Genomic DNA, 57,538 nt, shown 5'->3' with positions numbered 1-57,538 from the left:
CGTCGGCGTACAACGAGAGGAAGGTGAGGATTTCGCGCTGGCGCTTGGTGAGCGACATGTGTCGGGCTCCCGCTGATGCAGAGGACGGATGGACTTCGCTAGATTGCCGAGGCAGGGAGTTCACCCCGAAGAACTGCCGAAGACTATTGCCGAAGGAATCCCGAAATGCAAGTGGCTCGCCTCTGGACCGCACCCGTCGGCCCCCTCGGTCGGCTGAGTTCGGCAAGCGCGGCCCGCGCGGCCGCGGCACGCGCGGCGATGCCCTTCGAGGCGCGTGAGGCGGCCGCCCTCCTCGTGCCGCCACCGGTCGACATCCTCGCCGCCATCACGCGCCGCAGCGACGTGGCCGTCCTCGCGGAGCTCAAGCGCAGCTCGCCGTCGAAGGGCGAGATCAACACGGCGCTCGATGCCGCCCTGCAGGTGCGGCAGTACGCCTCGGGAGGGGCCACTGCGTTCTCCATCCTCACCGAGCCGAGCGAGTTCGGGGGCGCCCTCGATGACCTGCGGATCGCGGCCGCACTCGACCTCGGGCCCTGCATCCGCAAGGACTTCATCACCGACGCCGTCCAGCTGGTGGAGGCGCGCCAGGCCGGTGCCTCCGCGGCGCTGCTGATCGCGCGCGCCCTGCCCGCCGCCGACCTCCACGCCCTCGTCTTCACCGCCCGCAAGCTCGGCGTCGAGCCGCTGGTCGAAGTCCGGGACGAGCACGAGCTCGAGCTCGCGCTGGAGTCCGGCGCGCTGCTGATCGGCGTCAACAACCGCAACCTCGAGACCCTCGAACTCGACGACAGCGTGAGCGCGCGCCTCCTCCCGCGCATCCCGGTCACGCACATCGCGATCTACGAGAGCGGCGTGCGCTCCCGCGCCGACGTCGAACGGGCCGCGGACTGCGGCGCCGATGCGGTGCTCGTGGGCTCGACGATCTCCGCCTCGGGCACGCCGGCCGACGACGTCGCCGGCCTGACCGGCGTCGCGCGGCGGCGGCGCAGGGCCTGACGATGCACCCCGCGGTGAAGATCTGCGGCCTCGTGCGCCCCGACGACGCGGCGGCCGCCGTCGCCGCCGGAGCGCGCTACGCCGGTGCGATCCTCGCCGGCGGCCCGCGCCTGGTCTCACCGGAGGGGGCCCGCGCGGTGTTCAGCATGGCCGGCACTGCCACCCGCGTGGTGGTGGTGGGGCATGAACCGGTGGACGACATCGTCCGTGGCGCCATGGCCGCCGGCGCCGACATCGTGCAGCTCCATGGTGATCCGTCGCCACGCATGGTGCAGGACCTGCGCGAACGCTGGCCCGGCGGCATCTGGGCGGTGATGCGCGTGGCCGCCGGTGCACTCGACCGCGAGCGCGCCACGGCGCTCTTCAGCGTCGCCGACGGCATCGTGCTGGATGCCTTCGTGCCCGGGGCCCTCGGCGGCACCGGCGTGACGATCGACTGGCGCGCGCTGCAGGCGCCGCTGCAGGCGATCCGTGAGTCGGCGGAGACCAGCGCCCTGCTGGTGCTGGCCGGCGGCCTGACGCCGGACAACGTGCGCACCGGGATCGCCCTGCTGTCGCCGGACGTTGTGGATGTCTCGTCGGGTGTGGAATCCGCGCCCGGAATCAAGGATCACGCGCGCGTGCAGCGATTCATCGCCGCCGTCCGCGGCGACGGCGTGGATGAGCAATTGTCCCTCGCAGGAGTCCAGTAGATGGCGACGATGCAGGCACCGGCCTCCGTGCCGGGCGACCGGTTCGGCCCCTTCGGCGGCCGGTACGTGCCCGAGACGCTCATCCCCGCGCTCGACGAGCTCACGCTCGCCTATGAGGCGGTCAAGACCGACGCCGCGTTCCAGCGTGAGCTCAACGGCCTCCTCGAGTCCTTCGTCGGCCGGGCCACGCCCCTCGGCTTCGCACCGCGCCTCTCGGCGCGCGTGGGGGCGCCGGTGTGGCTGAAGCGCGAAGACCTCTGCCACACCGGCGCGCACAAGATCAACAACGCGCTGGCGCAGGTGCTGCTCGCGATCCGCATGGGGAAGCGACGCATCATCGCCGAGACGGGCGCCGGCCAGCACGGCGTCGCGACCGCCACGGTCTGCGCGAAGTTCGGCCTCGAGTGCGTCGTGTACATGGGCGAGGAGGACACGCAGCGCCAGAGCCTCAACGTCTTCCGCATGCAGCTGCTCGGTGCCCGCGTGGTGCCCGTGACCGGCGGCACGCGCACACTCAAGGATGCCACCAGCGAGGCGATCCGCGACTGGGTCACCAATGTCGAGGGCAGCCACTACATCATCGGCAGCGTCGTCGGGCCGGCACCGTACCCGCGCATGGTGCGCGACTTCCACGCCTGCATCGGCAACGAGGCCCGCGAGCAGATGCTCCGCATCGCGGGCCGGCTGCCGCGCACCGTCGTCGCCTGCGTCGGTGGCGGCTCGAACGCGATGGGCATCTTCCACGCCTTCGTCCCCGACGCCGGCGTGCAGCTCGTGGGCGTCGAGGCCGCCGGTGAGGGCGTGCACACCGGCCGTCACTCGGCCACGCTCACCTCCGGCACCCCCGGCGTCCTGCATGGATCGCTCTCGCTGCTCCTGCAGGACGCGCACGGGCAGGTGCACCCGGCGCACAGCATCAGTGCGGGGCTGGACTACCCGGGCGTGGGGCCGGAGCATGCCCACATGAAGGTCACCGGTCGGGCCGAGTACGTGGCGGTCACGGATGCCGATGCGCTGCGTGGTGTCGCACTGCTCAGCCGGCTCGAGGGGATCATCCCGGCGCTGGAGACGGCGCACGCAGTGGCATGGATCGCCGACAACGCGGGGCGCTGGGCGCCCGACGAGCCGGTGCTGCTGTGCGTCTCGGGTCGCGGCGACAAGGACGTGGGCACGATGATGCAGCATCCCATCATGGCGGTCGAGTGACGGCGGCGGCTGCGGTGCACCTCACCGAGCGGATGCTCGCACTGCGCAGCGCGGGGCGTCGCGCGCTGGTGCCGTACATCACCGCCGGCCATCCCGACCCGGAGCGGTCGATGGCGCTCCTGCAGGGCCTCGAGGCCGCCGGCGCCGACTGCATCGAGCTGGGGGTGCCGTTCTCCGACCCGCTCGCCGATGGCCCGGTGATCCAGCGCAGCTCACAGCTCGCCCTGGCGCACGGCATGACCTTCGACGGCGTGCTGGACATGGTGCGCCGCGCACGTGTCGGCATCCCGGTCGTGCTCTTCAGCTACCTGAACCCGATCCTCAACGCCGGCGCCGACGTGCTCCAGCGCGCCGCCGATGCCGGCGTGTCGGGCATCCTGGTCACCGACATGCCGGTTGGCGCCGATCCGGAGCGCGAGGCGTGGCTCGGCAGCTCGCCGCTGGCCTACGTCCGCCTCGTCGCGCCCACCACACCCGCGTCCCGCATGGCCGAGATCGCGCGGCACGGCAGCGGCTTCGTGTACCTCATCAGCCGCCTCGGTGTCACGGGCGCCCAGGATGCACTGGCGACCGACCTGCCCGAGGTGATCGGCCGGCTGCGTGGCGCCACCACGCTGCCCATCTGCGTCGGCTTCGGGATCAGCACGCGGGAGCAGGCGCGTCGCGTGGCGTCGCTGGCCGACGGTGTGGTGGTCGGGAGCGCCATCGTGCGGGCTGCCGAGGCCTCGGTCGATGACGCGCTGGCGCTGGTGCGGGACCTGCGCGCGGGGCTCGACGAGGCGGCGGGATCGTAGGCGGCGGGGCCGGCACCCGCCCGTGGTCCATCACGGGCGCGCCGGCGGTATCTTTGGGGGCCGCCGCCGGCCGTCCCCCTGCGCCACGCTGAATGCCCGCTCCCGTCGAGATCACGCTCCGCAACATGCGGTTCCACTGCCGCGTCGGCATCCTGCCGCACGAGGCGGAGTTCAGCCAGCCGCTCGAGGTGGACCTGACCGTGTGGGCGACGCCGGCGCCCCTGGGCGCGATCACCGTGGACTACCGCGCGCTCTACGACCTGACGGCGCGCTGCGTCGCGGCCGGGCCGTTGCGCTATCTCGAGACCCTCGGCCAGGAGATCGCGGCCGGCGCGGTGGCCCTGCCCGGCGTGCGGGGCGCGCGCGTGGCACTGCGCAAGCCGCAGGTGGCACTCGGCGGCCCGCTCGACCACGCCGAGGTGGTCGTCGAGGACGGCGCGCGCGCATGACCATCGCCGCGGACTACGGCGCCGTCCACCTGCGCGTGGCCATCGCCCTCGGCTCCAATGTCGGGGACCGGCACGAGACGCTCGCGAGCGCCATCGCGGCCATCGCCGCCCTCGAGTCGGTCACGGTGCTCGCCGTCACGCCGACCGATGAGACGATCGCCATCGGGCCACCGCAGGCGCCGTTCCTCAACCAGATGCTGCTGCTGGACACCGACTGCAGCCTGCCGGCACTGCTCGCCCTGCTGCAGGTGATCGAGGAGCAGCACGGACGCACGCGCCTCCAGCCGAAGGGGCCGCGCACGCTCGACCTGGACATCGTCTGGGTCCGTGACACGATCATCACGACGCGGGAACTCCTCGTGCCGCACCCGGGACTGCTCGACCGGGATTTCTGGCACCGGGAGCTCGCCGTGCTGCTCGGCGTCGAGGCCGCACGCGAGGCCATCGCATCCGCGCAGGTCCATGCCGGCATGGACACCGCGCCGCACGACGATGCACACGGCGTGCGTCGCCCCTCCGGCACCTGGGACGCCAGTCTTCGATGAGGTTCCGATGAGCGCGCACATGACACCCCCGCCGGCTTCCACCGGCAAGCCGGTGACGATCCGTGACCTCCAGGCGAAGAAGGTCGCGGGCGAGAAGATCGTGGCCACCACCGCCTACGACGTGCTGTTCGGCCGCATGGTGGACGCCGCCGGCGTGGACATGGTGCTGGTCGGCGACTCGCTGGGGATGGTGGTCGCAGGCCACGAGTCCACGCGCCGCGTCACGCTCGACCAGATGATCTGGCATTGCGCCGCGGTGCGCCGCGGCGTGCGTCGCGCCATGCTGATCTTCGACATGCCCTGGATGACCTACCAGGTGTCGGCCACCGAGGCGGTGCGCAACGCCGGCCGCGCGATGTCCGAGACCGACTGCACCGCCGTCAAGCTGGAGGGGGCGGGCGCCGCGGCACTGGCGGCGATCCGGGCCTGCGTCGATGCCGGGATCCCCGTGATGGGCCACATCGGCTACACCCCGCAGAGTGACCCGGCTCTCAGCGGTGCCCGTGTGCAGGGGCGTGAGGACGACGTCGCGGAACGCCTCCGCGCCGATGCACTCGCCCTGCAGGAGGCAGGCTGCTTCGCGATCGTGCTGGAGCTGATGCCGACCGACCTCTCGCGCGGCATCTCGGCGTCGCTGCGCATTCCCACCGTCGGCATCGGTGCCGGTGCCGGCTGCGACGGGCAGATCCTCGTCCTCCCCGACCTGATCGGCCTCAACGAAGGGTTTCGCCCGAAGTTCCTGAAGCGGTACGCGGACGTGGCGGGCATCGTGAAGAGTGCCGTGAGCGCCTACGCCGATGATGTCCGCGCGGGCCGCTACCCCGACGACAGCACGAGCTTCGGCTGACCATGCTCGTGGTCCGGGACGTCGGATCGCTGCGCGCAGCGGTGGCGGCCGCACGCGCGGCCGGCGAACGCATCGCGTTCGTGCCCACGATGGGCGCGCTGCATGCCGGCCACCTGTCGCTGGTCGACCGCGCGACGGCGCAGGCCGGCTGCGTGGTGGTGAGCATCTTCGTGAACCCGCTGCAGTTCGCACCCACCGAGGACCTCGCCGCGTATCCGCGCACCGAGGCGGAGGACCTTGCGGCGGCGATGGCCCGCGGGGCGCAGGTGGCCTTCGTGCCGCCGGTGGCGGTGATGTACCCGGGCCCGCGCGCCGTGAGCGTGGTCCCGGAGGCAATCGCCGATCGCTGGGAGGGTGCCGTGCGGCCCGGGCACTTCGCCGGCGTGCTCACGGTCGTCGCCAAGCTCTTCAACCTCGTGCAGCCGGATGTCGCGGTGTTCGGCCAGAAGGACCTGCAACAGGCGACGCTGATCGCCGCCATGGTGCGGGACCTGGACATCCCGGTCACCCTCGACATCGCACCCATCGTGCGCGAGCCTGACGGACTCGCGATGTCGAGCCGCAATCGCTACCTCGACGCGGCACAGCGCCGCGCCGCCCGTGTGCTGCCTGACACGCTGCGCGCGATGTGCGACGCCTTCACCGGCGGGGAACGGGACGGCGCCGCACTCTGCGCCATCGGCCTGGCCTGTCTCGCCGCCGAGCCGCGCGCGACGGTCGACTACCTCGCGATCGTCGACCCCACCGACCTCGCGCCCTCCACCACCGCCGCACCCGGGCGGTGCATCATCCTCGCGGTGCGCGTCGGCTCCACCCGACTGCTCGACAACCACCGACTTGGCGAACCTTTCCCGCCGTCCGAATGCGCACCGTCCCCGCTCACGTCATGAAGCTGCCTCCCTGGGCCGTCGCCTCGCCCAAGCGCCGCGAGCACATCGCTCGCGTGACCGACCTGCTCGATGGCTGGGCAAGGGCCATGGACATCCCGGCCGGCGAGCGCACCGCCTGGCACGATGCCGGCATCTGGCACGACGCCCTGCGCGATGCCGACGAGGAACTGCTGCGCGAACTCTCCGGCGACCTCCATGCGCCGGTCGAGATCCTGCACGGGCCGGCGGCGGCGGCGCGCCTCGAGGCGCTCGGTGAGCCACGCCGTGACGTCCTCGACGCCATCCGCTGGCACACCCTCGGCAATCCGGGGTGGGGTCGCACCGGCCAGGCGCTCTTCATGGCCGATTTCCTCGAGCCCGGCCGCAAGTTCATGCTGGCAGAACGGGCCTGGCTGGCGCAGATGGTCCCCGGCGACTTCGCAGGAGTCTTCCGCCAGGTCGTGAAGGTGCGGCTCGAATGGTCGCTGCGAGAAGGGAAGGGACTGCACCCCGAGACCGTCGCGATGTGGAACGCGGTCCGATGACGCGTGGCCGGCAGTTGTTGCTGGGCGGCTTCGCGCTTGCCGTGATCGCGGTCGGTGTGTTCGGTGCGCGCCGCTTCACGCAGCGCGACTCCATCGTTGCGACCGGCGACACCACCAGCGCGCCGCAGGGGCAGCGGGTGCTGGTCGAGGTGCTCAATGCCAGCGGCGTCGCCGGGCTCGCACGACGTGCCACGTTCCTGATCCGCGACCGCGGCTTCGACGTCGTCACCTACGGCACCGATCCGGGCGGGCGGCGAAGCGGGACCGTCGTCGTGGACTACAGCAACAAGCCGGAGGCTGCCGAACGGATGGCGCGCGTGCTCGGCGGCGCGCAGGTGGAGCGTGGGCGCGACTCGCTCGACCGGGGACTGGACCTCACGGTGAAACTCGGCACGTCGTATCGCCCACCAGCCGACGCGTTCCATCCCTGACCGGGCGTCCCCCGGCCCCCACCCGGCTCAGGATGGTGACGCGATGCGCCTGCGGCCGAGCTTCTCCACGCGCAGCTGCCCGCAGGCGGCGCTGATGTCCAGGCCGCGGCTGCGGCGGATGGCCACCTCCACACCGGCATCGCGGATCATCGTCGCGAACTGATGGATGCCGTCGCGCGGCGTCGGCTCGAACCCGAGTCCGCCACCAGGGTGCAACGGGATCAGGTTCACGAACGCCTTGCAGTCCCGCGCCAGGGCGGCGAGCTGCTGTGCGTGGGTCCGCCGGTCGTTCACGCCGCCGAGCATCACGTACTCGAACGTGACGCGGCGGTCGAAGGTCGCGGCGGCAGCGATCACGTCGGCCAGCGGGAACTTCGTGTTCACCGGCATCAGCTCCTGGCGCAGCGCGTCGTTCGGGGCATGGATCGAGATGGCGAGCCGGAACTGCTCCGGGCGCTCACCGAGCGCGACGATGCCGGGAAGCACGCCGACGGTGCTCACCGTGATGTGGCGGGCGCCGATCCCGAACCCCTCGGGGGCATTGAGGATCGTCAGCGCCGGGTCCACGGCGCGCCAGTTCATGAGCGGCTCGCCCATACCCATGAACACGATGTTCGACGCCCGCACGGGCGGGTCGAGCAGCGCCAGTTCCCGCACCTGACCGGCGATCTCGTGCACCGCGAGGTTCCGCTGGAACCCCATCACACCCGTGGCACAGAAGGCACAGGCCAGCGCGCAGCCGGCCTGTGACGAGAGGCAGAACGTCATCCGGTCGCCGTCGGGAATGGCGACCGTCTCGATCGACTGGCCGTCGGCGAGCGTGAAGAGGAACTTCTCGGTGCCGTCGGTCGATGCCTGGCGCACGGCGAGCGTCAGCCGCGGGAGCGTGAAGCGCGCGGCGAGCGCCTCCCGCAGCGACGGCGGCAGTTCGCGCATGGCGGCGAAATCGGGCGCCGGGTTCACCCACAGCCGTCGCAGCACCTGAGCGGCACGGTAGGCCGGCTGACCGAGCGCCTCCATCGCGTCGCGCAGCGTCGCCGCGGCTGCGGCCGGGGTCAGGTCGAGGAGGTTGATTGGGTCGGTCACTCCGCAAGCTAACGGGCACCGTGCGGCCGGGGGTGCCCGGACGCGCGCGCCGGGACCCGGCGAAGTGCGCCAAGGCCATGTCCCGCAATGCGTTGCGCGCTGCGTCGCTACCCGGGAGGTGCCGGGGCTGCTAGCTTTCACCTTTTCCCCGACACCATCGAGCAGTGCTGTCCGATCTCCTGATACCGGAGCGCGTCAAGGTTCCGCTGGCGAGTCATACGAAGGGCGACGTGCTGCGTGAGCTGGTCCAGCTCGCGCTGCCGTCGGCCGGACCTGACGCGCTCGAACGCATCGTCGCCGCCGTGCTGGAGCGCGAGCGGCTCCTCAGCACAGGCATCGGGAGCGCGATCGCCATTCCGCACGGCCGGACGGGAGAGGTGGATCGGGTGGTGCTCGCCGCCGGCGTCGCACCGGAGCCGATCGCGTTCGATGCACTCGACGGACAGCCGGTCTCGCTCTTCTTCCTGCTCCTCGGCCCCGAGAATGCCGCCGGCGCGCATGTCCGCGCGCTCGGCCGCATTTCGCGCATGCTCCGCAACGAGGCGGTGCGGGATGATCTGGCCCGCGCCGGCAGCGCGGAGGCGTTCATGCAGCGGCTCGTCGGCGCGGAGGTTCCCTGAACGGCAGGCCGGGTGGTGCGCCCGGGCGTGGCGGCGTCCCGCGCTGGATGCGCTGGCTGCTCCCGCTGGCCGTCGTGATCGGGATCGCGACGGCGACGTCGTGGCCACGTCCACCCGCTATGCCGCACAACAGCGACAAGGTCGTGCACTTCACGGCCTACGCCATCCTCGGCGCCGCCGTCGCGTGGGCGGCGATGACCGGGTCGGTGCGCCGCGCATTGCTCTGGGTGGTCGTCGTCTCCGCGCTCGGTGCGCTCGATGAGTGGCACCAGCAGTTCATTCCCAGTCGTCGCATGGATGCGCGCGACTGGATGGCCGACACCGCGGGCGCGGTGACCGGACTCTCTCTCGTGTCGGCGCTCATGCGGCGCCGGGAGCTCGTTGCGTGACCGTTCCCTCGCTCTTCGCCACTGCCCGTCGCACCCATCTCTGCGGCGAACTGCGTGCCGGTCACGCCGGTGAGACCGTCCGGCTTGGCGGCTGGGTGCATCGCAACCGTTCCCTCGGCTCGATCGTGTTCCTGGACCTGCGCGACCGCGCGGGGCTGCTCCAGGCCACCTGTGACCCGCGCTTCTCCCCCCCGGAGGTGATCGCCCTCGCGGGCCGCCTCGGCGCGGAGACGGTGGTGGAGGTCGAGGGGGTGGTGGCGGCACGCCCGGTGGAGATGGTGAACCGCGACCTCGAGACGGGCACCATCGAGCTGCAGGTCACGGCGCTGCGGGTGGTCGGCCCGGCGGCGACGCCGGCGATCCCCGTGGCACGCGGCAAGGACGAGAAGCTCGCGGCCGAGGAACTGCGGCTCAAGCACCGCATCCTCGACCTGCGCCGCCCGGAACTGCAGGCGAACCTGATCCTGCGGCACCGGCTGCTGCAGGTGGCGCGGCACGCCCTCGCCTCGCACGGCTTCCTCGAGATCGAGACGCCGATCCTCACCAAGACCACGCCCGAGGGCGCCCGCGACTACCTCGTGCCGAGCCGCGTGCACCCGGGCGAGTTCTACGCGCTGCCGCAGTCGCCGCAGATCTACAAGCAGCTGCTGATGGTGGCGGGCTTCGATCGGTACTTCCAGATCGCGCGCTGCTTCCGCGACGAGGACCTGCGCGCCGACCGCCAGCCGGAGTTCACGCAGATCGACATCGAGTGCGCGTTCGTGACACAGGAGGACGTGCAGGCCACCATCGAGCGCGTGCTCGTGGCACTCTGGGCGGAGGCGGGCCACGCGGTGGCGACGCCGTTCCCGCGCCTGTCGTGGCACGAGGCGATGGAGCGTTTCGGCATCGACAAGCCCGACATGCGCTTTGGCCTGGAGCTGGAGGACTGGACGGCGCAGGTGCAGGGTGATGCGGCGGCATTCGTGCAGGATGGCCTCGCCACCGGCGGCACCCTGCGCGGGATCCGGGTGCCCGGTGGTGCTGCGCTGTCGCGGAAGGAGGTCGATGCGCTGGCCGCGATCGCGAAGGCGAACGGGCTTGGCGGCCTGCTCTGGGCGAAGCGCACCGATGCCGGCTGGGAAGGGCAGGGCACGAAGGCGTTCGGCACGGCGACCCTCGAGGCGATCGGCGGCACCGTGGGCGACCTGCTGGTCGCCGGCGTCGGGGCGAACGCCGCGGTGCTCCCCGCGCTGGGCCAGGTGCGCCTCGAGCTCACCCGCCGCCCCGGACAGGCGCCCACCACGGCGCACGCCTTCTGCTGGATCGTGGACTTCCCGCTGTTCGAGCTGGATGCGGCCACAGGCGAGCACACACCATCGCACCACCCCTTCACCGCACCGCACCCTGACGACACCGGCAAGCTCGAGTCCGCCCCGTGGGAATGCCGCGCCATGCACTACGACGCCGTCTACAACGGCAACGAACTCGGCTCCGGCTCCATCCGCATCACCGATCCCGTCGTGCAGGAGACGATCTTCCGCCTGCTCAAGGTGCCGAAGGATGAGATCCAGCGCCGGTTCGGCTTCCTGCTCGACGGCCTCGGCGCCGGCGCGCCGCCCCACGGCGGCTTCGCGCTGGGCTTCGACCGGATCGCGATGCTGCTGGCCGGTTCCACATCGCTGCGCGACGTGATTGCATTCCCCAAGACCACTGCGGCCCGCGCCCTGTTCGAGGGTGCACCGAGTCCGGTCAGTGAGCGCGACCTCAGCGCGCTCAACATCGCCGTGCAGATCAAGGAGCCCTCGTGACGGGAACCACCCTGGTGACGCAGAAGGTGTCGACGGAAGGCGCCGACCTGCTCACGCTGGCGGGCGTGAACGACTCGAACCTCGTCGAGCTGGGTCGGATCCACGGGGTGCGCGTCGGCATGCGGGGCGAGGCGATCACGCTCGCGGGTGAGCCGACCGCGGTGGACCGCGCCATGCACACGGCGCAGCGCATGGTGGAGGCGGCCCGGCAGCGGGCCTCGTTCACCGCCGACGACGTGCTGCGCATGTCGGAGGACGCGGGCAGCGACGCCGGGCCGATCGACCCGTCGCGGCTGGCGCTGCCCGGCATCAAGCGCGTCGTGCAGGCCAAGACCCCCGGCCAGGCGGAGTACCTCCAGAAGATCGCCGAGCACGACATCGTGGTCGGCATCGGGCCGGCCGGCACCGGCAAGACGTACCTGGCCGTGGCGGCTGCCGTGGATGCCCTCATGCGCAAGCGCGTGCGCAAGATCGTGCTCGCCCGGCCGGCGGTGGAGGCCGGGGAGTCCCTGGGCTTCCTGCCGGGTGACATGCAGGCCAAGGTCGACCCGTACCTGCGCCCGCTTTACGATGCGCTCGACGAGATGATGCCCCCCGAGCGCGTGATCAAGGCGCTCGAGACCCGCGTGATCGAGATCGCCCCGCTGGCGTTCATGCGCGGCCGCACGCTCGGTGACGCATTCGTGATCCTCGACGAGGCCCAGAACGCCACCAACGCGCAGATGAAGATGTTCCTCACGCGCCTCGGCGTGAACTCGAAGATCGTCATCACCGGCGACAAGACCCAGATCGACCTGCCGACGCGCGAGCAGTCCGGGTTGATGCAGGTCGAGCGCATCCTGCCCGGCGTCGAGGGCATCGCGTTCCACTACTTCAGCGAGGCCGACGTCGTCCGGCACCGGCTCGTGCGCGACATCATCCGGGCCTATGCACATGACAGCGGCAACTGAGCCTCCACAGCGACGCAGCGCCGCTCGCACCACGGGGCGGCGCTGATGGCCGTCCAGGTCGAGATGAGCGCGCCCGGCATGCGTGCGCCCCTCAGTGCGGCGCGCGTGACGGCGCTGGTGCACCTCACGCTGCGGGCCGAGCAGGTTCCCGATGCCGTGATCAGCGTGACGTTCCTGACGTCGCGCGCCATGGCGCGCATGCACCGGGAGCAGCTCGGGCATCCCGGGGCCACCGACATCATCACCTTCGAGCTCACGCGCCCCTCCGCCGACGCGCCGGTGACCGCCGACGTGTACATCTGTCCCGATGTCGCGCGCGCGAACGCGAAGGCGTGGAAGGTCCCGGTGCGCGAGGAGCTCGCCCGCCTGGTGATCCATGGTGCCCTGCACGCGCTGGGTAACGAGCATCCGGAGGGTGACGGCCGACTCACGTCGCCGATGTGGCGCGCGCAGGAGAAGTACCTGCGCGCCGCCATCCGTCGCGGCCTCGTCTGAGCGACATGCTGCCCTGGCTCCTCTTCGCATCGCTCATGCTCGCCGCCGGCGCATGCGTCGCCGCGGACGGGCTCGTCTCGAGCCTCACGGCCGGACCCGCCGACGACGTCCGGCGTGCCTGGCTCGTGCGCGATCGCGATCGTGTCCACCGCGCGCTCAGTGGCACGCGACTGCTCTGCTTCCTCGGCGCCGGTGCCGCCGCCCCGACCCTGTGGGGCGAGGACGGCCCGGAACTGCTCGCCACGCTCGTGCTGCTGCTGGTGGCCGTGGGCGCCGCCGAGACGTTCTCGCGCACGGTCGGCGCAACGCGGGCCGCCACGCCCAGCAACTGGCTGTCGGGCTGGGCGGCCTTCATCACGCTGCTCGCGACCCCGATCGTGCTGCTGATGGAGAAGACCGAGCACGGCCTCGCCGCGAGCTTCCCGGTGGCAAAGGCCGATGCCGATGCCGATGATGTCGCAACCGAGCAGTTCCTCGACGTGGTCGCCGCCGAGGCGGATGTCACCGGCAAGGAGAAGACCCTCCTCGAAGGGGCCTTCTCCCTCGGCGAGACGCAGGTGCAGGAGATCATGACGCCGCGCGTCGAGCTGGTGGCGCTGGACCGCGACACGCCATGGTCCGAGGTGGTCGACCGCTTCCGCGCGTCGGCGCACTCGCGCCTGCCGGTGTACAAGGAGCAGATCGACGACGTGATCGGCGTGCTGTACGTGAAGGACCTGCTCGCCGACATCCTCGACGACGCCGAGCCGGAGGGGGGCTGGATCCGTCGCATGCGGCCCGGCTTCTACATCCCGCCGACGAAGCCGATCGACGCACTGCTGCGCGAATTCCGCGCTCAGCGCACCCACATGGCGATCGTGATGGATGAATACGGCGGCACCGCCGGCGTCGTGACCATCGAGGACATCCTCGAGGAGGTCGTCGGCGAGATCGACGACGAGCACGATGCCGAGGCGGAGCGGCAGTTCGACAGCCGCGACGGGCGCGAGTTCTGGGTGCACGGCCGCGTGACGCTCGACGAGCTCTCGGAGACGCTCGGGGTGGACATCGAGAGCGAGGAAGTCGGCACGGTGGGCGGCCTGGTGATGGAGCGGCTGGGTCGCGTGCCGCGTCCCGGGGAGCGCCTCGAGATCGCGGGGTTCCGCGTGGTGGTCGAGCAGGTGCGGCGGCGCCAGGTGCTGCGCGTGTACTTCGAGCGGCTGGACCCGGTGGCGGAGCCCGCCGACGAGGGGGATGAGGCATGATCGGCCCGCTCCTGCTCGTGATCCTGATCGTCGCCGGCGTGGCGTCGATGACACTCGCCTCACACGCCGTGCGGGCGGTGAGCCGCATCTGGCTGCGCCACTGGGTGGAACAGCGGCTGCGTGGTGCCGCGCTGGCGGAGGCGTATCTCGAGCAGCCGCAACGCCTCCAGCTCGCCGCCGGCGCCGGCGCCGCCACGATCGTCCTCGCGGGCGGGGCCATGCTCGCCATCACGCTGCAGGCACGGCCGACGGCGCTGGCGGCCTGGCTGGTGGTGACGGCGGTCGGCGTGCTGGTCGCCGGCCTCGCGATCCCCCGTGCGATCGGGCAGCGCTGGGCCGTGCCGCTGTCACCGTTCCTCCTGCCGCTGCTGCAGGTGGTGGAAGTGCTGCTCGGCGTGTTCCTCCTGCCGGCCCGCGCGCTCGAGCGACTGCTGCGACCGGAGCTCGCCGGCACGCCCGCCGAGGTGGAGCGCGAGGCGCTCGAGGTGCTGCTCCGCGAGGGCGAGCGTGAGGGCGTGAGCCTGCCGGGGGAGCGGGAGATCATCACCGGGCTGGTGGAGTTCGGCGACAAGACGCTGCGCGACGTGCTCACGCCCCGCGACCAGGTCTTCGCGCTCGAGGTCGGGCTCTCGCATGCCGACCAGGCGCGCCAGATCGCGCAGTCGGGGTACAGTCGCGTGCCGGTCTATGCCGGCTCGCTCGACCGCGTGGTCGGGATGGTGCACGTGCGCGACGTCCTCACCAGTGAAGGCGAGGAGGCGCTGCCGCTGCGGCCCGTCGGCACCGCCTCGATCGACCGCAAGTGCAGCGACCAGCTGTTCGCGATGCTCCAGAACCGCCAGCACCTGGCCATCGTGCGCGAGGGCGACGGGCCTGTGCTCGGGCTGGTCACGCTGGAGGACCTGCTCGAGGAGGTCGTCGGTGACATCGACGACGAGCACGACGAGCACCACCCACACGCGCCGCTGCCATGACCGAGCCCGTCGCGCAGTCCCTCACCCCGCCTCCCGCCATCGCGTCGCTGCTGGCGCGGTTCGATGCCGGGCAGCGCGCGGCCCTCGCCCGCGCCATCTCCATCGTCGAGAACCATCGCGACGGGTTCGATGCGCTGCTGGCGGCGCTGCACCCGCGGCTCGGGCGTGCGCGCCGCATCGGCATCACCGGCCCGCCTGGCGCCGGCAAGAGCACCATCACCACGGCACTCGTCGAGGCGATGCGCACGGAGGGACTGACGGTGGCGGTGGTCGCGGTGGACCCGACGTCGCCGTTCACCGGCGGCGCGCTGCTCGGCGACCGCATCCGCATGGAGCGGGTCGCCCTCGACCCGGGGGTCTACATCCGCTCGATGGCCACCCGCGGCTCGCTGGGCGGGCTGGCGGCCGCCACCCGCGAAACCTGCGACGTGCTCGACGGATTCGGCTTCGATCGCATCCTGATCGAGACGGTCGGCGTGGGCCAGAGTGAGCTCGATGTGGCGCGCACCGCCGACACCAGCGTCGTCGTGCTCGTCCCGGAAAGCGGGGACAGCATCCAGACGCTCAAGGCGGGGGTGATGGAGATCGCCGACCTCTTCGTGGTGAACAAGAGCGACCGCCCCGGGGCCGACCGGCTGCGCGGCGACATCGAACTGATGCTCGGCATGCGGATGGGCGACGTGATGCGCGGCGTGCCATCGCACCACGGCGTGGACCTGCGCGCCCTGGGAGCCGAGGCGCGTGAGGAGGCCCGCAAGGCGCTCTCGCCCGGACGGGCCGCGCGCGAGGCCAGCGCCGATCCGCATGGCACCGGGAACTGGGTGCCCGCGGTGGTGAACACCGTCGCCGCCGACGGCCGCGGCATCCCGGAACTGGCCGCGGCCATCACCCGGCACTTCGACTACCTTGCGGCGTCCGGAGGGCTGGCGGCGCGCCGGCGCAGCCGGATGCGCGAGCGCATCGTCGAGGTGGCCGAGGACCGGCTGCGCCGGCGGCTCTGGTCCGATGCCGGCACGCAGGCGTTCATCGACGCCGCGATCCCGGCGCTGGAGCGTGGTGAGTCCACGCCCTTCGCGATCGCTGATGCGCTCCTGGCGCGCAGTGCAACCCTGATGGCGGGGCTCCAGACATGACTTCGATTCCCGATCTCTCCGGCACGGATCGCGACCAGCAGGACGAGCTCGCGCGCCTCCGCGCCGAGGTGGCCGCCTGGCGTGCCCGCTTCGAGGCCGGCAGCAAGCGCGACACGGCGTACGTCAACTCGGCCAGTGAGGTCGACGCGCTGTACACGCCACTCGACGGCCCCGATCCCGAGACGGCGCTCGAGGTGCCGGGGGCGTGGCCGTACACCCGGGGCATCCATCCCACCGGGTACCGCGGGAAGCTCTGGACCATGCGGCAGTTCGCCGGCTTCGGGTCGGCACGCGACACCAACGCGCGCTTCAAGTTCCTGCTGTCGCAGGGGCAGACCGGCCTCTCGGTGGCGTTCGACTTCCCGACGCTGATGGGCTACGACGCGGACCATCCGCGTTCCGAGGGCGAGGTCGGCAAGACCGGCGTCTCGATCTCGTCGCTGGCCGACATGGAGACACTGTTCGACGGGATCCCGCTCGACCAGGTCTCGACGTCGATGACGATCAACGGGCCTGCCTTGATCATCTACTGCTTCTATGTCGCGGCGGCCGAGAAGCAGGGCGTGCCGGCCTCGAAGATCCGCGGCACCGTGCAGAACGACATCCTCAAGGAGTACATGGCGCAGCACGCCTGGTGCTTCCCGATCGAGCCGGCGCTGCGCCTGATCGTCGACGGCTTCGAGTGGAGCGCCACGCACGCCCCGCTGTTCAACACGATCTCGATCTCGGGCTACCACATCCGCGAGGCGGGGGCGACGGCGGCACAGGAGCTGGCCTTCACACTCGCCGACGGCTTCACCTACGTCGAGCGCGGCATCGCGCGCGGCCTGGACGTCGACACGTTCGCCCCCCGCCTCTCGTTCTTCTTCGACATCCACAACGACTTCTTCGAGGAGATCGCGAAGCTGCGGGCGGCACGCCGCATCTGGGCCCGCGTGCTGCGTGAGAAATACGGGGCCCGTGACCCGAAGTCGTGGATGTTGCGCTTCCACTCGCAGACGGCCGGCGTCACGCTCACCGCGCAGCAGCCGATGAACAACGTGGCACGCGTGGCCTACCAGGCACTGGCGGCCGTGCTCGGCGGCACGCAGTCGCTGCACACCAACTCGATGGACGAGACGCTCGCGCTGCCGACGGAAGCGGCGGTGCAGGTGGCCCTCCGCACGCAGCAGATCCTCGCCCACGAGACCGGCGTGCCGAATGTCATGGACCCGCTCGGCGGCTCGTACTACGTCGAGGCACTCACCGACCGGCTGGAACGGGAGGCCGAGTCGCTGTTCGCACAGATCGACGAGCAGGGCGGGGTGGTGAAGGGCCTGGAGGAAGGGTGGTTCCAGCGGAAGATCGCCGAGGCCGCGTCGCGCCATCAGTGGGAGATCGAGCAGCGGCGGCGCCTCGTGGTGGGCGTGAATGCGTTCGCCAACGACGACGAGGAGATCACCATCCCGCTGCTGAAGGTCGGCATGGATGCGGAGCGCGAGCAGCGCGCCCGGATGGCGGCGATGCGTGCCGGCCGTGACAACGACGCCGTCGCCCGGCACCTCGAGGCGCTCCGCGCGGGGGCGCGCGGCAGCGCCAACCTGGTGCCGCTCATCCTCGACTGCGCCCGCAGCTACGGCACGCTCTACGAGATCCGCGCGGCGCTGGAGGATGTCTTCGGCGCCTATCGCGAGCCGGTGTTCTTCTGACGCGCCGCACGGGCGGGGACGAGCCGTGGTGGGCGACCTACTTCGACGAGAGCTACCTGCTCGAGTTCGAGCCGCTCTTCCACGAGACGATCAACCGGGCCGAGGTGACGCGGCTGCAGGAACTGCTCGAACTGCCTGACGGGGCGCGCATCCTCGACTGTCCCTGCGGCCAGGGACGGCACGCCCACCTGCTGGCCGAGGCGGGCTACGACGTGACGGGGCTCGACTACTCCCTGCCGCTCCTGCGGCTGGCCCGGGCGCGCGGCACCGGCCGGCGTCTCCGCTACAAGCGCGGCGACATGCGCGCCCTCCCCGCCGAGTGGACCGGGCGCTTCGACGCCGTGCTGAACCTGTTCACCTCCTTCGGGTTCTTCGACGACGCGCAGGACGATGCGCGGGTCATCGGCGAGTTCGCCCGGGTGTTGGCCCCGGGCGGGCGCCTGGTGTGGTACGGCGGGAGCCGCGACGGCGTCGTGGCGCGCTGGGTGGGCCGCGACAGCTGGAAGACGGCCGATGGCACCACGGTGAGCCACGATCGCGCGTTCGATCCGCTCAGCGGGGAGATCACCATCCAGACCACCTGGCACGGACCGTCCGGCAGCGGCCAGCGGATGCACCGGATCCGGCTCTACACGGCCACCCGGCTGGTCGAGCTCTGTGCCGCCGCCGGACTGGCGGTCGAGGCGGTGTACGATGGCCTCGAGGACCGGCCGCTCCGGCGCACCTCGGCCGAGATGCTGCTGGTCGCGCGGAAGCTGGTCCGGCCCCGCCAGCGGGCCCGCCGGGCGGCACGCTAGATTTTCCCACCTGTCCCACGTTCCCACGACCTCCTCCCGATGACTCGACCCATTCGCGTGCTGGTGGCGAAACCGGGGCTCGACGGCCACGACCGTGGTGCCAAGGTCGTCGCCGCCGCCCTCCGTGACGCCGGCATGGAAGTGATCTATACAGGGCTCCACCAGACGCCCGAGATGATTGCCACAGCCGCCGTCCAGGAGGACGTGGACGTCGTCGGCCTCTCGATCCTGTCCGGGGCGCACATGACGCTCTTCCCGCGGGTGCTGGCCCTGCTGCGGGAGCAGGGGCGCGACGACATCCTCCTCACCGGCGGCGGCATCATCCCGAAGGAGGACATGGAGGCGCTCCGCGCGCAGGGGGTCGGCCAGCTCTTCGGCCCCGGCACCAGCACCGCCGACCTGGTGGACTTCATCCGCACCTGGTTCGCGGACAGGGAGTCGCAGCCGACGTGACCACGCGCCTGCGACAGCTCAGCGACGCAGTGCGTGCGGTCGAGGCTCGGGTGCGGGAAGGGGGCGGGGCGGAGCGCGCCGCGAAGGAGCATGCCCGCGGCAAGCTCACCGCCCGCGAGCGGGTGACGGGGCTCTGCGATGCCGGCGCCCCGTTCCTCGAACTCGGCCTGCTCGTCGCCTATGACCAGTACGAGGGCCAGGCGCCTGCTGCCGGCGTGGTCACGGGGCTCGGCATGGTCCACGGCCGCGAGGTGGTGGTCGTGGCCAACGATGCCACGGTCAAGGCGGGCTCGTGGTGGCCGGAGACCATCCGCAAGATCCTCCGTGCGCAGGAACTCGCGATGCGGTGCCGCCTGCCGATCGTCTACCTCGTCGACAGCGCCGGCGTGAACCTGCCCTACCAGGGCGGCGTCTTCCCCGGGCAGTACGGCGCCGCGCGCATCTTCCACTACAACTCGGTCATGCGGCGGTACCTGCGCATCCCGCAGTTCGCGGCCGTCATGGGCCCGTGCATCGCCGGTGGTGCCTACCTGCCGGCGCTCAGCGACGTGATCGTGATGGTGAAGGGCACCGCATTCATGGGGCTCGGCGGGCCGAACCTGGTGAAGGGCGCCACCGGGCAGGTCATCGACGGGGAGACGCTGGGCGGGGCCGCCACCCACACCGCCGTCAGCGGCGTGGCGCACTACACGGCGGACGATGATCCACACTGCCTGCAGCTCCTGCGCGACATGATCGCACGGCTCCCCGGCGCGCACCACGACGCGCGGACGGCCGACATCGCGGTGCAGGCACCGGCCCGCGCGCCGGAGTCGCTCTACGACGTGCTGCCGTCCGACCACCGCATGTCGTACGACATGCACCATGTCCTCGACGCGGTGGTGGATGCCGGCTCGATGCAGGAGTTCCAGGCGGACCTGGCGCGCGAGGTCATCTGCGCCGATGCCCGCATCGACGGCATCGCGGTCGGCGTGATCGCCAACCAGCGTGGCCTGATCAAGGGACGGCCCGGCGAGAAGCCGCGCTTCGGCGGCATCATCTACGCCGAGAGTGCGGAGAAGGTCGCGTACTTCATCGATCGCTGCGACCGCCAGGGCATCCCGCTGCTGTTCGTGCAGGACGTGTCGGGCTTCATGGTGGGTCCCGAGGCGGAGCACGAGGGGATCATCCGTGCCGGCGCCCGCTGGGTGGAGGCGATGGCGACGGCGCGGGTGCCGAAGCTGGTGCTGACGGTGAATCACGCCTCCGGCGCCGGCTACTATGCGATGGCGGCACAGGGCTTCGATCCCGACCTCATCCTGTCCTGGCCGACCGGTCGCATGGCCGTGATGGAGGGGGAGAGTGCCGTCGCGGCCGTGCACGGACCGGCGCTCGAGAAGCTCCGCCAGGCCGGTGCCACCCCCCCGGACGAGCTGCAGGCCGCGATCGCCTCCATGCGCGAGGACTACGAGGCGCAGCTCGATGCGCGCCACGCCGCTGCGCGCGGGTTCGTGGACGCGATCGTGTATCCCGAGGACACCCGGACGATGCTGGCCCTCGCGCTGCGCGCCGTGCGCCGCAATCCGGGACCTCACCTGGGAGCCTTCGTGCTCCCGCCGCAACCGATGGAGATGGCGTGAGCAACTCGCGCCTGGAGACACGATGACACGGACGATCCGCGTGGCCAGCGGGCAGGGGTTCTGGGGCGATTCGCTCGACGCGCCGCGCCAGCAGGTGGACGGCGGCCCGATCGACTACCTCATGCTCGACTATCTCGCCGAAGTCACCATGTCCATCCTGCAGAAGCAGAAGGAACGTGACCCGGCAATGGGCTATGCGCGCGACTTCATCGGGGCGATCGAGAGCGTGCTGCCGGGGATCACCGGGCGCGGCGTGAAGGTGATCGCCAACGCCGGTGGCGTGAACCCGGCCGACTGCGCGCGCGCGCTGGTGGCGGCGATCGCGAAGGCGGGCCACGCCGGCGAGGTGAAGATCGGTGTCGTCACCGGCGACGACCTGCTGCCACGCCTCGACGAGCTGCTCGCGGCCGGGCACGAGCTGAAGAACATGGACACCGGCGCGCCGCTCTCCACGGTGCGCCAGCGGGTGCTCTCCGCCAACGCCTATATCGGCTCCACGCCGATCGTCGAGGCGCTGCAGCGGGGCGCGCAGGTCGTCGTGACCGGACGCAGCACCGACACGGCGCTCACCATGGCGCCGCTCCGCCACGAGTTCGGCTGGGCCGCTGATGCGTGGAACCAGCTCGCGGCCGGCATCGTCGCCGGCCACATCCTCGAGTGCGGCGCGCAGTCCTCGGGCGGCAACTGCCTCCATGACTGGCGCAACATCCCCGACCTCGCGAACGTCGGCTACCCGATCGCCGAGGTGCAGGCCGACGGCACCTTCGTGATCACCAAGCACCCCGGCACCGGCGGCCGCGTCAGCGTGCCGAGCGTGAGTGAGCAGCTGGTCTACGAGATGGGCGATCCGCACGCCTACATCACGCCCGACGTCGTGGCCGACTTCACCTCGATCCGTGTCGCCGCCGACGGGGAGAACCGCGTGAAGGTGCATGGCATCACCGGCGGACCGGCCACGCCGTTCCTGAAGGTGTCCATCGCCTACCGCGCCGGCTTCAAGGCGGTCGGGTCCCTGGTCTATTCCTGGCCCGACGCCATGGAGAAGGCGGAACTCGCGAATCGCATCCTGCGCGAGCGTCTCGACCGCCTTGGCCTGAAGTTCGACACGATCCTCTCGGAGTTCGTCGGTGCCAACGCCACGCATGGCCATCTCGCCGGCGACGGCCGCGACGCCCCCGAGGTGCAGTACCGCATCGGCGTGCGCGGTGAGGATCGCGCCAGCGTCGAGCGCTTCACCCGCGAGATCGCCCCGCTGGTGCTGAACGGCCCACCGAGCGTCACCGGGTTCGCCGGCGGGCGGCCGAAGGTCGAGGAAGTCATCGCCTACTGGCCGGCCCTCATCGACAAGCGCGTCGTCACGACGCACGTGGAGGTGGTGTCATGAGTGCGGCCACCGTGCAGGTCCGCCTGCTCGACATCGCGCACACCCGCTCCGGCGACAAGGGCGACACCGCCAACTGCGGCGTGATCGCGCTGCGCCCGGAGTGGTACCCGCTGATCGCGCGCGAACTCACCGCCGACCGCGTCAGGGCCCACTACGGTGCACTGATCGACGGCGACGTGCAGCGCTTCGAGCTCCCCAACCTCCATGCGCTGAACTTCCTGCTCCATGGCGCGCTCGACGGCGGCGGGACCCTCTCGCTCAAGACCGATGCGCAGGGCAAGGTCGTGTCCACGGCCATGCTGCGCATGGTGCTCACCGTGCCGGCATCCGAGGCCACGACGCTCGGCCTGCCGGTCCTGTCACCGGCGGAGGGCTGATCCGATGAGCGCACCGACCCCACTCGCCAGCCCCACGCAGTTCACCCGCATCCGCGCCGTGCACGCCGACGGCCTCGGCGTGATCACGCTGGCGCGCCCGGAGAAGCGGAACGCCCTCGACCGCCAGACCGCCGTGGAGCTCGTCCGCGCCCTGCACGAACTCGAGGCGTCCGACGACGTGCGCGTCGTGATCCTCGAGGGTGACGGCGATGACTTCTGCGCCGGCGCCGACCTCGCCGCCATCGAGGCCACGCTCGACGCCGGCGTCGATGCCCACATCGACGACGCACGCGCGCTCGGCCGCGTCTTCACCACGATGCGGGCGATGTCGAAGCCGACGGTGGCCATCGTGCGCGGCCGCGCGCTCGCCGGTGGTGCGGGCCTCGCCACCGCCTGCGACATCGTGCTCGCCGAGGAGACCGCACAGTTCGGCTACCCCGAGGTGCGGATCGGCTTCGTCCCCGCGATGGTCATGACCATCCTGCGCCGTGCGGTGGGTGAGAAGCGCGCCGCCGAGCTGGTGCTCACCGGGCGCATCATCAGTGCACCCGAGGCCGCACAGATCGGGCTCGTCAGCCGCAGCATCCCGACCGCGACCTTCCCGGCCGAGGTGGCCCGCGCGCTCGACACCCTCGTGAAGGCGCCGCGCACCGCGCTCAGCCTCACCAAGCAGTTGCTCTACCGCCTCGACGACCTCGATTTCCAGGAGGGCATCGGCATCGGCATCAGCACCAACGTCGAGTCCCGCGCCACCGACGACTTCCGCACCGGTGTCCGGCGCTTCCTGGACCGCACCCGGTCCTCCTGATGATCCTACGCGTCCAGATCGCGCTCACGCTGATCGGTGCCGGCATGTTCGGCTACGGCGTGCTGCAGGACAGCGACCAGTTCCGACTCGCCGCCATCGGCACGCTCGCCGTGGCGCTCGTCCTCCGGTTCGTGCGCCAGCGCTCGGGGCAGCCCGACCGCTGACCCCGCTGCGGGACACGGTCCGGCCCGCCAGCGAGCCGGGCTCGCTATCTTTCAGGGATGCCCTCGCCCGCGCACCCCATCCCTGAACTGCTTGCCCCGGCGGGCTCCCTCGACGCCGTGCGCGCCGCGGTCGCCAACGGGGCCAACGCGGTCTACCTCGGGGCCGAACGCTTCAACGCACGGGACGAGGGTGCCCAGCTCACCCTCGACGAGCTCGGCGCGGCCTGCCGCCTGGCGCACCAGCACGGCGTGCGCGTCTACCTCACGTTCAACGTGCTGGTCAAGCCCGACGAACTCGCCGACGCGCTGGCCTACCTCGGCGAGTGCATCGACCGCGGCATCGACGCCGCCATCGTCCAGGACATCGGGATCGTGCGGCTCATCCGCCGCGTCTATCCGGACCTCGAGATCCACGGCTCCACCCAGATGACCGTGCACGACGCCTCCGCCGCGCTCGTGCTCCAGCGGCTCGGCGTCGAGCGCGTGGTCCTCGCCCGCGAGAACACCCTCGACGACATCCGTGCGATCCGCGCCGCCGTGCCGGGACTCGGGCTCGAGACCTTCGTGCACGGGGCGCTCTGCATCTCGTACAGCGGCCAGTGCTACATGTCGGGGATGATCTCCGAGCGCTCCGCGAACCGCGGCTCCTGCGCACAGAGCTGCCGCAAGGACTATGTGCTCACCGATGAGCGCACCGGGCTCGAACTCGACCGCGGATACCTCATCAGCGCGCGGGACCTCGCGGCGCACGATCACCTCGCCGACATCGCCGACGCCGGCGTGGGGTGCCTGAAGATCGAGGGACGCAAGAAGAAGCCCGAGTACGTCGCTACCGTCACCGACGGCTACCGCCGCTTCCTCACTCGCCTCGCCACCGGCGATCGCACGCCGCCGGATGTGCGCGAGACGGAACCACTGGTGCAGATCTACAGCCGCGGCAACACCGGCGGCATGTACGGCGGGCGCGCGGGGCGCAACTACATCACCCGCAGCCAGCCCGACAACCACGGCATGGTGCTCGGTGAGGTCATCGACAGCACCGCCTCCGAGGTCACGGTCGAGGTCACGCACGCCCTCGCGGTGGGCGACGGCGTCGGATTCGAGCCCCCCGCAGCGGGAGGCACGAAGGCGATCGGCTTTGCGCTCACCGCGGTGCGCACGGTGTCGGAGCGCGACGGGCGCACGCGGCAGGTGCTCGCGTCACGCCAGCGCATTCCCGCGGGATGGACGGTCGTGCGTTCCTCACACGCCGCGCTGCTCGTGCGCGCCAGGGAGAGCTTCGCGGCGTTGCCCGCCACGGTGCAGGAGCGACGCCACCGCGTCGACCTGCGGCTCTTCGGCAGTGCCGGGGGACCGCTCAAGGCGATCGCCGCCTGTGACGGCCATGAGGTGAGTGCGCGGAGCGAGGTATCACTCGCGCCGGCCACGAAGCGGGCGCTCGACGACGCCGTGCTCCGCGAACAGCTCGGGCGCCTCGGAGAGACGCCCTTCGCCCTCGGGGCCGTCGACCGGGGCGGGCTCGGGACCGACCTGTTCCTGCCGGTGAGTGCGCTCAATCGCGTGCGACAGGACCTGGTCGACCAGCTGCTCCTGCAGCGTGACTGGGCGGAGCAGGCGCGGCTCGCTGAGCGCCTGGCGACCATCGCGGCCGGTATCATCGAGCCGCGGCACGACACCAGTGCGGAAACGGCGCGGCTCGTGGCCGAGGTGCACACCGTCGCCGATGCACACACCGCCGCCGCCGCCGGTGCGACCGAGGTCGTGTTCGATCCATTCCTGCGGCACCCGGCACCGTCGCGCAGCAGCCTGCTCGCGCTCCATGACACCCTCGCCGGCGCCGGCGTGACGCTGCGCCTCCGCACGCCGACGATCATCCGGCCCGCCGACAGCCGCGCCGCCGCGAAGTTCTTCGGACTGATGCTGCCGGTGCAGACCGGCCACCTCGGCGTGCTCGCGGAGATGGCGGCCGAGGGGCGGGACGTGACCGGCGACTACGCCCTCAACGTCTTCAACCAGCACACGGCAGCGGAACTCTTCGGACTCGGCGCACGCCGTCTCACGCTGTCGGTGGAGCAGACCGTCGAGGAGATGCTGGCGACCAGCGCGCCATGGAGCGGCACCGGGTTCGATGCCGTGATCTTCGGGCGGCCCGAGGGCATGACCATCGAGCACTGCGTGCTCTCCGCCGCCTTCGATCGCGTCGTCACGACCTGCCGCGACCTCTGCGTGCAGAAGCACCCGGCCATCTCGATCACCGACCCGGCCGGCTACACCTTCCCGGTGGCCACCGACAGTGCCTGTCGCAACCGCCTGCTCCACTCGCGCCCGATCGAGGCCGGGGAATACCTGCCGCGGCTCTGGCGCGGTGGCGTGCGCCAGTACCGCATGCTCTTCAACGTGCCCGGTGATCCGGTGGCGGAGATCGTTGCCGGCTACCGCGCGATGCTCGACGAACTCGCCGCCGGCGAGCGTGCCGGCACCGATCGCGTGCGCACCCTGTTCGGCCAGGCCTTCACGCGTGGGCACTTCGCCCGCGCCGTCTGACTGCCGCCCATCCCCAGCCCAGTCCCATGCCCACTCCATTCGAATCCGCGCAGCTCAACATCCAGCTGTTCGACCTGCGGCGCGAGCCGACACTGCGCAAGGCGCGCGACTGGTTCCTGACGGAGTTCCATCCGGCATCCTTCGACGAGTACATGAAGGAGATGCTGGGCGAGAAGAACTCGTGGATCCGCATGGTGGTCGGCTACTGGGACATGGCGGCGTCGATGGTCGTCCAGGGGGCGATCTCGCAGGAGTCGTTCGTGGCCGCGCACACCGAGATCATCGGCACGTTCGCCAAGGTCCAGCCGTACCTCACGGAGCTGCGGGGGCGCATCGGGCCCGCCGTCGCCGCGAACATCGAGCAGGTCGTGATGGCCATTCCCGATGCCGAGGCCGAGATGGAGGCCCGCCGGAAGCGGCTCCGGGCGCGCTGGGAAGCGCAGCAGGCCACCAAGGCGGGCTTCATCGCCTGAGGGTGCCGGTGCATACCCGTGCACGATGGCGTGACGCAGTGCTGACCGGTGCCCCGAAGGTGGCGGGAGCGCGTGCGTTGCGTGCGCGCCCCGTCCGGGACCGGCCCGCATGCTGACTGCCCCCACCATCGACGACGCGCGCGCGATCCTGCGCACCAGCTTCGGCTACGGCGAGTTCCGCGCCGGCCAGGAGCGGGCGATCGAGAGCGTGCTCGCCCATCGCGACACCCTCGTCGTGCTCCCCACCGGCGGGGGCAAGTCGCTCTGCTACCAGGTGCCGGCCATGGCGCTGCGCGGCCTCACGGTGGTCGTGTCACCGCTCATCTCGCTGATGAAGGACCAGGTGGACGCGCTCGAGCGGCGCGGCATCCCGGCCGCGTTCATCAACAGCACCCTCACCACCGGCGAGGTGAGCGACCGGCTCGTCCGCGCCCAGCGCGGCGAGCTGCGCATGCTCTACGTCGCGCCGGAGCGGTTCGACGCCGGCGCGACGGCGGAGCGCCTGAAGGCGATCGGCGTGGCACTGCTCGCCATCGACGAGGCGCACTGCATCAGCGAGTGGGGCCACGACTTCCGCCCCAGCTACCGGCGCGTCGGCGAGGTGCGCCAGCGGCTCGGCAACCCGCCCACCATCGCGCTCACGGCCACGGCAACCCCGATGGTGCGCGAGGACATCGCGCGCATCCTCGCCCTGCAGGACCCGGAGATCATCGTCACCGGCTTCGACCGACCCAACCTGTCCTATGGCGTCGTCTCGGCGAAGGGCGACCGCGAGAAGGACGGGGTGGTGGTCTCGCTGCTGCGCGAACTGGGGGACGGCACCGGGATCGTGTACGCGTCCACCCGCAAGACGGTCGAGCGGCTGGCCCAGTTCCTGGACGATCAGGGCATCGCCGCCAGCGCCTACCATGCCGGCCTCGATGACGACCGGCGCCGGCGGGTGCAGGACCAGTTCATGGCCGAGCGGATCAAGGTGATCGTCGCCACCAACAGCTTCGGCATGGGCGTGGACAAGTCGAACGTGCGGCTCGTCATCCACTACGCGATGCCGGGGACGCTCGAGGCGTATTACCAGGAGGCCGGCCGCGCCGGTCGCGACGGGCAGCCCAGCCGCTGCATCATGCTGCACGCCTTCCCGGACCGCTTCACGCACGAATTCTTCATCAAGTCGGCGCTGCCGGACCGCGCCCTGATCGAGAGCGTGCACCGACGCTGCCAGCGCGAGGCGGACCGTGGCGGCGTGGTGAACGCCACCGCCGAGGAACTGGCGGCTGGCATCGGTGGCAAGGTGTCGCCGAAGGCCGTCGAGTCGGCGCTTCGCGTGCTCGCGGAGGCCAGCGTGCTGCGGTGGGATCCCGACACGGCCGGCCTCGTCTCGCTCCGCCTGCTGGCCACGCCGGAGCGGATCCGCGACGAGCTGGGCGAGGGCTTCGAGATGGAACGCGAACTCCTGCGCGCCTGCTGGCGCGTCGCGAAGGACCAGCTCCACCGTGGTGCCATCATCGACCTCGATGGCCTGCCCCCGGGGTTCAATGGCTTCGCCGGTGCCTTCCAGGTGCTGGAGTGGCTCGAGCAACGCCAGTTCGTGCAGGTGGAGCGCGTCGGCGGTGGCCTCCGGCTGGTGGAGGCGGGGATGTCACTGGACCGGGTGGCCATCGACTGGCGCGCGCTCGACCGCCGCCGGCAGCGGGAGTTCGACAAGCTCGAGGCGGTGCAGCGCTACGCGTATGCGACCACCTGTCGCCGGCAGGCGCTGCTGAAGTGGTTCGGCGACCCGGCGGCACGCGCCGAGTGCGGGTCGTGTGACAACTGCCTCGGCGAGCGGCGCGCGGCCCCGTCGGTGCGCAGCGGCTGGGGGGCAGAGGGCGGGGCACCGCGCCGCGAGCGGGCGCCGCGCGACCCGAATGCCGCCCGGGAGTCACGGCGGAAGTCCAGCGAGAAGGCCGGCGGCGTGGACGAGGCCGACGTCGAGCTGTTCAACGCGCTCAAGGCCTGTCGCGCCCAGCTCGCCCTGAAGGGCAAGGTGCCGCACTACGTCGTCTTTCCCGACGCCACCCTGGTGGCCTTCGCCACCCGGCGCCCGCTCACGCCCGCGGCGATGGCCGGCCTCCCGGGCGTCGGCCCGGTGAAACTGGACCGCTACGCCGAGCCGTTCCTCGACGTGATCCGGGCCCATCGGCGCTGATACCACCGGCGGCACGAAGGCGTCCAGCTCCGGCCACGGCACGATTGCCGACCCGCACCTCGGCCGACACTTCGCGCCACCCGCTCCTTCGGTAGTTTCCGCGTTTTACGGGCGCCCGCGTGCGGCAGCCCCCAACTCACTGGGTCATGGACGACGCGCTGTACTTCAACGAGCAGCACCTCGCGGTCCGCGAGATGGTTCGCGCCTTCGCGAACGATCATGTGCGACCCGTCGCCGGCATGCACGACGCCGACTCCTCCTTCCCCTGGGCGAACATCGCGAAGATGGCCGACCTCGGGCTCTTCGGGATCCCCTGGTCCGAGGATCTCGGCGGCAGCGGCTTCGACACCACGGCGTTCATCATCGCGATCCACGAACTGGCCAAGGTCTGCGCCAGCCATTCGATCACCATCTCCGCGCACACCACGCTCGGCACCTCGCCGATCGTGTACTTCGGCAACGAGGCCCAGAAGCAGCGCTACGTGCCGCTGCTGGCGTCCGGCCGGGTGCTGGGCGGCTTCGGCCTCACCGAGCCGAACGCGGGCAGCGACGCGGGGGGCACGCAGACCACCGCGGTCCGCCGCAACGGGCACTACGTCCTCAACGGCACCAAGCGGTTCATCACCCACGCCGGCGTCGGGGAGATCTTCATCGTCACCGCCGTCACGGAGCCGGGAGCCGGCACCCGGGGCATCAGCTCCTTCATCCTCACCAAGGAGACCTGCGACCTCGATGCCGCGCGCGCCGTTGGTGTGGGGCACGACGACGCGATCCAGCCGATGCCAGGATTCCGCTCGGGCAAGAAGGAGGACAAGCTCGGCTGGCGCGCCAGCGACACGCGCGAGCTGATCTTCGAGAACGTCGAGGTTCCGGCCGAGAACCTGCTCGGTGTGGAGGGGCGTGGCTTCATCAACTTCATGAAGACGCTCGACGCGGGCCGCATCGGCATCGCGGCCCTCTCGCTCGGCATCGCCGAGGGAGCGTTCGAGGAGTCGATGAAGTACTCGATGGAGCGCAAGCAGTTCGGCCAGGCGATCGTCAACTTCCAGGGTGTCTCGTTCCCGCTGGCGGACATGGCCACCGAGATCGAGGCGGGGAAGCACCTCACCTACCACGCCGTGATGCTGGCGCAGCAGGGACGCCCGTACGGCAAGGAGGCCGCGATGGCGAAGCTGTTCTGCTCCGAGCTCGCGATGCGGGCGACGATCAAGGCGATCCAGGTGCATGGCGGCTACGGCTACACCCGCGACTACCCGGTGGAGCGCTACATGCGCGATGCGAAGATCTGCGAGATCGGCGAGGGCACGTCCGAGATCCAGCGCCTCGTCATCGCCCGCCACCTGGTCCGCGAGATGGCCGGGTGACCGACGGCTCGCAGTCGATCGTGCAGCGGGCGCGCGTGCCGCTCGGCTTCGTGCTGGGTGCCGCGTTCCTCTGGCTGGCCCCGCGCCACACCACGCCGCGGATGCTCGCCATCGGCGGGGGGGTGGCCTTCATCGGCGTCCTGATCCGCGCCTGGGCCACCGGGCACATCGTGAAGAACCACGAGCTCACCACCACCGGGCCATACGCGCACACGCGCAACCCGCTCTACCTCGGGAGCTTCCTGCTGGCGCTCGGATTCGCGCTCGCGGCGCACTGGCTGGCGGTGGTGCTCGTGATCGGGTTCTGGATCGCGGTGTACGGGCCGACGATCACGCGTGAGCGTGACTACCTGCGCGGCGTGTACGGTGCGGCGTACACGGACTACGAGTCCAACGTGCCGGCCTTCCTGCCGCGTCTCACGGCGTGGGGTGGGCCGGCCGGTGCGGACCGGCGCAGCGGATTCAGCCTCCCACTCTATCTCCGCCACAACGAGTGGCAGGCGGGGCTGGGCTTCCTCGTCGTGCTCGGCTGGCTGCTCTTCAGCCCGTTCCGCTGACGCGCCGTCCGGCCCCGGTGGGTTGAGGATGAGCTGGGCCCAATCCGGGGGGCCGGCGTCCAGCTTCCTCGGGGTGCCGCAGCGGCGTGCGGCGCGATAGCCTTCCGTTCCATGTGCGGCGCGCCTGAGTGCGCTGCGCGTGATCGCTGGCGCGGAGCGACCCCCGTGCCGGTGTGCAGGACCCCGATCGAATGCTGGCGCTGGAGTGGCGGCGTCAGGCGGTCGGGCCGCATTCGTCGCACCGGTCATCTGTGATGACCACCGGTCGCAGTCGAGCTCACGGAGCCGCGCCTCACGCGCGGGTGGGCGACGCTGGTTCGACCGGGTGCGGCGCGCAGTGCGGCGGACGCTGGTGGCTTGCACGTGTCTGCGTGACAGCCGGTTCTCACGTTGGTCAGCCCACGGGCTGCGTGTGTACGGGTCGCCTCACGCGGTGCCGCGAGGCGTGCATGAAGCGTGACATTCTGATCAACGCCGCCGCACGGGAAGTGCGCGTGGCGATCATGGAAGACGACCAGCTCGTGGAGCTGCTCGTCGAGCGTCCCGAGGCCCGCCGGATGATCGGCGACATCTACCTCGGCCGCGTCGAGGCCGTGCAGCCCGGGCTGCAGGCCGCGTTCGTGGACATCGGCACCGAGAAGAGTGCGTTCCTGCACGCCTCGGACCTCGTCTACGAGACGGACGACGACGACGACGATGACGACGACGAGGGTGACGCCGACGAGGCCGCCGACGCCGCGCAGGACGCCGCCGCCCGCGGCAGCGAGCAGCCGACCAGCGGCCGTCCGCCGAAGAAGGAGGCGCCGCAGATCCAGGACGTCCTGAAGCGCGGCGACACCATCCTCGTGCAGGTGAGCAAGGAACCGATCTCCACCAAGGGACCCCGCGTCACCGCCCAGGTCTCGATGGCCGGCCGGTTCCTCGTCTACATGCCGTTCGCGTCCCGCGTGGGCGTGAGCCGGAAGATCGGCGAACGTGCCGAGCGCCAGCGGCTCAAGCAGCAGGTGGCCGAGTTCCTGCCGAAGGATGCCGGCGGCGTGATCGTCCGCACGGTGGGCGAGGACGTGACGGCGGAGACCTTCGAGCGCGAGCTCACGGGGCTCATCAACAACTGGAAGCGCATCAACCGGAAGCGGCAGTTCATGCGCGCCCCGGCGCTCGTGCATCGCGAGACCAACCTGGCGCGCGGGATCATCCGTGACCTCTTCAGCGCCAAGGTCGACAAGCTGGTGGTGGACAGCCGGCAGCTCTACAACGAGATCGTCGAGTACCTGAAGGGGGTCGGCCCGGAGCTGGTCGACCGGGTGCACCTGTACGAGGAGACGCAGCCGCTGTTCGACAAGCACGAGGTCGAGGCGGAGATCCGTGACATCTTCAAGCGGCGCTGCGACCTCCCGTCGGGCGGGTACCTGATCATCGAGCCGACCGAGGCGCTCGTCTCGATCGACATCAACTCGGGGCGCTACACCGGCAAGAAGGACCCCGAGAAGACGATCATGAAGACGAACATGGAGGCGGCGCGGGAGGTGGCGCGCCAGCTCCGGCTCCGGGACGTGGGCGGAATCATCGTCTGCGACTTCATCGACATGGAGACGCGTGCCAACCGCGACCGGGTGCTGCAGGAGCTGCGGACGCACCTTGGCCGCGACCGGGCGCGCACCAAGGCCTTCCAGGTCAGCGAGCTGGGCCTGATCGAGATGACCCGCCAGCGGGTCCGGGCGAGCCACCTCCAGGCCACCACGGAGCCGTGCCCGACCTGCAACGGCACCGGGCGCATCTTCACCCCGGAGACGATCGTCCGCCGGGTGGAGCGCTCGGTGAAGCGGATCGGGGTGGAGGGGCGGCGCGACCCGATGGTCGTGAAGCTCCATCCGGACGTGGCCATGTACGTGCTGGAGCAGGAGCCCGACATCCTCTCGCGGCTGGAGAAGGTGGTGGCCTTCCCGCTGGAACTGCGCGACGATCCCCTCCTGCGGCCCGACGAGTACAAGCTGGTCGTGAAGGGGGCCCAGCGGGACGTCACGGCCCAGTACGCCCTGGCCTGACCCACGCCGGACCGTCCCGGCCAGCCGCCCGCGCAACCGCCCAGCCGTTGACACTGACGTCCGGGTCGGCTAACTTCGTGGGCTCATTACCCTTACACGCCGTACATCCATGAGCTACGCGATCATTCGCACCGGCGGAAAGCAATTCCGCGTGAGTGCTGGCCAGACCTACCGCATCCCGACGCTGCTCGGTGAGGCCGGTACCGCCGTCGAATTCAACGAGGTCCTGCTCGGCTCGGACGGGAGCGCGGTGAAGACCGGCGTGCCCACGCTCTCCGGTGCCAGGGTCTCGGCCCAGATCGTCAAGCACGGCCGCGGCGAGAAGATCATCGTCTTCAAGTTCCGCCGCCGCAAGAACTACGCGAAGAAGCAGGGCCATCGCCAGGGCTTCACCGAAGTCCGGATCACCGACATCACGCTGGGCTGAGGCAGATATGGCACACAAGAAGGGCGTCGGCTCATCGCGCAACGGCCGCACGTCGAACCCGCAGTACCGCGGCGTGAAGAAGTTCGGTGGCGAGTTCGTGCGCGCCGGCGGCATCATCATCCGCCAGTGCGGCACCAAGGTCCACCCGGGCAAGAACGTCGGCCTTGGCCGCGACTACACCATCTTCGCCCTCGTCGATGGCCACGTCGAGTTCTCCCCGAAGGACAAGCGCCGCACCAAGGTGAGCGTCACGCCGCTCGCTGCCGTCGCCGACGCGATCGCCGCCGACTGAGCGCACCACCCGGTCGTGCCGAACGCCTCCGCCACTGCGGAGGCGTTTTGCGTTTCCCCCCGTCCACCACGGTGTGACGCGCCTCCCGCATCCGCAGTACGGCACTGGCGCCACCGTGCCCGGCAGCGCACACTCCGCCGCGGGGCCGGAACTCGCGGGCCACTCACACCAGGGGACGCATCGCATGGAACGCCGGGAATTCCTCGCCGCCGGAGTCGCACTCTCGGCCGCCGGGTCGCTGCGCCGCTTCACACCGCTCCTCCCGGCCACCCAGCCCTCCGGCACCATCGTGACGGCTGCCGCGCAGCGGCTGGCACTCGACCCGCTCGATGACCTGACCATCGCCACGGCGCAGGCCGAGATCGCCGCCGGCCGCCTCACGTCGCGCGCCCTCACCGAGCACTACCTGCGCCGCATCCGCACGCTCGATGCCGACGGGCCGCGGGTGAACGCCGTCATCGAGGCCAATCCCGACGCACTCGCGCAGGCCGACGCCGCCGACGCCAATCCGGGGGGACGCGCCCTGCACCCGCTGCACGGCATGCCGATCCTGCTCAAGGACAACATCGACACGGCGGATCGCATGAGCACCAGTGCCGGCTCGCTGGCGCTCGCCGAGCACCGCGCGCGTCGCGATGCCGGCGTCGTGGCGCTGTTGCGGGCCTCCGGCGCCGTGATCCTCGGCAAAACCAACCTCAGCGAATGGGCCAACTTCCGCTCGAACCGCTCGAGCAGCGGCTGGAGCGGGCGCGGCGGCCAGACGCGCAATCCGCACGTCCTCGATCGTTCGCCGTGCGGCTCGAGTTCCGGAAGCGGGGCGGCCGTCGCCGCCGACTTCTGCATCGCGGCCGTCGGCACCGAGACCGACGGCTCGGTGGTGTGCCCGTCCTCCCTCAACGGCATCGTCGGCCTCAAGCCGACCGTCGGGCTGGTGAGCCGGAGCGGCATCATCCCCATCAGCGCCAGCCAGGACACCGCCGGCCCGATGGCCCGCACGGTGCGGGACGCAGCGCTCCTGCTCAACGGCATGATCGGCCGCGATCCCGCCGATGCCGCCACCCGCACTGCGCCTGCTGCGCTGCCCGCCGACTACACCCGCACGCTGGACGTGGACGGGCTGCGCGGGATGCGCATCGGCATCGCGCGCAACTACTTCGGGTTCGACGTGCGCGTCGACGCGCTGATGGAGGACGCCATCCGCGTGATGCGCGACCGCGGCGCGGTCATCGTGGACAATGCGAACGTGCCCAACGCCGACAAGTACGGCCGTGAGGAGTTCGAGGTGCTGCTGCACGAGTTCAAGGCCGGTCTCAATGCCTACCTCGGGGCGCTGCCCGCCGCCGACCCGGTGCATTCACTGGCCGAGCTGATCCTCTGGAACGAGCGGAACGACGAGGCGGAACTGCAGTGGTTTGGGCAGGAGACGTTCACGCTGGCGCAGAAGCGCGGCTCGCTCGGCAGCCGCGTCTATCGGACGGCGCGTGAGACCTGTGTGCGCCTCTCGCGTCGCGAGGGCATCGACGCGGTGCTGCGGCGCACGCGCTGCGACCTGCTCGTGGGGCCCACCGGTGGCCCGGCGTGGATGATCGACCTCGTCACCGGTGATCACTTCGGCGGCGGCGTCTCCACGGCACCGGCGGTCGCGGGCTACCCGCACCTCACCGTCCCCGCCGGCCGCGTGGCTGGGTTGCCGGTGGGCATCTCGTTCTTCGGCGCGGCGTGGAGTGAACCGCAGCTCTTCCGCGCGGGGTTTGCTTTCGAGCAGGCCACCACGCACCGCGTGCGGCCCGCCTTCCTTCCGACCATCACCGCCACGCCGCGCTGACGCCATCCGTCGCGGCCCCGCGCGCCCATTCGTCCCGCCGTCCCCTCGTCGTGCCCCGTACACTCCGTGCCATCGCGGCCGTCACGCTGATCGCGCTCCCCGCAGCGGCCCAGCGCGCGCCACGCCCTGACTCGCTCCGCACCGACAGCCTGCGCATCCAGCCACTCACCACCGTCACCGTGCGGGTGCTGGCCGATGCGCGGCGACTCGATGCCGTGCCGTGGGCGGTGGGCGTGGTCGGCATCCGCGAGCTGCGTCGCGCGCAGCCCACCGTGAACCTCGACGAGGCGCTCGGCTCGATCCCCGGCGTGTTCGTCGGCAGTCGCTACAACTTCGCCACCGACAGCCGGATCGCGATCCGCGGTGCCGGTGCGCGCGCGAACTTCGGGTTGCGTGGCGTGCAGGTGTTCCTCGACGGCGTGCCGCAGACGCTGCCGGACGGGCAGAGCCAGCTCACCAACATCGACCTCGGCAACATCGATCGCGTCGAGGTGCTGCGTGGCAGCACGTCGTCGCTCTACGGGAACGGGGCCGCCGGCGTGCTGTCGTTCTCGAACGACCTCCGGGCGCCGACCCCGTTCGCCCAGTCGGTCCGCATGCTCAGCGGCTCGTTCGGCGAGCGGAAGCTGCAACTCCGTTCCGTGGGGCGGGCAGGGAAGGCGATCAGCGCACTCTCGCTCTCCCGGCTCACGATCGACGGGTTCCGGCAGCGCAGCGCCGCCGAGTCGCGCCAGCTGAACGCCGCCGTGGACTACGCACTCGGCGCCGACAGCCGCCTCGAGCTGCGCGCGCAGGCGAGTGACGTGCCGAACGCCTTCAATCCCGGTGCGCTGACCGTCGCCGAGTATGCCATCCGGCCCGACTCCGCCAGCGCGACGAACATCCGTCGCGGCGCCGACAAGCGTGTGCGGCAGGACCAGCTGAGCGCCTCGTATCACCGTGGCGCCCCCGGCCAGCGCGCCGAGCTGGCCGTGACCGCCTGGTACGGCACGCGTGATGTCCGCAACGCCCTCGCCACGCCGCCGCCGGGTACCGTCACGCCGGCCAGCGGCATCTACTCCACCATCGATCGCGTCTTCACCGGCGTCCGCATCAGCGCGCGCCGCACGCTCGGTGAGGCGCCAACGGACCCCGTGCTGACGGCAGGCGCAGACCTGCAGCAGTTCCACGACCGTCGCGCCAACCAGCGCGCGACCGCGGGAAGGCCCACTGCGGCCACCGACACCACCATCCTCGACCAGCGCGAGACGGTGCGCAGCCTGGCGCCATTCGTGCAGGCGCAATGGCAGCCCACCACACGGGTGCTGCTGAGCGGTGGCATGCGCCACGATCGCATCCGGTTCCGGGTGCGGGACCTGTTCCTCGCCGACGGCGGCGTGAACGGCGGTGACAACAGCGGCGCACGCCTGCTGGCGGCCACCAGCGGCCATGCCGGCGTCACGCTCACCGGCTGGCCGGCATTCGCGCCGTACGGCAACATCGCCACCAGCTTCGAGACGCCCACCACCACCGAGCTGCAGGTGCGCCCCGATCGACAGGGCGGCTTCAATCCCGCGCTCGGACCGCAACGCACGGTGAGCACCGAGCTTGGCGCCCGCGGCGCCGTCGGCAGCCGCGCGAGCTGGAACGTCGCGGCCTACCACGCGCGGGTGCGGAACGCGATCGTGCAGTCACGCGTGGTGGACGGCACCGCCTTCTTCGAGAACGCGGGACGCACGCGCAACATCGGGATCGAGGCCGGTGGCAGCCTGCAGCTCGCGCAGCTCGCATCAGTCAACGTCGCCTACACCTGGTCCGACCTCACCTTCGTGGACTACCGACAGACCACCGGCACACGCGTCGATACACTCGACGGGAAGCAGGTGCCGGGCGTGCCGCCCCAGCAGCTCCGCATCGGGCTGCGCTCGGCCACGTTCCACGGCGTCTCGTTCGACGCCGACCAGACCTGGACCAGCGCACTGTTCGCCGACGACCTGAACACGATCCGCGTGCCGGGCTGGGGGTCGGGCGTGACGAACCTCCGCGCGGCATGGACCGGGACGTGGCACGGCTACCGGGTGGAACCGTTCGCCGGCCTGCTCAACGCCCGGAACGTGGCCTACATCGGTGCCGTGACGGTCAACGGGGCGTTCGGGCGGGTGCTCGAGCCCAGCCCGCGCCGCAACTGGTACGTGGGCCTGGAGCTGGGCGTGGCCCGATAGACACACCGCCCCCGCCACGCAGGATCGCGTGGCGGGGGCGGTGGCCCGTCGGTCGTGCGGAGCTGGTGGTCAGTATCGCACGGGCAACGTGCGGTAGCGCGCGGTGAGCAGGTCCTGGCGCGTCATCACGCGGGCATCACTGCCCGCGACGAAGACCTTCTCCGGCTGTGTCGCATACTCGAACGGGTCTCCGCTCCAGACCACCACGTTCGCCGCCTTGCCGACGGCCAGCGAGCCGACCTTGTCCGCCACGCCGAGGATCTCCGCCGGCGCCAGGGTGATGGCTCGCAGCGCATCGTCCCAGCTCATGCCGTAGGCCACGGCGTTGCCCGCCTCGTAGCGCAGGTTGCGGACGTTGAAGTTGTCCTCGCCACCGGGGCCGTTGCCGAGGATGGCCACTGCCACACCGGCGGCGCGCAGCATGGCCAGGTTCTCCTGGCGCTGCCCGAGCGAGGAGAACGACTCCGGGATGTTGTTCATCGCCCCGGTGAGCACCGGGACCTTCGCTGCGGCGAGCTGCGGCGCCACGCTCCACGCCTCGGCGGCGCCGGCGATCACCACCCGCACGCCGAACTCGCGACCGAGCGCGATCGCGTTCAGGATCTCGCTGGCGCGATCGGCCGCGATCACCATCGGCACGGTGCCCTTCAGCACCAGCTGCATCGCCTCCAGGTCGGCCCGGGTGGCGCTGAGCTCCCGCATGGCCCCCGCATCGTACCGCGCGCGCGTGAGGTTGAACTCGCGGGCATCACGCAGCAGGGTGCGGAGCTTGGCCAGCGCCTCGGCGCGCGACCCCGTGCCCGCGTTCGCCGACGCATCGAGGGTGACCGCCATCGCGGCCGGCGCCCGTCGCAGCATCGCGTCGGCGGTGCTCCCGCTCCGCAGGTCGTACACCGCACCCAGTCCCGCCACGAGGCCGCCGGCGGGCATCACGCCGACGGTCGTGATCCCGCCGTCCTGGCGGGCCACTGGAATCGTGACTGCGGCGGGGTTGAACGCATCCCACACCCGGAACGCGGCTGCGATGTTGTCCGTGCCGCGCGCACCCTGGTCGCGCGTGTCACGCACCGCGCCCACTTCCACCACGCCGAGCGAGGTGGCGGTGGCAACGAGGCCCGGCGTGATCCACTTGCCCGCTGCGTCCACGCGCCGCGCGCCGGCCGGGATCGCGACGTTCGCCCCGATCGCGGTGATGACGCCGTTGGTGAAGACGATGGTGCCGTTCTCGATCCGCGGCCCGCTCACCGGGTAGATCGTGCCACCGGTGATCGCCACGGTTTCCTGTGCGCCCGCCGTGGCGGCGAGGGTCGCGGTCAGCGCCAGCGCCACGGCGAGTGACGTCCGGCGTGCGCGGGCCTGTGTCGTGGTGCGCATCAGCGGCGCCCTCCGGCCATCGGGGTGGCGGGCGGCACGAACCCGAGTTCGAAGTCGGTGCGCCAGTGCTGTCGCGGGTCGGCGCGGTCCATGCGCAGCGCGCCGTCGATCCAGACGCGATCCGGGCGCGCGTACACGCTGAACGGGTTCGCGGACCAGAGCACCACATCCGCGTTCTTGCCCGCCTCCAGCGAGCCGATGCGATCGTGCAGGTCCAGCGCCCAGGCCGGGTTGATGGTGATCCAGCGGATGAGCGTCGCGTCGTCGACGGCGATGCCGATCGCCGCACCCGCCGCACGCGCCTTGGAGGCGTCCTGGTTCAGGCGCTGCGAGCCGCTCGGGTCGTCGCTGTGGACGATGGCTCGGGCCCCCGCATTGTGCACCAGCGACAGGTTCGCGCGGATGCCGTCGATCGCCTCCATCTTGAAGCCGCCCCAGTCGCTCCAGAGCGAGCCGGAGATGCTGTCGCGGGCCATCACGTCCGCCAGCTTGTAGGCCTCCACGCCGTGGTGGAACGAGCGGATGCGGTAGCCGAACTCGCGCGCCACGTCCACCATCTGCAGCATCTCGTCGGCGCGGTAGCAGTGGTTGTGCACGAGGATGTTCCCGCGCAGCACCTCCGCCAGCGTCTCCATCTCGAGGTCGCGCTGCGGCGGGTCACCGCTGCGGTCGGCGAGCCACTTGTCCCAGCGGCGCCGGTACGCCTCCGCCTGGATCCAGCCGGCGCGGTAGCCGGCCACGTTGCCCATCCGGGTGGAGGGGCCGCGGCTGGCGTACACCCGCTTCGGGTTCTCGCCGCACGCCATCTTCAGCCCGTACTTCGCGCCCGGGAACTTCATCCCCTGCACGCTCACGCTCGGCACCACCTTCAGCACCACGCTGCGCCCGCCCACGAGGTTGGCGGATCCGGGGAGGATCTGCAGCGTCGTCACGCCGCCGGCCAGGTCACGCGGGAACTGCGGGTCCTGCGGCCAGACGCTGTGCTCGGCCCACACTCGCGCCGTGATCGGCGCCGTCGCCTCGTTGCCATCGCTCAACGCCTCGCCGCCCGGCGCGGCGTAGACACCCAGGTGCGAGTGCGTGTCGATCAGGCCGGGCGTCACGTAGCGACCGTTCGCATCGATCACCTCCGCATCACCCGCTGATGGCGCCGGTCCGGCACCGACGCTCACGATCCGGCCATCGCGCATGAGCACGAACCCGCGGTCGATCTGCGGGCCGGCGGCGGTCAGGATGGTGGCATTCGTGATGAGGACGGCCCGCGACGCCGGCGCCCGGTACGTGCTTGGGAACGGGTCGGCATTGGGCAGCGCCACGGCACCGATGCCCGGCGCCACCGCGGGCCGCGCCGGTGCCGGCGGTGCCGGTGATTGTGCCTGCAGGAGCGTCCCGACGGCAGACAGCAGGACGAAGGGGTATCGCACGACTCGACCTCCACATGGTGGTGACCTGGAGCAAGGGGCCCGGCGAATGTGCGCGAACGCACCGGATCGCGCCATGCACCAGCGCCGCCACACCGTGACGGCTCCGGATCAGCCGCCGAACGCCGCCCGCAACTCATCCACCACATCGGAACAGAGCCCGTCCACACCCAGCCGGGCGAGTCGGAGCGCCGTCGCCGTGTCGTTCACCGTCCACACGATGACACGGCCGCCGGCCCCATGGACCGCCGCGACCAGGGCCGCATCCACCATCGTGTGGTGCGGCCAGTAGTCCCGGGCCGCCGCACTGCGGAGCAGGTGGGGGATGTCCACCGGATAGCTCTCGCTCAGCACGCCCACCGGCACCGATGGGTCCAGCCCGTGCACCTGGAGGGACACCCGGTGATCGAAGCAGTGCACCGCCGCCCGCACCTGCGGCCGCCGCCTGAGGCACTCGAGCACCGGCTGCGCCAGGCCTGGCGCCTTCACCTCCACGTAGACCGCGAAGTCCTCCGGCGCCGCCAGCAGGACGGCGTCCAGCGACGGCACACGCTCGCCGGCGGCTCCGACGACAGCGGTTGCCAGGGTGTCCCAGTCCAGCTCCCTGATGGCGGCGCCGGCCAGGCGGCCCGCCAGCGCGGGCAAGACAGCGTCGTGGTGCACCACCACCACCTCGTCACGGGTCAGGTGCACATCCAGCTCCCAGCCATCGGCCCCGGCCGCTGTAGCGGCGAGGAAGCCGGGCAGGGTATTCTCGCGGTGCTGCCGGGGCATGCCGCGGTGTGCGATCAGGGCGGGGCGGGCGGGGTGGACCATGGCGGTGACGGGAGGGGGCGTGGACGAGGGAGCCGGGAACCCGGACGACGACGAGGAGCCCGAGCATGCCGGCCTTAACATCGCCGGCTGGCCTGCGTCTGCCCAGGTGACCGCGATGACCGACACGACCCTGGCAGGCGACGACGCAGAGACAGACCGAGCGCTGATCGCCCGCTGGTACGACGGGGATCAGCGGGCGGCGACCGAGCTGGTGGAGCGCCACGCGGCGCCACTGGCGCGGTTCGTGGCGAGCCTGGGGCCTGCCGGGGACCCTGGGGAGCTGGTGCAGGACACCTTCGTCCGTGCCTTTGGCGCGCTCGACGGGTACCGGGGGGAATCGTCGCTCCGCTCGTGGTTGTTCACGATCGCGCGACGGCTGGTGCTGGACCAGCGGCGCGCCGGTCGCCGGGATCGCCTGCACGTGGCGATCGACGACGCCGGGTCGGAGCTGGTGTCGGGGGACGACGTGCTCGGGGGCGTGGTGGCCGACGAGTCGGAAGCGCGGGTCAGGGCCGCCGTGCACCGGCTCTCCCCGACGCAGCGCGAGGTGTTCCTGCTGCGGGTGGTCGAGGGACTGTCGTACCGGGAGATCGCCGGCGTTGCCGGCACGACGGAGGGAGCGGCACGGGTGCACTACCACAATGCGATGAAGGCCGTGAAGGAGTTTCTCGATGCGTGAGCTGACGAAGTTCGAGGTGCAGGACCTGCTGCCCGACCTGCTGCACGACCGACTCGATGCCGACTTGGCGCGGTCGGTGCGCGCGGCCGTCGAGGCGGATGCGGAGCTGGCCGCGGAGTTGGCACTCCTGCGCACCGTGCACGCGTCGCGCCGTGCCGCGCCCGTCCTGGACATCGGCCGGATCGTGGCTGCGCTACCGCCGGCACCCTCCATGGCGTCCCACGCGGACCCGGCGCCGGTGCTCGATGACCTGGCGGCGCGGCGCGCCGCACGGCGGCCGGCGATCTCGCAGCGTTTTGCGCGTGCGGCCGCACTGCTGGTGGTGGTCGGCGGCGGAACGCTCGCCACGATCTACGGCACCGGCCGCGACCAGCCCGTCACCACCCCGGCCGTCACGACGGCGGAGAGTGTCGCCGTCGCCGGCGAGACGATGCAGCTCGGACTCGGGACGTCCACCGACGAACTCTCGGTGGAGCAGCTCCGCGCACTCGAGGACGACATCCGCGCGCTCGACGGAATCCCGTCGGCGGAGCCGGAGTCGGGTATGGACCTGATGGCAGGGGAGGGAGCATGACCGCACGACCCGCACTCCGCGTCACGCTGCTGGCCGCCGTCCTCGCGCTGTCACCGCTGGTGGTGCATGCACAGCAGGTCGATGCGGGTACGCGCGAGGCGATCCGTGCCCGTCGCGAGGCGCGCCGCGAAGCCGCCGCCGCCGCGCGCCAGGATGCCGACGACCCGGTGCGCAACAACAAGGCGATTGCCGAGCGGCAGCGCGTCGAGCACGCACTGCGCCAGGCCCTCGCCCGCGCGGTGCGACAGCGCCTGAACCTGAACGACGACCAGGCGAACAAGCTGATGGACGTCAACCGCCGCTTCGGCGACGAACGGCTCACCATCGCCCGCAACGAGATGCGCATCCGGCGCGAGCTGCGCCGCTCGCTCGCAGCGGGTGACTCGTCGCGCTCGCCCGCCACGGCCCGCCTGCTCGACGAGCTGCTGGAGTCGCAGCGGCAGCGCCTGGACGTGCAGCAGAAGGAGCAGGCCGCGTTGAGCGAGTTCCTGACGCCGGGACAGCGGGCACGCTACATCGCGATGATGGAACAGCTGCGCCGGCGGATCCAGGAGCGCGCGGACAGTGCCCGCGGCGGGACCGACCCCGAGGAGTGACGCGGCCCACGGGGGCGTGCAGACGGCTAAATTCCCCGCATGCCCCCCGACACGAAGCCGGTCCTCGCCGTCAGGCTGAGCCGCCCGTTCCGCCAGTTCGCCGAGTGGCAGGCTGGCGGGGGGGTGATGCTGCTGGTGGCTGCGAGCATCGCCATGCTGCTGGCCAACAGCGCGGGGCATGCGGCGGTGGAGGCGTTCTGGGAGACGCCACTCGCGCTCACCTTCGGCAGCAGCGTGTTCTCGCTCACGCTCCGCGAGTGGATCAGCGACGGGTTGATGGCCGTGTTCTTCCTGCTCGTCGGCCTCGAGATCAAGAGTGAGCTCCTGGTTGGTGAACTCTCCACCCTGCGCACGGCATCGCTCCCCCTGGCCGCCGCGCTTGGCGGGATGCTCGCGCCCGCCCTGATCTACGTGGCGTTGAACCGCGGCACGGACGGCGCCGCGGGCTGGGGCATCCCGACCGCCACCGACATCGCCTTCGCCCTCGGCGTGCTCGCCCTGCTCGGCAGCCGCGTGCCACCGGCGCTCACCGTGTTCCTCGCCGCGCTCGCCATCGCCGACGACCTGGGCGCCGTGCTGGTGATCAGCCTGTTCTACGGCCACGCGCCCGATGCGACGTACCTGCTGCTCGCCGGCGCGGTGATGCTGGCACTCGTGTCCGCGAACCTCGCCGGCGTGGCGTGGACCAGCGTCTACGCCATCCTCGGCCTCGCCTTGTGGTACTGCGTCCTCCGCTCCGGCGTGCACTCCACCGTGGCGGGGGTGCTGCTTGCGCTCACGGTGCCGGCGCGCTCGCGCATCGAGCCGGCACGCTTCGAGGAGGAGGCGCGCCGTCACCTCGATGACTTCGCCACCGCCACTGGCGAGGATGACCGGCCCGTGCTCTCGAACGGCGGACAGCAGCACGCGCTCGCGGCCATCGAGTCGGCGGTGGAGGATGCCCAGCCGCCGCTGGCACGGATGCGGCACGTGCTGCACGTCCCGGTCAACTTCTGGATCATGTCGCTCTTCGCGCTAGCGAATGCCGGCGTCCGGCTCGTGGGCGATTCCGGCGCGGCCGGCACCGCGCTCGTCGGACCGGTGAGCCTGGGCGTCGCCCTCGGGCTGGTGCTCGGCAAGCCACTCGGCATCCTGCTCGCCACCTGGCTTGCGACGCGCTTCGGCGCGACGCTGCCTGGCGGCTCCACCTGGGCGAGTGTCTCCGGCGTGGCCTGCCTGGCGGGCATCGGATTCACCATGTCGCTGTTCGTGTCCGGGCTCGCGTTCCCCGACGCCGTGTTGCTCGCGCAGGCGAAGGCCGGTATCGTGGCGGCGTCGCTGCTGGCCGGCACCGTCGGCGCGGCGGTCATGTGGTGGGCGACGGCACCGGCACGAATCGCCGCTCCCGCGCCGGCCGCGGCAACCGGAGAGGCCTGACCCGGACACCGCGCGCCGCGGCACCGGCCGCACTCCTCACGCACCCGATTGCTGGTTCACCACGCACTGCTGATCGTCATGACCGCACAGATCCGACGCCGCGCCACGCACTGGCTGGCGCTCGCACTGCCGCTGCTGCTGGCACCGGCGCTTGACGCGCAGGCGCGACGCCCGCTCCGAGCCGATGACATGTACCGCCTGCGCGACGTCGGCGACCCGCGCGTGTCGCCCGATGGCGGCTGGATCGCCTACACCCTCTCCACCATCGACTCGCTCAAGGACACGCGCGACACCGATGTCTGGATGGTGAACTGGGCGGGCACCCGGCACATCCAGCTCACCCGCTCTGCGGAGGACGAGACCGACCCGCGCTGGAGCCCGGACAACCGGTTCCTCTCCTTCCTCGCCGGCCGCGATTCCGCGCCGGCGTCGCAGGTCTGGCTGCTCGACCGCACCGGCGGCGAGCCGCAGCAGCTCACCGACTTCCGCGGCGGCGTGTCGGAGCAGGCCTGGTCGCCCGATGGCACGCGGCTCGCCGTCCTCGTGCACGATCCGTCACCCGACACGCGCCCCGACTCGGTGCGCGAGAAGCAGCCGCGCCCGATCGTCATCGACCGCTACGCGTTCAAGCGCGACCGCGACGGCTACCTCGACCGGCGCCGCGACCATGTCTGGATCGTCGATGTCGCGACCCGGGCCGTCACGCAGGTCACCTCGGGCGACTTCGACGATGCCGGGATCCGGTGGTCCCCTGACGGGTCGCGGCTGGCCTTCACGAGCAATCGCGAGGAGCCCGATCCCGACCGCTCCAACAACACCGACATCTTCGTGGTCGAGGCCCGCGCGGGCGCCGTGCCACGCCGCCTCACCACCTGGCCCGGCCCCGACTCGGGACCGGAATGGAGCCCGGACGGCACGTCGATCGCCTACCTGCAGGGCAGCGAACCACGGTTCTACGCCTACGACCAGCCGAAGATCGCCGTCGTGCCGAGTGCCGGCGGCACGCCGCGGTTCCTGGCGACTGCCCTCGACCGCGATGTCGCGGAGCTGACCTGGACGCGCGACGGCCGTGCCCTGCGCGTGCTGGTGTCCGATGACCGTGCCGGGCACCTCGCGACCATCCGCCTCGCGGACGGCGCGGTGGTGCGCGAGACGTCCGGCCGGCGCGTCACCACGTCCTACGACGTGTCGCGTGACGGGCGGATCGTGGTGCGCATGGGCACCGCCGTCGCTGGCGCCGAGCTGCACGAGCTCACCGGCAGCACCTTCCGCGCGCTCACGCACGTCAACGATTCCGTGTTCGCCTCACTGCAGCTCGGCGCCACCGAGGACATCTCGTTCCGCAACCCCGACGGGCTCACGGTCGGCGCGCTGCTCATCAAGCCGCCGGATTTCGTGCCGGGACGCCGTTATCCGCTGGTGCTCCGCATCCACGGCGGGCCGAGCGGGCAGGACGAGCACCTGTTCGACACCGGCGCCTGGATGCCGACCTTCGAGCGGCAGCTCTTCGCCGCGCAGGGATACCTCGTGCTCGCGGTGAACTACCGCGGCAGTTCGGGCCGCGGCGAGGCGTGGCACCGCGCGATCTACGCCGACTGGGGCAACAAGGAGCTGCAGGACCTGTCTGCCGGCGTCGATCACCTCATCGCCACCGGGCTCGCCGACCCGGCGCGGCTGGGCATCGGCGGCTGGAGCTACGGCGGCATCCTCACCGACTACATGATCGCCCGCACCACGCGCTTCAGGGCGGCCACCAGTGGCGCGGGCAGCGCGCTGCAGTCGTCGATGTACGGCGCCGACCAGTACGTCATGCAGTACGAGCGCGAGCTCGGGCAGCCATGGAAGTCCAAGCCCCTGTGGGACAAGGTCTCCGCTGCATTCTGGAACGCCGGCCGCATCACCACGCCCACGCTCTTCCTCGGCGGCGCGAGTGACTTCAACGTCCCGATCCTTGGCGGGGAGCAGATGTTCCAGGCACTCCGCTCGAATGGCGTGCCGACCCAGCTCGTGATCTACCCGGACGAGTACCACGAGATCTCGCGCCCGTCGTTCGTGCGCGACCGGCTGGAGCGCTTCACCGGGTGGTACGCCAAGTACCTCGCCGCGCCAACGCCGTGACGGCGCAGCCGGCGGTCAGCCGCCCGGGCTGGTCGCCGGCTGCGGCATCAGGTCCGCGAGGAAGAACGCCGCCAGCTCGGCGCGACCTTGCAGCCCCGCCTTCCGGTACACCTCGACCGCATGCTGGCGGACGGTGCGTTCCGACCGGTCCAGGTGCGCCGCGGCCTGCTTGTGGCCCGCGCCCTTGAGCAGCAGCAGTGCCACCTCACGCTCGGCGCGCGTCAGCCCCCAGACATCGAACTGCGCATCGATCGCGAGCGACAGCCCCGCCAGCGCCTGCTCGGCGCTCCGACGCCATGCATCCCGTTCCGCCTGGCGTGCCTCGAGCGCGCGCTCCGAGGCGCGCAGCGATTCGCGCGTCGTCCGCAACCGGGTGCTTGCCGCATGCCAGCTCCGGTACAGGTAGATCGCAAAGCCGAGGCTGATTGCCACCATCAGCGACTCGAACAGGACGTGAAACGACCAGAGTGACGCCGGCTCGTCCATGATCAGGTCGGTCACGCCGCCGATCACCACGATCACGAGGAACCCGACGATAGCCAGCGGCAGCGGACCCTGAAGAGTGTCGGGGGCCATCACCTCGTCCGGTGCATCGTCGTCGGCAGCGGAAATCGGCGGTTCGGGGGGCGAATGCGTCATGTGTCCCGTGAAAACAAGTCACTTGTCGGATGTGCTGCAGTCGGGGAAGCACCGATGATGGAGTCGAGGCCAAGCCACGGGGATTTCACCCCGCCGGTTGTACGGCCCGCCACAACATCAGGAGCCTCCAGATGTCCATCCTTCCAACCCCGCTCCATCCGGCGATCGTGCACCTGCCCATCGCCATCGCCGTCCTCGCGCCCCTCTTCGCCCTCGCGGCCCTGTGGGCGATCCGGAGGGGGATCACGCCGCGCTGGGCCTGGTCGGTGCCAGTGGCCCTCCTCGCCGTCCTGATGGTCAGCGGCTGGGCTGCGCTCCAGACCGGCGACGCCGACCATGAGCGCGTCGAGGACCGACTCGGCGAACAGGTGGTCGAAACGCACGAGGAGGCCGCCGAGGCCTTCCTGGCGTTCGCGGGCGCCGTGCTGGGTATCTCGGCGGCCGGCTTCCTGGCCGGGCGCGCGGGCTCCGCCGCGCGCGTCATCGGCACCGTCGGCACGGTGGCGCTCCTGGCGGTAGGGTACAACGTCGGGCACACGGGCGGCAAGCTGGCGTATCCCGACGCGACCTCGCCCGCCACCGTGTCCGCGGGCGGGAGCAGCAGTGAGCCGGCGCGCTCGGGCACGGCCGATGACGATGACGATGACGATGACGACAACTGACGGACGGTCGCGCCTCAGCCCGTGCGAGGCCGCCCTTCGGCGCACGACGCTGCTGGTGCGGGCGCTTACATCCGCGGTGCCCGGCGCACCGCCTCCGCCTTCTCCTTCGACAGCCGGTAGAGCATCAGCGCTGCCCGCTCCGTCTGCATGTGCAACGCCGGCAGGTGCACCGACTCGTTCGGGGAGTGCGAACCGGCGCCGAGCGCCCCCAGGCCCTCGATGCCATCGATGAGTGGGGCCACGAAGCTCAGGTCCCCCGCACCTCGCCGCGCCGGGTCACTGGCCGTCAGCGCGCCATAGCCCAGCGCCTGGCTCACCCCGCTGTAGAAGGCCAGCAGCTTCTCGCCGCCGGGGGTGACGGCCATCGGCGGATAGCCCTCGTCGAACGTGATCTCGGCGCTGGTGCCGGCGAGGTGGCGTGCCACGATCTCGCGCATCGTCGCCTGGGCCCGGGCAATCTGAGCCGCATCCATCGCGCGGAGGTCCCCCTGCACCCATGTCACGGGCGCGATGATGTTCGTCTTGCTGGCCGTCGTTCCCGACTGCGTGAGCGTGTCGTACGACACGTTCGAGCCGCCGACGATTGTGCCGGGATTGAAGGTGAGGTTCGCCTCACTCGCCAGCTCGCGACGGAACTCGTCGAGGATCCGCGCGGCCTCGTAGATCGCGCCATACCCGCTGCGGAACACGCCGGACGAATGCCCCTGCTGGCCGGTGACCCTGAGCACCCAGCCACTCGCCGATCGGCGCCCGATCGTGGCCTGCGTGCGCGAGCCGCCCTCGAATGCCAGCGCAATGTCACAGTCACGGGCCGCCTCGAGGAGCGCAGCCCGCGCCGCCGGCAACGGGTCGCCGGGATACTCCTCGTCACCGGTCATCACCACGGTCACGTTCAGGTCCCGGAGCGCACCGGTCGTCCGCAGCGCCCGCAGTGCATACAGGATCACCACGTCGCCCCCCTTCATGTCGTTCGACCCGGCGCCGGTCGCGATCGTGTCCGCACGCTCGAACCGGGCGTTCGGCCCCTCGAAGACCGTATCGAGGTGGCCGATCAGCAGGATGCGCGGCGTGCCGGGCTTGCCGACGTGTGTCGCCACGAGGTGACCGGCCCGCTTCATCTCCGGCGCCACCTCGACCCAGCGCGAGTGAAAGCCGAGCGAGTCCAGCGTGGCCGCAACCACGCGCCCCACCTCGCGCACGCCGGCGGTGTTCAGCGTGCCGCTCGGGATATTGACGAGGCGCTCGAGGTACGCCACCTGGTCCTCTCGCTGCCGCGCGACTTCGCTGCGAATCGCGAGTTCAGCGCGGGAGAGCGACGACTGGGCGGCGAGCGGGAAGGGCAGTGCGAGCAGGAGGCCAAGGCAGCGACGCACGATCGGGATCCGGGGCAGGAGAGGAAGTCGGAAGCGCAGGCAGGCGGAAGAATGGCACGCACGCCGCACCGGCGCCTGTCCCGGGCACCGTGGCTGGGCGCTACCTTGCAGTTGCGTTCCTGTGCGGACCGGCGTCAGCCGGCCGGCACGCCCCGGACGCCTCCTCGTGCGCCGCCCCGCGCAGTGCGTGCGTACGCCGTGGATCCCAGTCGCCCGAGTATGCCCGAACCCCGCTGCCCGACGTTGCATCAAGGCTCCGACCGATCGCTGCGGACGCTGGTGCTTCTCACGCTGCTCCTAACCGGCTGCGCCAGCGGGCCGCACAAGGGTGGGCTGCGGGAGGTGGAAGCACTGGTCGGTGCACGCCTGCCGCTGCCGATCGCCTGGGTGCAGGGCAGCGCGGAGGATTCGAGCGCACGCGCCTACGCCCGCACCGCGTTGCGCGGCGAGGTCGCGGCCGACACCGCCGTGCGCGTGGCCCTGCTGCGCAATCGCCACCTGCAGGCCGCGTTCGAGGAGCTCGGCATCGCGCAGGCCGACGTGGTGCAGGCCGGTCTGTTCGCGAATCCGGTCCTCGCCGGTGACCGGCTGCGCCCCACCATCGGCGGTGGCACCGGCCTGCAGCTGCTCGGACTCACCGTGCCGTTCCTGGACATGCTGAAGGCGCCGCTCCGCCGACGTGTCGCCGCCAGTGCGTTCGCGGCCACGCGCGCGCGGGTCGCCGCCTCAGTGATCGACCTCGTCGCGCTGGTCCGCGTCTCGTACGTGCAGGCACAGGCCACGGGCCAGATGCAGGAACTGCGCGAGACGGTGCTGCGGGCCACCGAGGCGAGCGCCACGGCCGCCCAGGCGCTGCGCGACGCCGGTAACCTGTCGGAATACGACGTGTCGCTGGAGAAGGGGTTCGCCGCCGATGCGCGCCTCGCACTGCTGTCCGCCGAGGCCGAGCGTCGCGCCGCGCGCGCGGAGCTCACACGTGTGCTCGGCACCGGCGCCGACACGGCCTGGCACGTGACGCCACGTCTCGAACCGGCGACCGACACGCTGCCGACTGCGCGAGATCTCGCAGTGCTCGCACGCGCCCGCCGGCTCGACCTGCAGGCCGCGTTCTTCGACGTCGAGGCGGCGGGTCGGCTGGCGGGGTTCACGCGCGCCTTCGCCGTCCTCCCCGACGGCACCATCGGCGTCGCGCAGGAGCAGGATCCCGACGGCACGTTCCGCGGCGTCTCGGCCTCGTTCGAGCTGCCGCTCTTCGATCGCGGGCAGGCACGCCTGTCCCGCGCACAGGCGCAGTTCCGGCAGGCGCGCGCCAGGCACGACGCGCTCGCCGTGGACATCTCGGCCGAGGTGGAACAGCTCGCGGCGCGGCTGGATGCGGCGCGCGCGCGGGTCGATCACCTGCGTCGCACCGTGCTGCCGCTGCGGCAGCGGGTGGTGGCCGAGTCGCAGCGCTTCGTGAACGCGATGGCGCAGAGCGTCTTCACGCTGCTGCTTGCGAAGCAGGCCGAGATCGATGCCGGGCAGGCGTACGTCGAGGCGCTGCGTGATTACTGGACGGTGCGCGCACAACTCGAGCGCGCTGTCGGCGGTTCACTGGCGCCGCTCACGGCATTGGAGCGCGATGCGGGCGCCACCGATGCGCGCAACTTCTGATGGGGCAGCGATGAGCGACGAAACGCGCGACCAGGCGCAGCAGGGCGACGCCGCCGACGGCGACACCGGCGCGACGGCACCGATGTCGCGTCGCGCGCTGATCGGGCAGGGCGTGACGGTGCTCACCGCCTCGGCAGCCGCGGCCACGATCGCCCGGGCACAGCACGTGCACGAGCAGGTCGCGGCGCCGGCCACGCCGCCCGATACCGTGGCGCCGCGCCCGCGGCTTGGCGGTGCGCGCGTGGCCCCCGGCGTGCCGGGTCGGGACTACACCCCCGTGATCGTGCCGAACGGTGCCACGCTGCCGTTCCGCGTGGTGGATCGCGTGAAGGTCTTCCACCTCACGGCGGGAGAGTGCCGGCATGAGTTCACGCCGGGGCTGACCGCCACCTGCTGGGGCTACAACGGCCGCACGCCCGGTCCCGTGCTCGAAGCCGTCGAGGGTGACCGCATCCGCGTGTACGTGACCAACCGGCTGCCCGAGGCAACGAGCATTCACTGGCACGGGCTGCTCGTGCCGTCGGGCATGGATGGCACCGTGGGCGTGAGCCAGCCGCCGATCCGGTCCGGTGAGACCTTCGTGTACGAGTTCGACCTCGAGCAGCACGGCACCTTCCTGTACCACCCGCACTACGACGAGATGACCCAGCAGGCACTGGGCATGATGGGGATGATCGTCGTGCACCCGCGGGGCGGGCGGCGGCGCCCGGCGCGGGACTTCGCGTTGCTGTCGAGTGAGTGGCGCATCGCGCTCGACACCGCGCGGCCGGACCCGAACGAGATGACGGATTTCAACATCCTCACCTTCAACAGTCGCGCGTTCCCGGGCACGGCGCCGCTCGTGATCCAGCGCCTGGACGACGTGCGCATCCGCTTCGGCAATCTCGGCGCGATGAGCCACCATCCGATCCACGTGCACGGGCTGGCATGGCGCATGACCGCCACCGACGGTGGGGAGGTGCCGCGCAGTGCGCAGTTCCCGGAGAGCACCACGCTCGTGCCCGTCGGCACCACGCGCACAGTGGAGTTCACGGCCGAGGCGAGCGGTGACTGGGCGATGCACTGCCACATGACCCATCACACGATGAACCAGATGGGCCACAGCGGCGTGAACCTGATCGGCGTGGACCGGGCGAAGGTGGATGGCGCGACGGCGTCACTGCTGCCGCAGTACATGACGATGGGCCAGACCGGCATGGGCGATCACGGCCTGATGGGGATGCCGGTGCCGGCGAACTCGGTACCGATGGCGGGGGTGGCCGGTCCGAAGGGGCACATCGACATGGGCGGGATGTTCACGCTGCTGAAGGTGCGGGACCGGGTGACGGGTCAGGCCGATCCCGGATGGTATGCCGATCCGCCGGGCACGGTGGCGCGGGCAGCGACCGCAGAGGAGCTGCGGCGGGATGGTGTGGCGCCGTGAGGATGCGGCGATCCGCTGCAGCGACGTATCAGCCGGGCCCGGCTGCGCTCGCGTCGGCTCATGCCCACGGCAGCGCGGTGTGCTGATGCGGCGGATTCTCAGGGGATGCGCACAACCCGTTGCGACGCAACCGTTTCGCGCGAGCCGCAGGCGCCGGTTATAATTGGGGCGTCATCCTGCCCGGGTGGCGGAATCGGTAGACGCAGGGGACTCAAAAGGCCCGGCGTCTTTTGTGTTTCTGGGGCCGAAGTTATTGCGGGACAAAGAGTTACAGCGAGAAAGCGGGGTCAGGCTGGAAGCGCGTTGGGGCGAAGCATGGGGCGATAAGGCCAAGCGCAGTTCACGTCACGGCGGAGCTGAATGCACCGACCCCATTGACAACACCTCTCAGTTTCGCCTGGCACGGCTTGGCCACGCGCGCCTTGGCGACCTCGTCCATTCCGACAAGCCACTTCCGAACGTGCCCCCCACTGGTCCTCGCAGACCCACGGGCGTACGCTCGGTACCACACGGCACATTTCATCACAGTCCCGCCACTCCCGTCGACCGACCCGTAAACCGTTCGTAGACCAACGCTCAGACGATGACCAAAAACCAACACGCCACGGCTCACGTTGTCAGTGATCGTCTCAAATTCCCCACCCAGTGATCGTCTCAAATGCCCCACCCCCACCGCGGGAGCTGGGCAATGGATGGCAGACTGGAGTGGCTGGTAGGACCGGATGGCGGGGCATCTTCCGAGCAGCCTTGGCTCGGAGCAGCCCCGATGTTGACGGAAACCGTGGTGGAGCAGGTGGTGCAGGCGCGGGCGCGGGGCGAGGCGGTGGCCGCCGTGGCTCGGGCCTACGGACTCGACCGGAAGACGGTGCAGCGCTGGACGCGGCGCGGCCAGTACGCGCCGCGGACGCCACGGGCGGTCGTGTCGTGCCTCGATCCGTACAAGGACTGGCTGGCCTGCCGCGCCCCGGAGGTCGACTACAACGCGACCGTCCTCTTCCGGGAACTGCGGGAGCGCGGCTTCTCAGGCTCGGTGATCATCGTGCGACGGGCGGTGGTCCCGCTGCGCAAGGCCGCGACGCCCGCGGCGGCGACGGTGCGGTACGAGACCGCGCCTGGCGCCCAGGCCCAAGTCGATTTCGGCCAGACGCGCGTGTGGATCGCCGACGTCCGCGAGGTCGTGCAGCTCTTCGTGATGACGCTCGGCTTTTCCCGTCGCTGTTTTGCGGTCGCGTTTGCGCGGCAGCGCCTGCGCGAGTGGATCGCGGGCCATGAACAGGCCTTTCAGCATTTCGGCGGCGTCACCGACACCACGCTCGTCGACAACGCGAAGGCGATGGTGCTCCTGCACACGCGCGAGACGATCCGCTGGCACCCGATCTACGCCGATTTCTGCGGCTACTACGGCGTGCGGCCCGTCGCCTGTCAGCCGTATCGGCCGCAGACCAAAGGCAAAGTCGAATCCGGCGTGAAGTACGTCGTGCGCAATGCGCTCGCTGGCAAGCGCTTCCACTCGTGGGCGCACCTGAATGCGTGGCTGCTGGAGTGGGCGACGACCATCGCCGATCAGCGCGAGCACGGGACCACGCACGAACGTCCGGCCGTGCGCTTCGCGCGCGAAGCGCTCACGCCGCTCGATGGCCGTCCGGCGTATGCGCTGCCGCACACGCGCGAGCGCAAGGTCGCCACCGACGCGCTGGTGAGCATCGATGGCGCCCGCTACAGCGTGCCGGCGCAGCTCGTGGGCGCGACGGTGACCGTGAAGGAACACGCGCAGGATTTCACGATCTGGCATCGGGACACCGTCGTCGCCACGCACGCCCGGCAGCCGCGTCACACCGTGGCGATGCTGCCCGCGCACTATGCGAGCCTGCTCCGCCTCGATCAGACGCCACTGCTCGCCGCACCGCCGCAGTACGATCCACGCTATCCCGTCGCCGGCGAGGTGATGACGCGCGACCTCGCCGTGTACGAGCAGTATGCCGCGGAGTGTGGCGCATGACGCGCGACACCCACTCGCCGGCGGTCGAGATGGAGACGCTGGCGCAGCACTGTCAGCATCTCCGGCTCACACGCGTGGGCCAGACGCTCTCCACACTCCTCGAGCAGGCCGCGCAGCAGGAGCTCAGCTACAGCGCCTTCCTGACGTCGGTCCTGGCAACGGAGGTCGCGGCCAAGCAGGAGAAGCATCACACGATGCGCATCCAAATGGCCCGCTTCCCGTTTCAGAAAACGCTCGAGGGCTTTGACTGGAAAGCGCAGCCGTCCATCGACCCGAAGGTGATCAAGGAGCTCGCCACGATGCGCTTCGTCGCGAACGGCGCCAACGCCCTCCTCCTCGGGCCGCCCGGCGTCGGCAAGACGCACTTGAGCGTCGCGCTGGGGATGGAAGCGTGCCGGCTCGGCCTCCGCGTGATGTTTACCACCGCCACCGCCCTGATCACCACGCTCGGCAAGGCGCTGTATGAGAATCGGCTGGAGGAGCGGCTGAAGCTCCTCACGCAGCCGAAGCTCCTGATCATCGACGAGATCGGCTACATCCCGATTGATCGGCAGGGGGCCAACCTCTTCTTCCAGCTCGTCAGTCGGCGCTATGAACGCGGCGCGATCCTGCTGACCAGCAATCAGAGTCTGGGGGCCTGGGGCGAGGTCTTCGGCGACGCCGTGATCGCCAGCGCGATCCTCGACCGGCTGCTGCACCACGCCACCACCGTGAACATCAAGGGCGACTCCTACCGGCTCCGCGAGAAGCGGAAGGCGGGGCTCGTCCGCGCGACCCTCACCGCTCCCTCCGAGCCGTGAATCACCCGGGTGGGGCATTTGAGACGATCACTACCTGAGGACTTTCAGACGATCATTGACACTCACGTGGACGAAGACCCAGAGGGAGTCGATGTCGCTGGCGGTTCCGGCTGGGGCGACTACCCCCTGGATTCCGTGTTCGTGCGCACTGAGACACGGACGGTGGCAGAGGTCGTCAAACGCATCGACGCCGAACGCTAGTCCCTCGGTCAGACTTGAGCAGAATGGGTTGGCTCCGCTTTCACCCATCACGAGAGTCGAGGATACTGCCGCGCACAATTGCAATCAGCTTCACTTGCAAATGAGAGTCGGCAACACAAAGCTACCCATCGACCTTGTGTCCGCACTCCGTCTACGACTGAGAACGGCATCTCGTGCAAGAGATTCTAATCCAATGAATTTCGTGCTCCCGGGAGAGGTCTGATATGACGCGAGGAAGGAATAAGCCAAGAACACCCAAGGAGCGCTTAGCTCGCGAACTCATAAACACTCGAGCGCTAAGCTTTGCGGCAGAGACTAGTTCATGCGTCAGGCCCATCGGCCTCGAACGCACTGATGGTTCACTTGAGCTTGTCGGCTCAAGCGTTCTCTTGCGAATTGACGGAATGCACTTTGCACTCACGGCTGCTCACGTAACAGATTGGGCGCAGCACGGCGAGCTCGTTCTGGGCGGATCCACTCACTTCTTCACCCTGCCGACCTTTTCGACGACGGGGACTTGTGCAGAACGCTCGAGAGACTGGCTAGACGCTGCAGTTGTGCAACTGCCAGACGAGATTGCCGAGGATCTGCGCGATATCCGATGGATTGAGATGAAGGACATATGTCTCGCCGAAACGACGAGCAACGCAAAGTTCTGGACGATTCTGGGTTATCCGGTTGCACACCAAAACCGTAACGACGCTGACCAGTCCTTTCATCCGAAAATGACGATCTTCACTGGTGTAGAGCTGGAGCCATCGAGGTATCGAGCTATCGGTGAAGGTGCATTTAATGCACAGCATCACGTCGCGATAAAGTTTCGACCAGATCGCGTGCTTGACATTGACGGTCTGTATTCGATGAAGAAACAAAATGGAATCAGCGGCGGTGGTGTGTGGATGTCACAGAGCCTCTCCAGCCCAAACACACCCGACCTGCTTGCGGCAATCAGCATCTACGGGCAGACGAAAGGAACACGAGCACTCGTCGCCACCCGAATCGAGTATTTTCTAGCTATGATCTTCCACGAGTCCGAGTCGCTGCGGAACCGATACGTCCGAAACGGAGTCATCGTATCGACTCCCAACTGAGCGAACATCTTCTCTTGCTGAGAGGTTGTCGTAGTAACTCGGAACGCCGCAAAGTCATTCCAGCGGTGTTCCGGTCTCAACAGCGGTAAGCACACTTTTGAGTTCTGCAGCAATCTCGTCTGGCTGTAAGGCGTGCGCCAAGGCCAGTGCACTCAATGACACGCCGTACCGATCTTGCGTCCACTTGGAGAGCTGCGACAGCATTTGCTTCCCTCCCGCAAGTGCCCAACGACCCTCACGCGTTGCTCGCAGTGGATCAGCGTACTCACGTGCTTTGCGCAGCGCAGTACCTGTGTTGTTCTTGACTTCTGCTCCGAATGAAGTCACAAGGCACACCTCCGTGTCACTCGCCCATAACTCCGCCTCGATAGCGTCGAGCGCCCCCTCCACGTCCTGTGCAGTCGGCAACTCTTCACGACGGGCGACTCGAGCGGACAGCACACGAATGATGGCACTTGGGACTAGCAAAAAGTTCTCAATCTCTTTTCGCTGCCAAATGTGAGCATTGATACGAGCCCGCTTTGCCTTCTCGAGGCGATCTTGGATCTGGGTCGGCGTGCGAAAGTCTCGATCAAATAGCGCGTACACCATGATCTGCTCACCAAGGGAGTTTCGCATAACGTCAGCAGATCCCATCACACGCTCCCATCCGCCCCAGCCACCAACCTCAGCACGCGGGAGAGAGGCGAGCGGTAACGAACAGTTAGGGAACAGCGTTGAGTGGATTGGACCTAGAATCGCAATATCGTCACCTTCAACGAGCAGGAGGCGGCGAGCCGTCCACAGTCGAGCTAGCTGAAGGTTGTGTACGCTCCCAAGTGCGTCTAGGACTCCCTGCACAGCAGGTAGGGTTGATGCAAAGCTTGACGACGATCTACTCCTATCAACGACGAGAATTTCATCAGGCTGGACCTCCGCCATGATCTCGGCCGAATGAGTAGCAATGATGGACTGCGCGTACCGCCCACTGACCACATGCACGAGGCGACGCTCAAGATCTGGATGCATGTACACGTCCGGCTCATCGAGAATGACAGTCGCATCACTCGACGCTCTCGCTAGCAACCACATCGTCTGAAGCCACATTTGAAGGCCGGTACCCATTCGTGCAGCTTCACCAACAAAGTCGTCGTTGCGAATCATGAGTCGTAGAAGACGCTGATTCAGTTTGTCAGACGCATCGATACCAGCAGCGTCTTCAAGAAGAAGATCGTCGATCCTGACTCCGGGCCAAGTGTCTTCGACGAGCTTCTGCAGGCGCTCGAAGCCCTCAGCATCCAGATGCAACTGATTGCGAAAGTGCTGGGACGCGAGCGGCGTGCCTTGCATCCTGCGCACGTATTCAGAATTGAGCAGCCGTTCCTCGAGCGCCAGCGGACCTATCTGCGGCATGATCAAAACTGGGGGAAGCGCGAGAAGTCGGGCGCTCGCTCGGTCACCAACGA

55 protein-coding genes (2 of these 55 only partly in view) are annotated in these 57,538 nt (G+C 70.3%); 47 read left to right on the top strand and 8 right to left on the bottom strand.

Annotated elements, in window-relative coordinates; genetic code table 11:
* Positions 1 to 58, bottom strand: partial view of a transcriptional repressor LexA gene (lexA, locus tag IT355_03440; protein ID MCC7052294.1) — the beginning only. 554 nt of this gene lie to the left of the window's left edge; only the first 58 of its 612 coding nucleotides appear in the window; it begins with the start codon at positions 56 to 58; its stop codon lies beyond the left edge, outside the window.
* Between the two features lie 107 nt (positions 59 to 165).
* Between lexA and IT355_03435 the strand changes: the two genes are divergently transcribed.
* The 10 genes from IT355_03435 to IT355_03390 all read left to right on the top strand — a co-directional run bounded on the left by IT355_03435 (position 166) and on the right by IT355_03390 (position 7,374).
* A complete protein-coding gene (locus tag IT355_03435) occupies positions 166 to 996 on the top strand; it encodes an indole-3-glycerol-phosphate synthase (protein MCC7052293.1) in 831 nt (276 codons plus the stop codon).
* A gap of 2 nt (positions 997 to 998) precedes the next feature.
* Complete coding sequence (locus IT355_03430) at positions 999 to 1,688, top strand: hypothetical protein (protein MCC7052292.1); 690 nt, start codon at positions 999 to 1,001, stop codon at positions 1,686 to 1,688.
* A gap of 9 nt (positions 1,689 to 1,697) precedes the next feature.
* Entirely contained in the window at positions 1,698 to 2,894 is a 1,197-nt protein-coding gene (gene trpB, locus IT355_03425; GenBank protein ID MCC7052291.1) for a tryptophan synthase subunit beta, read from the top strand.
* Positions 2,891 to 3,688, top strand: a complete 798-nt coding sequence (locus IT355_03420; GenBank protein MCC7052290.1) for a tryptophan synthase subunit alpha — start codon at positions 2,891 to 2,893, stop codon at positions 3,686 to 3,688. The genes trpB and IT355_03420 overlap by 4 nt, the downstream gene beginning before the upstream one ends.
* 92 nt (positions 3,689 to 3,780) lie before the next feature.
* The gene (locus IT355_03415) at positions 3,781 to 4,137 is read left to right on the top strand and encodes a dihydroneopterin aldolase (GenBank protein ID MCC7052289.1); all 357 of its coding nucleotides are present in this window, start codon (positions 3,781 to 3,783) and stop codon (positions 4,135 to 4,137) included.
* Positions 4,134 to 4,682, top strand: coding sequence for a 2-amino-4-hydroxy-6-hydroxymethyldihydropteridine diphosphokinase (gene folK / locus IT355_03410; protein ID MCC7052288.1), 549 nt, complete (start codon positions 4,134 to 4,136; stop codon positions 4,680 to 4,682). Before IT355_03415 ends, folK begins: the two co-directional genes overlap by 4 nt.
* Positions 4,683 to 4,701: 19 nt before the next feature.
* Positions 4,702 to 5,529: a 3-methyl-2-oxobutanoate hydroxymethyltransferase gene (gene panB, locus IT355_03405; protein MCC7052287.1), complete on the top strand. Its 828-nt coding sequence runs from the start codon at positions 4,702 to 4,704 to the stop codon at positions 5,527 to 5,529.
* 2 nt (positions 5,530 to 5,531) lie between these two features.
* Entirely contained in the window at positions 5,532 to 6,419 is an 888-nt protein-coding gene (locus IT355_03400; GenBank protein ID MCC7052286.1) for a pantoate--beta-alanine ligase, read from the top strand.
* The gene (locus tag IT355_03395; protein MCC7052285.1) at positions 6,416 to 6,943 is read left to right on the top strand and encodes a hypothetical protein; all 528 of its coding nucleotides are present in this window, start codon (positions 6,416 to 6,418) and stop codon (positions 6,941 to 6,943) included. The genes IT355_03400 and IT355_03395 overlap by 4 nt, the downstream gene beginning before the upstream one ends.
* Complete coding sequence (locus IT355_03390) at positions 6,940 to 7,374, top strand: LytR C-terminal domain-containing protein (protein ID MCC7052284.1); 435 nt, start codon at positions 6,940 to 6,942, stop codon at positions 7,372 to 7,374. Before IT355_03395 ends, IT355_03390 begins: the two co-directional genes overlap by 4 nt.
* Before the next feature lie 27 nt (positions 7,375 to 7,401).
* Here the strand turns inward: IT355_03390 and rlmN are convergent, their stop codons facing one another.
* The gene (gene rlmN, locus IT355_03385; GenBank protein MCC7052283.1) at positions 7,402 to 8,460 is read right to left on the bottom strand and encodes a 23S rRNA (adenine(2503)-C(2))-methyltransferase RlmN; all 1,059 of its coding nucleotides are present in this window, start codon (positions 8,458 to 8,460) and stop codon (positions 7,402 to 7,404) included.
* Positions 8,461 to 8,624: 164 nt separating this feature from the next.
* Here rlmN and IT355_03380 point away from each other — a divergent pair, with 164 nt between their 5' ends.
* From IT355_03380 to IT355_03255, 26 genes are all read left to right on the top strand, one after another.
* Positions 8,625 to 9,080, top strand: coding sequence for a PTS sugar transporter subunit IIA (locus IT355_03380; GenBank protein MCC7052282.1), 456 nt, complete (start codon positions 8,625 to 8,627; stop codon positions 9,078 to 9,080).
* 47 nt (positions 9,081 to 9,127) lie between these two features.
* Positions 9,128 to 9,469, top strand: coding sequence for a VanZ family protein (locus IT355_03375; GenBank protein MCC7052281.1), 342 nt, complete (start codon positions 9,128 to 9,130; stop codon positions 9,467 to 9,469).
* Positions 9,466 to 11,259: an aspartate--tRNA ligase gene (gene aspS / locus IT355_03370; protein MCC7052280.1), complete on the top strand. Its 1,794-nt coding sequence runs from the start codon at positions 9,466 to 9,468 to the stop codon at positions 11,257 to 11,259. Before IT355_03375 ends, aspS begins: the two co-directional genes overlap by 4 nt.
* Positions 11,256 to 12,209 (top strand): PhoH family protein, encoded by a 954-nt coding sequence (locus tag IT355_03365; protein ID MCC7052279.1) that lies wholly within the window; start codon positions 11,256 to 11,258, stop codon positions 12,207 to 12,209. Before aspS ends, IT355_03365 begins: the two co-directional genes overlap by 4 nt.
* A 45-nt stretch (positions 12,210 to 12,254) precedes the next feature.
* On the top strand, positions 12,255 to 12,704 hold the full coding sequence (gene ybeY, locus IT355_03360) for an rRNA maturation RNase YbeY (protein ID MCC7052278.1): 450 nt from the start codon (positions 12,255 to 12,257) through the stop codon (positions 12,702 to 12,704).
* Positions 12,705 to 12,709: 5 nt separating this feature from the next.
* A complete protein-coding gene (locus tag IT355_03355; protein ID MCC7052277.1) occupies positions 12,710 to 13,948 on the top strand; it encodes an HlyC/CorC family transporter in 1,239 nt (412 codons plus the stop codon).
* A complete protein-coding gene (locus tag IT355_03350) occupies positions 13,945 to 14,922 on the top strand; it encodes a DUF21 domain-containing protein (GenBank protein MCC7052276.1) in 978 nt (325 codons plus the stop codon). Before IT355_03355 ends, IT355_03350 begins: the two co-directional genes overlap by 4 nt.
* Positions 14,919 to 16,055: a methylmalonyl Co-A mutase-associated GTPase MeaB gene (meaB, locus tag IT355_03345; protein ID MCC7052275.1), complete on the top strand. Its 1,137-nt coding sequence runs from the start codon at positions 14,919 to 14,921 to the stop codon at positions 16,053 to 16,055. The genes IT355_03350 and meaB overlap by 4 nt, the downstream gene beginning before the upstream one ends.
* Positions 16,052 to 17,743: a methylmalonyl-CoA mutase gene (locus IT355_03340; protein MCC7052274.1), complete on the top strand. Its 1,692-nt coding sequence runs from the start codon at positions 16,052 to 16,054 to the stop codon at positions 17,741 to 17,743. The genes meaB and IT355_03340 overlap by 4 nt, the downstream gene beginning before the upstream one ends.
* Before the next feature lie 104 nt (positions 17,744 to 17,847).
* On the top strand, positions 17,848 to 18,540 hold the full coding sequence (locus IT355_03335; GenBank protein ID MCC7052273.1) for a class I SAM-dependent methyltransferase: 693 nt from the start codon (positions 17,848 to 17,850) through the stop codon (positions 18,538 to 18,540).
* A 39-nt stretch (positions 18,541 to 18,579) separates the two neighbouring features.
* Complete coding sequence (locus IT355_03330; GenBank protein ID MCC7052272.1) at positions 18,580 to 18,993, top strand: cobalamin B12-binding domain-containing protein; 414 nt, start codon at positions 18,580 to 18,582, stop codon at positions 18,991 to 18,993.
* Entirely contained in the window at positions 18,990 to 20,612 is a 1,623-nt protein-coding gene (locus IT355_03325; GenBank protein MCC7052271.1) for an acyl-CoA carboxylase subunit beta, read from the top strand. Before IT355_03330 ends, IT355_03325 begins: the two co-directional genes overlap by 4 nt.
* Positions 20,613 to 20,634: 22 nt before the next feature.
* A complete protein-coding gene (locus IT355_03320; protein ID MCC7052270.1) occupies positions 20,635 to 21,996 on the top strand; it encodes a DUF1446 domain-containing protein in 1,362 nt (453 codons plus the stop codon).
* 11 nt (positions 21,997 to 22,007) lie between these two features.
* Positions 22,008 to 22,373 (top strand): hypothetical protein, encoded by a 366-nt coding sequence (locus IT355_03315; GenBank protein ID MCC7052269.1) that lies wholly within the window; start codon positions 22,008 to 22,010, stop codon positions 22,371 to 22,373.
* A gap of 4 nt (positions 22,374 to 22,377) precedes the next feature.
* Positions 22,378 to 23,181 (top strand): enoyl-CoA hydratase/isomerase family protein, encoded by an 804-nt coding sequence (locus IT355_03310; GenBank protein ID MCC7052268.1) that lies wholly within the window; start codon positions 22,378 to 22,380, stop codon positions 23,179 to 23,181.
* Complete coding sequence (locus IT355_03305) at positions 23,181 to 23,345, top strand: hypothetical protein (GenBank protein ID MCC7052267.1); 165 nt, start codon at positions 23,181 to 23,183, stop codon at positions 23,343 to 23,345. Before IT355_03310 ends, IT355_03305 begins: the two co-directional genes overlap by 1 nt.
* 57 nt (positions 23,346 to 23,402) lie before the next feature.
* Positions 23,403 to 25,889, top strand: coding sequence for a U32 family peptidase (locus IT355_03300; GenBank protein ID MCC7052266.1), 2,487 nt, complete (start codon positions 23,403 to 23,405; stop codon positions 25,887 to 25,889).
* Between the two features lie 26 nt (positions 25,890 to 25,915).
* Positions 25,916 to 26,362: a hypothetical protein gene (locus IT355_03295; GenBank protein ID MCC7052265.1), complete on the top strand. Its 447-nt coding sequence runs from the start codon at positions 25,916 to 25,918 to the stop codon at positions 26,360 to 26,362.
* Positions 26,363 to 26,471: 109 nt separating this feature from the next.
* Entirely contained in the window at positions 26,472 to 28,547 is a 2,076-nt protein-coding gene (locus IT355_03290) for an ATP-dependent DNA helicase RecQ (GenBank protein ID MCC7052264.1), read from the top strand.
* Positions 28,548 to 28,693: 146 nt separating this feature from the next.
* Positions 28,694 to 29,911 carry an acyl-CoA dehydrogenase family protein gene (locus tag IT355_03285; protein MCC7052263.1) on the top strand — a complete coding sequence of 406 codons (1,218 nt, stop codon included), beginning with the start codon at positions 28,694 to 28,696 and terminating at the stop codon, positions 29,909 to 29,911.
* Complete coding sequence (locus IT355_03280; GenBank protein ID MCC7052262.1) at positions 29,908 to 30,468, top strand: isoprenylcysteine carboxylmethyltransferase family protein; 561 nt, start codon at positions 29,908 to 29,910, stop codon at positions 30,466 to 30,468. The genes IT355_03285 and IT355_03280 overlap by 4 nt, the downstream gene beginning before the upstream one ends.
* Positions 30,469 to 30,917: 449 nt before the next feature.
* Entirely contained in the window at positions 30,918 to 32,513 is a 1,596-nt protein-coding gene (locus IT355_03275) for an Rne/Rng family ribonuclease (GenBank protein ID MCC7052261.1), read from the top strand.
* 109 nt (positions 32,514 to 32,622) lie between these two features.
* Entirely contained in the window at positions 32,623 to 32,940 is a 318-nt protein-coding gene (gene rplU / locus IT355_03270; protein MCC7052260.1) for a 50S ribosomal protein L21, read from the top strand.
* Between the two features lie 7 nt (positions 32,941 to 32,947).
* The gene (rpmA, locus tag IT355_03265) at positions 32,948 to 33,232 is read left to right on the top strand and encodes a 50S ribosomal protein L27 (GenBank protein MCC7052259.1); all 285 of its coding nucleotides are present in this window, start codon (positions 32,948 to 32,950) and stop codon (positions 33,230 to 33,232) included.
* Positions 33,233 to 33,416: 184 nt separating this feature from the next.
* Complete coding sequence (locus tag IT355_03260) at positions 33,417 to 35,057, top strand: amidase (protein MCC7052258.1); 1,641 nt, start codon at positions 33,417 to 33,419, stop codon at positions 35,055 to 35,057.
* A gap of 50 nt (positions 35,058 to 35,107) precedes the next feature.
* Entirely contained in the window at positions 35,108 to 37,258 is a 2,151-nt protein-coding gene (locus tag IT355_03255; GenBank protein ID MCC7052257.1) for a TonB-dependent receptor, read from the top strand.
* A 69-nt stretch (positions 37,259 to 37,327) separates the two neighbouring features.
* Here IT355_03255 and IT355_03250 read toward each other — a convergent pair whose 3' ends face one another.
* The 3 genes from IT355_03250 to IT355_03240 form a co-directional block, all read right to left on the bottom strand.
* On the bottom strand, positions 37,328 to 38,632 hold the full coding sequence (locus IT355_03250; GenBank protein ID MCC7052256.1) for an amidohydrolase family protein: 1,305 nt from the start codon (positions 38,630 to 38,632) through the stop codon (positions 37,328 to 37,330).
* Positions 38,632 to 40,056 carry an amidohydrolase gene (locus tag IT355_03245; GenBank protein MCC7052255.1) on the bottom strand — a complete coding sequence of 475 codons (1,425 nt, stop codon included), beginning with the start codon at positions 40,054 to 40,056 and terminating at the stop codon, positions 38,632 to 38,634. Before IT355_03245 ends, IT355_03250 begins: the two co-directional genes overlap by 1 nt.
* Before the next feature lie 108 nt (positions 40,057 to 40,164).
* Entirely contained in the window at positions 40,165 to 40,869 is a 705-nt protein-coding gene (locus IT355_03240) for a glycerophosphodiester phosphodiesterase (protein MCC7052254.1), read from the bottom strand.
* Positions 40,870 to 40,984: 115 nt separating this feature from the next.
* On the opposite strand from IT355_03240, the gene IT355_03235 reads away from it, so the two are divergent.
* The 5 genes from IT355_03235 (at position 40,985) to IT355_03215 (ending at position 46,252) form a co-directional block, all read left to right on the top strand.
* A complete protein-coding gene (locus IT355_03235) occupies positions 40,985 to 41,548 on the top strand; it encodes an RNA polymerase sigma factor (protein ID MCC7052253.1) in 564 nt (187 codons plus the stop codon).
* Positions 41,541 to 42,122 (top strand): hypothetical protein, encoded by a 582-nt coding sequence (locus IT355_03230; GenBank protein MCC7052252.1) that lies wholly within the window; start codon positions 41,541 to 41,543, stop codon positions 42,120 to 42,122. The genes IT355_03235 and IT355_03230 overlap by 8 nt, the downstream gene beginning before the upstream one ends.
* Positions 42,119 to 42,718, top strand: a complete 600-nt coding sequence (locus IT355_03225) for a hypothetical protein (protein MCC7052251.1) — start codon at positions 42,119 to 42,121, stop codon at positions 42,716 to 42,718. Before IT355_03230 ends, IT355_03225 begins: the two co-directional genes overlap by 4 nt.
* 39 nt (positions 42,719 to 42,757) lie before the next feature.
* Positions 42,758 to 44,134: a Na+/H+ antiporter NhaA gene (nhaA, locus tag IT355_03220; GenBank protein ID MCC7052250.1), complete on the top strand. Its 1,377-nt coding sequence runs from the start codon at positions 42,758 to 42,760 to the stop codon at positions 44,132 to 44,134.
* A 78-nt stretch (positions 44,135 to 44,212) separates the two neighbouring features.
* Positions 44,213 to 46,252 carry a S9 family peptidase gene (locus tag IT355_03215; GenBank protein MCC7052249.1) on the top strand — a complete coding sequence of 680 codons (2,040 nt, stop codon included), beginning with the start codon at positions 44,213 to 44,215 and terminating at the stop codon, positions 46,250 to 46,252.
* Positions 46,253 to 46,267: 15 nt separating this feature from the next.
* Here IT355_03215 and IT355_03210 read toward each other — a convergent pair whose 3' ends face one another.
* Positions 46,268 to 46,891 (bottom strand): hypothetical protein, encoded by a 624-nt coding sequence (locus tag IT355_03210; GenBank protein MCC7052248.1) that lies wholly within the window; start codon positions 46,889 to 46,891, stop codon positions 46,268 to 46,270.
* A 131-nt stretch (positions 46,892 to 47,022) separates the two neighbouring features.
* Here IT355_03210 and IT355_03205 point away from each other — a divergent pair, with 131 nt between their 5' ends.
* Positions 47,023 to 47,553 (top strand): hypothetical protein, encoded by a 531-nt coding sequence (locus IT355_03205; protein ID MCC7052247.1) that lies wholly within the window; start codon positions 47,023 to 47,025, stop codon positions 47,551 to 47,553.
* 65 nt (positions 47,554 to 47,618) lie between these two features.
* Here IT355_03205 and IT355_03200 read toward each other — a convergent pair whose 3' ends face one another.
* Positions 47,619 to 48,926 carry a M20/M25/M40 family metallo-hydrolase gene (locus IT355_03200; protein MCC7052246.1) on the bottom strand — a complete coding sequence of 436 codons (1,308 nt, stop codon included), beginning with the start codon at positions 48,924 to 48,926 and terminating at the stop codon, positions 47,619 to 47,621.
* A gap of 279 nt (positions 48,927 to 49,205) precedes the next feature.
* Here IT355_03200 and IT355_03195 point away from each other — a divergent pair, with 279 nt between their 5' ends.
* The 5 genes from IT355_03195 to IT355_03175 all read left to right on the top strand — a co-directional run bounded on the left by IT355_03195 (position 49,206) and on the right by IT355_03175 (position 56,093).
* Positions 49,206 to 50,579 carry a TolC family protein gene (locus IT355_03195; protein MCC7052245.1) on the top strand — a complete coding sequence of 458 codons (1,374 nt, stop codon included), beginning with the start codon at positions 49,206 to 49,208 and terminating at the stop codon, positions 50,577 to 50,579.
* Between the two features lie 82 nt (positions 50,580 to 50,661).
* Positions 50,662 to 52,002, top strand: coding sequence for a copper oxidase (locus IT355_03190; protein ID MCC7052244.1), 1,341 nt, complete (start codon positions 50,662 to 50,664; stop codon positions 52,000 to 52,002).
* 766 nt (positions 52,003 to 52,768) lie between these two features.
* Positions 52,769 to 54,001 (top strand): IS21 family transposase, encoded by a 1,233-nt coding sequence (istA, locus tag IT355_03185; protein MCC7052243.1) that lies wholly within the window; start codon positions 52,769 to 52,771, stop codon positions 53,999 to 54,001.
* A 29-nt stretch (positions 54,002 to 54,030) separates the two neighbouring features.
* Positions 54,031 to 54,801, top strand: coding sequence for an IS21-like element helper ATPase IstB (gene istB, locus IT355_03180; protein ID MCC7052242.1), 771 nt, complete (start codon positions 54,031 to 54,033; stop codon positions 54,799 to 54,801).
* Positions 54,802 to 55,406: 605 nt separating this feature from the next.
* Complete coding sequence (locus IT355_03175) at positions 55,407 to 56,093, top strand: hypothetical protein (GenBank protein MCC7052241.1); 687 nt, start codon at positions 55,407 to 55,409, stop codon at positions 56,091 to 56,093.
* Between the two features lie 54 nt (positions 56,094 to 56,147).
* Here IT355_03175 and IT355_03170 read toward each other — a convergent pair whose 3' ends face one another.
* Positions 56,148 to 57,538 carry the 3' portion of an AAA family ATPase gene (locus IT355_03170; GenBank protein MCC7052240.1) on the bottom strand. 379 nt of this gene lie beyond the right edge of the window, so only the last 1,391 of its 1,770 coding nucleotides appear in the window; its start codon lies beyond the right edge, outside the window; its stop codon occupies positions 56,148 to 56,150.

This window comes from Gemmatimonadaceae bacterium, from assembly GCA_020851035.1.
In the GTDB taxonomy this organism is placed as follows: domain Bacteria; phylum Gemmatimonadota; class Gemmatimonadetes; order Gemmatimonadales; family Gemmatimonadaceae; genus JACMLX01.
Note: the sequence above shows the minus strand (reverse complement) of the source record. Positions and strands in the feature narration are given on the sequence as shown.

Excerpts from the sequence above, each read along its gene's own strand:
- IT355_03415 (MCC7052289.1), top strand. The coding sequence starts at position 3,781 with ATGCCCGCTCCCGTCGAGATCACGCTCCGCAACATGCGGTTCCACTGC.
- IT355_03205 (MCC7052247.1), top strand. The coding sequence starts at position 47,023 with ATGTCCATCCTTCCAACCCCGCTCCATCCGGCGATCGTGCACCTGCCC.
- IT355_03305 (MCC7052267.1), top strand. The coding sequence starts at position 23,181 with ATGATCCTACGCGTCCAGATCGCGCTCACGCTGATCGGTGCCGGCATG.
- istB (MCC7052242.1), top strand. The coding sequence starts at position 54,031 with ATGGAGACGCTGGCGCAGCACTGTCAGCATCTCCGGCTCACACGCGTG.
- IT355_03175 (MCC7052241.1), top strand. The coding sequence starts at position 55,407 with ATGCACTTTGCACTCACGGCTGCTCACGTAACAGATTGGGCGCAGCAC.
- IT355_03340 (MCC7052274.1), top strand. The coding sequence starts at position 16,052 with ATGACTTCGATTCCCGATCTCTCCGGCACGGATCGCGACCAGCAGGAC.
- panB (MCC7052287.1), top strand. The coding sequence starts at position 4,702 with ATGACACCCCCGCCGGCTTCCACCGGCAAGCCGGTGACGATCCGTGAC.
- rplU (MCC7052260.1), top strand. The coding sequence starts at position 32,623 with ATGAGCTACGCGATCATTCGCACCGGCGGAAAGCAATTCCGCGTGAGT.
- IT355_03330 (MCC7052272.1), top strand. The coding sequence starts at position 18,580 with ATGACTCGACCCATTCGCGTGCTGGTGGCGAAACCGGGGCTCGACGGC.
- IT355_03210 (MCC7052248.1), bottom strand. The coding sequence starts at position 46,891 with ATGACGCATTCGCCCCCCGAACCGCCGATTTCCGCTGCCGACGACGAT.
- IT355_03225 (MCC7052251.1), top strand. The coding sequence starts at position 42,119 with ATGACCGCACGACCCGCACTCCGCGTCACGCTGCTGGCCGCCGTCCTC.
- IT355_03300 (MCC7052266.1), top strand. The coding sequence starts at position 23,403 with ATGCCCTCGCCCGCGCACCCCATCCCTGAACTGCTTGCCCCGGCGGGC.
- meaB (MCC7052275.1), top strand. The coding sequence starts at position 14,919 with ATGACCGAGCCCGTCGCGCAGTCCCTCACCCCGCCTCCCGCCATCGCG.
- IT355_03240 (MCC7052254.1), bottom strand. The coding sequence starts at position 40,869 with ATGGTCCACCCCGCCCGCCCCGCCCTGATCGCACACCGCGGCATGCCC.
- IT355_03320 (MCC7052270.1), top strand. The coding sequence starts at position 20,635 with ATGACACGGACGATCCGCGTGGCCAGCGGGCAGGGGTTCTGGGGCGAT.
- IT355_03290 (MCC7052264.1), top strand. The coding sequence starts at position 26,472 with ATGCTGACTGCCCCCACCATCGACGACGCGCGCGCGATCCTGCGCACC.
- folK (MCC7052288.1), top strand. The coding sequence starts at position 4,134 with ATGACCATCGCCGCGGACTACGGCGCCGTCCACCTGCGCGTGGCCATC.
- IT355_03435 (MCC7052293.1), top strand. The coding sequence starts at position 166 with ATGCAAGTGGCTCGCCTCTGGACCGCACCCGTCGGCCCCCTCGGTCGG.
- ybeY (MCC7052278.1), top strand. The coding sequence starts at position 12,255 with ATGGCCGTCCAGGTCGAGATGAGCGCGCCCGGCATGCGTGCGCCCCTC.
- IT355_03310 (MCC7052268.1), top strand. The coding sequence starts at position 22,378 with ATGAGCGCACCGACCCCACTCGCCAGCCCCACGCAGTTCACCCGCATC.
- IT355_03400 (MCC7052286.1), top strand. The coding sequence starts at position 5,532 with ATGCTCGTGGTCCGGGACGTCGGATCGCTGCGCGCAGCGGTGGCGGCC.
- nhaA (MCC7052250.1), top strand. The coding sequence starts at position 42,758 with ATGCCCCCCGACACGAAGCCGGTCCTCGCCGTCAGGCTGAGCCGCCCG.
- IT355_03355 (MCC7052277.1), top strand. The coding sequence starts at position 12,710 with ATGCTGCCCTGGCTCCTCTTCGCATCGCTCATGCTCGCCGCCGGCGCA.
- IT355_03430 (MCC7052292.1), top strand. The coding sequence starts at position 999 with ATGCACCCCGCGGTGAAGATCTGCGGCCTCGTGCGCCCCGACGACGCG.
- IT355_03260 (MCC7052258.1), top strand. The coding sequence starts at position 33,417 with ATGGAACGCCGGGAATTCCTCGCCGCCGGAGTCGCACTCTCGGCCGCC.
- IT355_03250 (MCC7052256.1), bottom strand. The coding sequence starts at position 38,632 with ATGCGCACCACGACACAGGCCCGCGCACGCCGGACGTCACTCGCCGTG.
- IT355_03275 (MCC7052261.1), top strand. The coding sequence starts at position 30,918 with ATGAAGCGTGACATTCTGATCAACGCCGCCGCACGGGAAGTGCGCGTG.
- IT355_03295 (MCC7052265.1), top strand. The coding sequence starts at position 25,916 with ATGCCCACTCCATTCGAATCCGCGCAGCTCAACATCCAGCTGTTCGAC.
- IT355_03350 (MCC7052276.1), top strand. The coding sequence starts at position 13,945 with ATGATCGGCCCGCTCCTGCTCGTGATCCTGATCGTCGCCGGCGTGGCG.
- rpmA (MCC7052259.1), top strand. The coding sequence starts at position 32,948 with ATGGCACACAAGAAGGGCGTCGGCTCATCGCGCAACGGCCGCACGTCG.
- IT355_03395 (MCC7052285.1), top strand. The coding sequence starts at position 6,416 with ATGAAGCTGCCTCCCTGGGCCGTCGCCTCGCCCAAGCGCCGCGAGCAC.
- IT355_03230 (MCC7052252.1), top strand. The coding sequence starts at position 41,541 with ATGCGTGAGCTGACGAAGTTCGAGGTGCAGGACCTGCTGCCCGACCTG.
- IT355_03390 (MCC7052284.1), top strand. The coding sequence starts at position 6,940 with ATGACGCGTGGCCGGCAGTTGTTGCTGGGCGGCTTCGCGCTTGCCGTG.
- IT355_03215 (MCC7052249.1), top strand. The coding sequence starts at position 44,213 with ATGACCGCACAGATCCGACGCCGCGCCACGCACTGGCTGGCGCTCGCA.
- istA (MCC7052243.1), top strand. The coding sequence starts at position 52,769 with ATGTTGACGGAAACCGTGGTGGAGCAGGTGGTGCAGGCGCGGGCGCGG.
- IT355_03235 (MCC7052253.1), top strand. The coding sequence starts at position 40,985 with ATGACCGACACGACCCTGGCAGGCGACGACGCAGAGACAGACCGAGCG.
- IT355_03375 (MCC7052281.1), top strand. The coding sequence starts at position 9,128 with ATGCGCTGGCTGCTCCCGCTGGCCGTCGTGATCGGGATCGCGACGGCG.
- IT355_03285 (MCC7052263.1), top strand. The coding sequence starts at position 28,694 with ATGGACGACGCGCTGTACTTCAACGAGCAGCACCTCGCGGTCCGCGAG.
- trpB (MCC7052291.1), top strand. The coding sequence starts at position 1,698 with ATGCAGGCACCGGCCTCCGTGCCGGGCGACCGGTTCGGCCCCTTCGGC.
- IT355_03190 (MCC7052244.1), top strand. The coding sequence starts at position 50,662 with ATGTCGCGTCGCGCGCTGATCGGGCAGGGCGTGACGGTGCTCACCGCC.